Genomic DNA, 52,288 nt, shown 5'->3' with positions numbered 1-52,288 from the left:
TGAAATGAACTTGAAAAGACTGCGCATAAACAGGACGACTCACGCCACATCCGACGCACGCGGCCACTGTTGCAGCGGGATCGGCAGTTGCTGCGATTCGCCGCGGCCCATGGCGAAGTAGTGGAAGCCGTTGCGGGCCAGGCGTTCGGGGTCGTAGAGGTTGCGGCCGTCGAAGATCACCGGGCTGTTGAGGCGTTGTTTGATCAGGTCGAAGTCCGGGGCTTTGAAGGGTTGCCATTCGGTGCAGATGATCAAGGCATCGGCGCCGGGCAGGACCGATTCGGGGGTGCCCATCAGCAGCAGTTTCGCTTCGTCCGGGTAGAGGTTCTGGGTTTGCTGCATGGCTTCGGGGTCGTAGGCGCGGACGCTGGCGCCGGCTGCCCATAACGCTTCGAGCAGGACCCGGCTCGGTGCTTCGCGCATGTCGTCGGTGTTGGGTTTGAACGCCAGGCCCCAAAGGGCGAAGATCTTGCCGCGCAGGTCGCCGCGGTAGAACGCGTTGATGCGCTCGAACAGCTTGTGTTTCTGGCGCTGGTTGATCGCCTCGACCGCTTGCAGCAAGTCGCTGGAGCAGTGCGCTTGTTCGGCGCTGTGGATCAGCGCGCGCATGTCCTTGGGAAAGCACGAGCCGCCATAGCCGCAGCCCGGATAGATGAAGTGATAGCCGATGCGCGTGTCGGCGCCGATGCCCTGGCGCACCGCTTCGATGTCGGCGCCCAGGTGTTCGGCGAGTTCGGCGATCTGGTTGATGAAGCTGATCTTGGTCGCGAGCATGCAGTTGGCGGCGTATTTGGTCAGCTCGGCGCTGCGCAGGTCCATGAACAGGATCCGGTCATGGTTGCGGTTGAATGGCGCATACAGATCACGCATCACGTCGCGCACGTCATCGCCTTCGCAGCCGATGATGATGCGGTCCGGGCGCCGGCAATCGGCAACGGCCGAGCCTTCCTTGAGAAATTCCGGATTGGAGACAATATCGAATTGCAGCAGCCGGCCGACCTTGATCAGGGCCTTTTCGATATGCGCGCGCAACGTGTCGCCGGTGCCCACCGGCACTGTGGATTTCTCCACAACGATCAGCGGCTGCTCACGGTGCCGGGCAATCGCGTCGCCCACGGAGAGCACGTAACGCAGGTCCGCCGAGCCATCCTCACGCGAAGGCGTGCCCACGGCGATAAACGCCACCCGACCGTGCTGCACGGCGAGTTTTTCGTCGCTGGTGAAGTGCAGACGTTTGGCGTCCAGGCCCTCGCGCACCAGATTCGCCAGCCCCGGCTCGAAGATGCTGACGTGACCCTGGCGCAACTGGTCGATCTTGTGCTGATCGACGTCCATGCACACGACCTCATGGCCCACCTCGGCCAATACCGCCGCTTGCACAAGACCCACGTAACCGCTGCCAAAGACCGTGATTTTCATAGGACACTCCTGAGCCGGACGGGTGTTCATGCCTTAAGGTCAGGATAGGCAAGGGCATGTTTCAATTTGCCTACTGTTTTGCGCGACGCGACTTCCTGGCGGTGCAGACAGGCAGGCGATGCTGACGGCCGTTCAATTGGCGCAGGCGCAATGCCAGCACCCGGTTGTCTGAAAAGCACTGAAATTCAAAGGGTTGGGCTACCTGCCGGGGAATGCCTGATTGACTTTCACGCGGTCGGGCGGCAGGTTGTAGGCCTTTTTTTGGGGCAGCCCGGCACTTGCCCGTTTTTGTCACCGTGTCGTTTTGTTGAACTGTTTTTTTACCAAGGCCGTTTCGTTTGATTGACTTGTCGAGTACTGAATCCACCGCGTCCACCACCAATCCATTGACGCTTTACCTGACGCGCCTGGCGCCTTCCAGCCAGTTGACCATGCGCTACGTCTTGCAGGACGCGGCCGATCGCCTCGGCTTCGAGGACGTGGACATCGAAGACATCCCCTGGCACGGCCTGCAACCGGAAGATGTCGTGGCGCTGGTCGCCGCATTGCGCGAAGACGGCTACGCGCCGAACACCTCTTCGCTGTACGTGAACGCTGTGCGCGGGGTCATGAATGAAGCCTGGCGCATGAGCCTGATCAGCCAGGATCATCTGTTGAAGATGCGTTCGGTCAAGGCCATCGCCGGTACGCGCCTGTCCCAGGGGCGCAACCTCAAGCGCACGCTGATTCACGAATTGATGGAAGTCTGCGCCGCCGATCCACGTCCGCAAGGTCTGCGCGACGCGGCGGTGATTGCGCTGCTGTATGGCACCGGCATGCGCAAGTCGGAGTCGGTGGATCTGGATTTGAATCAGGTCGACTTCAGCGAGCGCAGCCTGACCGTCACCGGCAAGGGCAACAAGCAGTTGATCAAGTACGCGCCGACCTGGGCGTTCGCCAAACTCAATGCCTGGCTGGAACTGCGCCGTTCGCAGCTCAAGGAAGGCGAGAGCGATGATGCGTTTCTGTTCAACCGCATTCGCCGTGGCAACCACATCACCCGCGAGCGCATCACCAAACACGCGATCTACTACATTGCCCGCCAGCGTGGCACGCAGGTCGGGGTGAAGATCATGCCGCACGATTTCCGTCGCTCATTCATTACGCGGGTTATCGAAGAACACGACCTGTCGATCGCGCAGAAACTGGCGCATCACAGCAACATCCAGACCACCGCCAACTACGACGTGCGCGATGACAACGAGCGGCGGCGGGCAGTGGACCGTTTCGATCTGTGAGATGAGTCAACCCGCGGCTGGGCAGCCGCGCGAACGGCTGGCGGCCTGAGTGATCTGTGCGGCGAGTCGTTTGACGTTGTTCTGCTGCGCCGTCACCAGATCCTCGATGCTCGGCCCCGACGGTGTCTGCAGGATCGAGCGGCAGGTCAGCAGTTCGGCATCCGGATCGCCCATCGCACGCAGGCGCCATTTCACATCCATCAACGCGTATTGGCCGGGAATCGAGTCGAAGCGCTGCACGTCGACGCGCACAGACGCACGTTGCTGGCCCGCGCTATTGCTCAACTGATCGAGGAGGGCGCTGCGCAGTTCGTCGATCAGGCTGGCACCCCACCAATCGGTTTCGAGAATCGCCAGGCCGCTGTTGCCTTCACGGATGACGATTTGCGGCCGATCAACCTGCGGCGGCACGCTGATGCTCTCGATGGCAATGTCCGCACCGCTGCGCCCGGCGCCTTGATGCACCGGGGTCAGAGTGTGAAAGCTGATCGGGTCGCTGCGGCAGGCGCCGAGTAGCATGATCGCCGCGAGCACACTGATTTTCAGCGGTGATGCCATGTTTTTTGCTCCTGTGCTCAATTGCGTGGCGGTCCTTTGAGGTCCAGCGGCGCGGCGTTGTCGGGCCGTCCGCGAATCAGCGACTCCGGATGCCGGCCAAGGTAATCCGACAGCTCACGCAGGGAGCGCGACATGCGTCCGAGTTCGTCGAGGGTCTGCCCCAGTTGCTCGCGCTGCGGCGAATCTTCGGCGAGGGTCGAATTGGCCGACTGCAAGGTTTTGCTGACGTCGGCGAGGGTGCTTTGCACGCTCGGCAAGGTCTTGGCGTTGAACTGACTCAGGCCTTTACGCAGCTCGACCAGATTGCTGTCGAGGTTGCTGGCGATGCGTTCCACCGGCAGTGCGTTGATCTTGTTGACCATCGCTTCGAGTTTTTCCTGCAACTGTTCGAGGCTGCCGGGGACGGTCGGAATGCTGATCGGCCGGGCTGTTAAGTCGAAGGCGACTTTCGGCGCTTTCGGGTAGAAATCCAGCGAGATGTACAACTGCCCGGTGAGCAGGTTGCCGTTGCGTGCCTGTGCGCGCAGACCATTTTCAACGAATGTGGCGATCAGGCGCGCGCCCGTGGCTTCGTCGTTTTCGTCGCCCTTGTAGGTCTTGAGGATTTTCGCGTGGGCGCGGCCCAGGCGTTGCGGATAAATAACGATGCCGACGTTCACCGGAAAGGTTCGCTTGACCTCGTCAAAGTCCAGATTGACCGCCACTACCCGGCCAATCTCGACCCCCAGGAATTCCACCGGCGCATCGACCTTGAGCCCGCGCAGGGCCTGATCGAAACGCAGGGTCAGGTATTGCGCCTTGCCATTGGGTGGGGCGAGGGCAGTGGTCTGGTCGGCGAACAGTTCGTAGTCGCGGTCTTCAGCGGCGGTGGTGTCATTGGGGCTGTAATCCGGCGCGCGGAAAGCGATGCCGCCGACCAGCAGGGTCGACAGCGATTCGGTTTTCACCGCAAAACCGTTGGCGCCGACGTTGACGTCAATGCCGCTGGCGTTCCAGAACCGCGTGTTCTCGGTGACGTAGGCGTCGTTGGGTGAGTTGATGAACACTTCGATGTTGACGCCTTTGCCATCGGCATCCAGCGAATACGACACCACCTGGCCGACGGGAATCTTGCGGTAGTAGACCGGCGAGCCGATGTCCAGCGACCCGAGGTCCGACGCGTGCAGGGTGAAGCGTTTGCCCGGCTCGCCATAGGTGATCGGCGGCGGGTTTTCCAGACCGGTGAAGTGCTTGGCACGGTTGTTGGCCTGGCCAATGTCGGCGCCGATGTAGTCACCGGAGAGCAGGGTGTCGATGCCGGACACACCGCCCGCGCCGATACGTGGGCGCACTACCCAGAACTGCGAGTCTTCGCGGGTAAAGCTCTCGGCCTGTTTGGCGAGTTTGATCGTGGCGTTGACGTTTTTATGGTCGTCGGCCAGTTCGACATCCGAGACATGCCCAATGACCACGTTGCGGTAGCGCACTTCGGTCTTGTTGGCGGTGAGGCCGTCACCGGTCTTGAAGGTGACGGTGATGGTCGGGCCTTCCTGGAGGATGTTGTGGACCACCAGCGAGATGCCCACGAGGACGGCCACGATGGGCACGATCCATACCAGTGAAACGCCGAAACGGCGGGTCTTGATCGGGGCCTGACCGGGTGCTCGCGGTTCGTCGCTGGCTGACGACTTCATCCATGTCCTCCTTAATTCATTGGGCACTGAGCGTCAGGAACGCAAAAGCACTTCATCAATATAGAAGTGCCTTGCGATAGAGCAAACCGAAATAGCCAATTCCCCCCAGCCCCAGTGGTGAACACATAACCCAGGCAACCCCCAGTTCCCTGTAGGAGTGAGCCTGCTCGCGAAAGCGGTCTGCCAGCCACAACTGCTTCAACAGACCCACCGCCATCGCCAGCAGGCTGGCTCCCACAGTTTTGCGGGTGGACTCGAAACCCAGGCAACCCAATTCCCTGTAGGAGTGAGCCTGCTCGCGAAAACGGTCTGCCAGCCACCATCATTTCAACAGACCCACCGCCATCGCCAGCAGGCTGGCTCCCACAGTTTTTCAGCCGAGCAATTCGCGCAGCCGATACCAGAACATCCCCAGTGCCAGCAGCGGCGAGCGCAGTGCCGGGCCGCCGGGGAAGGTCATGTGCGGCACGCGGCTGAACACGTCGAGGCCTTGGCTGTGTCCGGCGTGGATCGCCTCGCCGAGCAGTTTTGCGCACCAGTGCGTGACGTTGAGGCCATGCCCGGAATAACCCTGCGCATAAAACACGTTCGGCTGCTGCTTGAGGCGGCCCACCTGCGGGAAGCGATTGGCGGTGATGCCGATCTTGCCGCCCCACTGATAATCGATGCGCACATCGGCCAGTTGCGGAAACACCTTGAGCATTTTCGGCCGCATGTACGCGGCGATGTCCGCCGGATCGCGCCCGGAATAGTGACAAGCACCGCCAAACAGCAAGCGCCGGTCGGCCGAGAGCCGGTAGTAATCGAGGCCGACTTTCTGGTCGCACAGCGCCAGGTTCTGCGGGATCAGCTGCGCGGCGCGTGCGGCGGACAACGGCTCGGTGGCGATGATGTAGCTGCCCGCCGGCAGCACCTTGCCGCTGAGTTGCTGTTCGAGCTCATCGAGATGTGCATTGCAACCGAGCACCAGACTGCCGGCGCGCACCGTGCCGCCCGCGCAGCGCACCTGCACGGCGGGGCCATGGACGATTTCCAGCACAGGACTTTGCTCATAAATAAGCACACCCAACGCGGCCGCCAGCCGAGCCTCGCCTTGCACCAGATCCAGCGGGTGCAGATGCCCGGAACCCATGTCGACCAGGCCACCGGCGTAACCTTCGGCGTTGACCACTTGCTGACGGACCTGCTCAGGGCCGACCAGACGCGTTTCATGGGCATAGCCGAGTTTGCCGAGTTCAGCCTGTTCTGCCTGAAACGCAGCAAACTGCGCGCGGGTATTGGCCAGCTCACAGAAGCCCCAGCGCAAATCGCAGTCGATCTGATGATCAGCGATACGTCGGCGCACCAGCTCCACCGAATCGATCCCGGCGCGCTGCAAATACGTCACGCCTTCCTCGCCGACGTACTTGGCGAAGCCCGAAACGTCATGGCCGATGCCCCGAATCAACTGACCGCCATTGCGCCCGCTGGCGCCCCAGCCGATTCGCCGCGCCTCGAGCAAGATCACCGACAGCCCGCGCTGCGCCAGTTCAATCGCCGTGTTGACCCCGGTGAAACCGCCGCCGATCACGCAGACGTCAGCGCTCAGATCTCCTTCGAGAACCGGGTAATCAGTACTCGCTCGCGCCGATGCCGCGTAATAGGAGCGCGCGTGTTCCTGGGTGTGCTGATTCATTTGTTCGACTTCACTTTGCTCCACGAACGGGTCATCAGCCGCATGATCGCCTGCGGTGGCGTCGAGGAAATGTAGAGTTTGTCGAGCACCGCTTGCGGCGGATAAACCTCGGGGTTGTTGACCAGTTCCTGGTCCATGAACGGCTTGGCAGCCGGGTTCGGGTTGGCGTAACCGACTGCGGCGCTGACCTTGGCGATCACCTGCGGGTCGAGCAGGTAATTGATGAAGGCATGGGCTTCCTTGGCGTTACTGGCGTCAGCCGGGATCGCGAGCAGGTCGAACCACAGGTTCGAGCCTTCCTTGGGGATGGCGTAAGCGATATTGACGCCGTTCTTGGCTTCCTTGGCGCGGTTGGCCGCCTGGAACACATCGCCGGAATAACCGAACGCCACGCAGATATCACCGTTGGCCAAGTCGGAAACGTATTTCGAGGAATGGAAATAGGTGATGTAGGGGCGAATGCTCAGCAGCTTGGCTTCGGCCTTTTTATAGTCTTCGGGGTTTTCGCTGCGTGGGTCCATGCCCATGTAATTGAGCACGGCGGGGAACACCTCGTCGGCGGAATCCATCATCGACACGCCGCAGGCGCTGAGTTTCTTCAGATTTTCCGGCTCGAACAGCACCGCCCAGGAGTCGATATGGTCGATGCCCAGCACTTGCTTGACCTTGTCGACGTTGTAGCCGATGCCGTTGGTGCCCCAGAGGTAGGGGACCGAATGGGCGTTGCCCGGATCGTTTTTCTCCAGCAACTCGAGCAGTTTCGGGTCGAGGTTTTTCCAGTTCGGCAGTTGCGAGCGATCCAGTTTGAGGAACGCCCCGGCCTTTACCTGGCGTGCGAGGAAATGGTTCGACGGCACCACCACGTCATAGCCGGTGCGTCCGGCGAGCAGCTTGCCTTCGAGGGTTTCGTTGGAATCGAACACGTCGTAGATGACTTTGATCCCGGTCTGACTCTGGAAGTCGGCGAGAGTGGTTTCACCGATGTAGTCAGTCCAGTTGTAGACGCTGACCTGGGGCTGGGCTTGCGCCACGGCGCTGAACACCACGCTCAGTGCAACCGGGAGTACGGATTTCAACAGACGCATATCGACACCTCTTCAAATTGTTGGATTTCTTGGGCGTTACACGATTCATGTGTGAGTGTTGTCAGGTCTCAGGTACACCGCCAATGTAGGAGCCAGCCTGCTGGCGATAGCGGTGGTTCAGGCGACATTGATGTTGGATGTGCCGGCGCCATCGCGAGCAGGCTCACTCCTACAGGGGTTTGGGGGTGTTGGCGGGTTTGTGTACACGTCCTTTTCAGTGTGGGAGCCAGCCTGCTGGCGATAGCGGTGTTTCAGACGACATTGATGTTGGATGTGCCAACGCCATCGCGAGCAGGCTCACTCCTACAGGTTTGGGGGTGTTAGCGGGTTTGTGTACACCTCCTTTTCGGTGTGGGAGCCAGCCTGCTGGCGATAGCGGTGTTTCAGACGACATTGATGCTGGATGTGCCGACACCATCGCGAGCAGGCTCACTCCTACAAGGAGTGTGCAGATTTGGGTCAGACGCTCAGCAGCAGGAACTCGCGTTCCCATGAGCTGATCACGCGTTTGAAGTTTTCGTGTTCGGCGCGTTTTACCGCGACGTAGCCACGCACGAACTTGACGCCCAGGTATTCGGCTACGGTGGCGCATTCTTCCATCTGGGTCAGCGCTTCTTCGATGGTGATCGGCAGGCGCAGGTTGCGGCGCTCGTAAGCCCGGCCCTCGACGGCGGCGCTCGGCTCGACCTTCTCGACCATGCCCAGGTATCCGCAGAGCAGGCTTGCGGCAATCGCCAGATACGGGTTGGCATCGGCGCCGGGCAGGCGGTTTTCCACGCGCATCGATTCAGGTCCCGAGGTCGGCACGCGCAAGCCAACGGTGCGGTTCTCTTCACCCCATTCAACGTTGACCGGCGCCGAGGTATCGGGCAGGAAGCGGCGGAACGAGTTCACGTTGGGCGCGAACATTGGCAGCACTTTCGGGATGTACTTCTGCAAACCACCGATGTGCTGGCGGAACAGCTCGCTCATGCTGCCGTCGGCGTTGGCGAAAATCGGCTGGCCGGTGGCGATGTCGACCACACTCTGGTGCAAGTGCATGGCGCTGCCGGGCTCGTCGCCGATCGGCTTGGCCATGAACGTCGCGGTCACGTTGTGCTTGAGCGCCGCTTCGCGCAGGGTGCGTTTGAACACGGTGATCTGGTCGGCCAGGTCCAGCGCGTCGCCGTGGCGGAAGTTGATTTCCATCTGCGCCGGGCCGTCTTCATGGATCAGCGTGTCGAGGTCCAGACCTTGCAGTTCGCACCAGTCGTAGACGTCCTCGAACAGCGGGTCGAATTCGTTGGCGGCATCGATGGAAAACGACTGCCGGCCACTTTCCGCACGACCGGAGCGGCCCAGCGGTGCCTTGAGTGGCAGGTCCGGGTCTTCGCAGCGCTGGGTCAGGTAAAACTCCATTTCCGGCGCGACAATCGGCTTCCAGCCCTTGTCGGTGTACAGCTGCAGGACCTTCTTCAGCACGTTGCGCGGCGACAGTTCGATCGGATTGCCGAACTTGTCGAAGGTGTCATGGATAACGATCGCGGTCGGCTCGATTGCCCACGGGATCACATACACAGCGTCGGACACCGGCTTGCAGACCATGTCGATATCGGCCGGGTCGAGCAGGTCGTAGTAGATGTCGTCATCGACAAAATCCCCGGTTACCGTTTGCAGCAGCACACTTTCCGGCAGGCGCATGCCGCGCTCATGCAGGAACTTGTTGGTCGGTGCGATCTTGCCGCGGGCAATGCCGGTCAGGTCGCTGACCACACATTCGACTTCGGTAATCTTGTGATCTTTCAGCCACGTGAACAGCTGATCGAAAGGGGCATTCATAGAGACCTCGTTATTGGTTTTGTAGACGCCGGGGAGGGCGGGTTTCATCTTCCGCCCCTTCCCCTGTGGCGCGTTGGCGTCTATCTTGGGCGCGGCTGGTGAATCCATCTATCCACTTTAAGCAGCACCCAAGCGCACCAAAAGAGTGCGCAAGGTCACCTCATGACAACGTGCAATCCGCTTCAGGTTCAAGCCTTCAACACCGCCGATGTGGCCGAGCAAGTGCGCGCCACGCCGGGCTGGGTCCAGCATTACCAGCAGATGTCGCCGGGGCATTTCGCCGGGCAGATCCGCTATCTCGATCTGCAGGGCGTCGAGGTCTACGAAGAGCAGATGAATACCCGGGTCGAGCAGAATTTCAGCGCGCCGTCCGGTGCGCTGGCGTTCTGTTTCGATCGCAGCGACAACGCGCTGTACCTGCTCAACGAAGAGAGCCGCAACATCTGGATTACCCCGGAGAATTACCAGGAAATTGCCGTGGTGTTCGGCCCGGCATTCGTCCGTGAGCACGGGCTGGATGTGGCGAAATTCGACGGGCTGTTCATGGCGCCGCTCACCTGCGGACAGAACGCCTTGTTCAGTCGCTGGTTAAGCTCGACCCTCACGAAGTTGTCGCAAGCCATTGATATGGAAAGCAAGGAGGCGCTGACTCAACAGCTACTTGAAGACTGTCTGTTCATTCTCGACAACGCGCAGGCGCGCCTCGATAGAAGCGGCCTGCAACGGCGTGGCGAAGAACGGATGATCATGAAACGCGTGGGGGAGTGGGCGGCTGATTCGCCGGAAGATGCGCTCAATCTGCTCGAGCTGGCGCAGGTGGCGGGGGTATCGCTACGGCAATTGCAACAGGCCTTCAAGGCCTACACGGGGATGACGCCAAGCCACTGGTTACGCTTGCGTCGGTTGAACAGCGCGCACCGCGAACTGCTCAGGCGCCGACCGACGGAAACCACCGTGGCCGAAGTGGCGATGCACTGGTCGTTTTGGCATCTGGGGCGTTTTTCCAGCAGCTATCGGGCGCTGTTCAAAGAGCTGCCGAGCGAGACGCTCAAGCGCGGCTGACGCTGGGCGAGCTAGTCGGCCCTGACCAGTTTGAAGGATATCGACAGCGACTTTTTTATCGATTGCGCCATCGGTTTCTCGATCTGATCGTGAATCAACCACGACACACCGATCATGAACGCTACCGTGCCCCAGAGAAGCACGTGCGGATCGATCGCCGGGTAGGCGATGTTGAAGATCATGAAGCCGATCATCTGGTGCAGCAGGTACAGCGGATAGGTCAGCACGCCCAGCGCGGTCCAGTTCCAGCGTTGCAGAGCGGACATGCGATTGGTCGCGATCAACAGGAAAATCACGAAGAACAGCACCACCACGGCGCAGATGATCAGCGGGTCGTAGTCGGTAGCGTATTTGCTTTCAATCGATGCTGCCCACACCACCGCCGTGAAAATCGCCAGCGCCAACGCCCCCGCCAGCAGCAGAATCCGCAGCGGTGTGAAGCCCTTGGCCCAGACCAGATAAAAGGTGGCCCCGGCGATGAACCACGCGGCGTAATCGGTGATCAGCATCGAGCGCAGTTTTTCAAATTGCAGGACCTCGGCGACGGCAGAGATCAGCAGCCAGACCACCATGCACGGCTCGATCCGGTCGATTTTCTTCAAGGCCAGCAACACGGAAATCATCAGGTAGAACTTGATCTCCACGAACAGCGACCAGTACACGCCGTCGATAGGCTCGACATTGAGCATCTCGCTGAGAAAGGCCATGTTGACCACGTATTGATAAAAATCAGCGCTGAACCTGGGTTGGCCAACGGCGAGGGTCACCAGAAAAGTGATCGTGCAGCACACCCAGAAGGCTGGGCAGAGGCGCACCACGCGCGAAATGAAAAACACTTTGAGGTTGTTGCTCGAGGCGGTCATCAGAATCACGAAGCCGCTGATCATGAAAAACAGCTCGACCCCCAGATAGCCGTACTTGGCCGGCTCAGCCAGCAGCGGGTAGGGCATCGCCGACATATCGCCCTTGGCATAGCCGCGAAACGCATAGTGAAAGAACACCACGGCCAGGGCCGCCAGAAAACGCAATAAATCCAGTTCCTTGAGCCGTCGATTGTTCATGTAGATGCGCTCCGGACTGATCAGCGCTGATCAAAAACTGACGACTCTGTCGAACACGGTTCGACCCAAGGCGCAAGCTGAAACAGCAGTGGCGGCTCATGGCGTGCTCCCGGCCTGGGACAGCGATGCACGGCGTTGCCACATCTTGATGTAGTCGACTTCGAACGTTGAGGGGAGGTCAGCATCGTCGACCACGCCAAACCATGACCACATGGCCTCGCTGTCGAAGACAATTTCCATCGGGAAGAAGAAGTGTTTGTTGCGCGATTCGCGCACCAGCACGCCATCGACATACCAGCGCAGCGTGTCGGGCTGCCAGTCGAAGCCGTAGACATGGAAGTCATCGGCCAGCCGCCATGGGCTGACCCAGATGCTGCCATCGGCGATGTGCTCAGTGCTTTGCGGCGTGGCCCAGAGGTGGGCGTTCATGTGGTAGGAGCGGTCCAGCTTGCCATCCTTGGTCTTGCCGGCGATTTCGAAAATGTCGATTTCGGTGGCGTTGTCGGCCATGCCCGTCCAGGCCAGCCAGAAGGCGCTGGAGCCGGCGGAATTCATCGGTTTCGCCCGCGCTTCGTAATAGCCGAACAAACCCTTCTCAAGGGTGCGGACCATGGCGGAGGTGTAGTCCTTGAAACCGAGTTTCACGTACTTTTCCGGCAAGGTTTCCTTGCGAAAGACAATGTTCAGGTTGCCGTTGCTGACGCTGGCGTTTTTCTCGGTGTACAGCGCCGGTTTGCGGCCGAGCGATTCGTTGCCGACGCCGTGGTTGACGTGCCAGCGTGTGCGATCGAGGGTGCTGCCGTTGAATTCGTCGGACAGCTTGTCGTTGAGCACCCACTGACCGCTGTTGGCCTGATCGGACAGCGGCAGGTTGCTGTTGGTCCGGTTCGGTACAGCACCGAGCGGGCCGACCCGGGTCCAGGTATCAGCGATCGGCGGGACCGCTACGGTCCAGCGGTCTGCGAGGTACTGAAAGGCTTGCTGGCGGTCGGCGAGCGAGGCAAACGCACGGTCATAGACCAGCACTTCGGCAATGTCGCCGCGAAAGTTATCCGCCGTGCCAACGGCGTTGCGACCGATGCCATACGGCCCGATCGGTACGTCGTAAAGCTCCAGCACGGAAACGCTGGTTGCGTACGCCGCAGTGTCGCGCAGGCTGATGGCAAAATTCGGCAGGACGTTATCGTTGTTGGCGGTTTGCGGGCGCGAGCTGAACAAGCGTTGCCAAGGATCGGTCCCGGCTTGTTCTGCCGTACGCCGCGACACCACCAACACCGTCACCGGACCTTTGGCGCTGCGGATGGCTTTGCCGAGCAAACCCGACACGCCGTTGAAGCGCACCACCGCACGACCGTTCACCGCGTCCGGCAGCCACTGTGGCGCCACGCCGGGATTGTCGGCGCTGGCATCAAGGCCGCTGGCGGATTTGTCTTTCCAGCGCAGCACGCGGTTCTGCTCATCGAGCTGCACGCTTTGCGCATCCGCCGCGTCCAGCCACAGCACCAGCCCGGCGGCGGGAACACCGGGCGGTGCTGGCGCGGCGTTGCCGGCCAGGGCAAACCCCAGCAGCCAGAGAAACAGCACGCCATGAAGTTTCATCGGGCCACACTCAGCGCGGGGATCTTGAAGGAAGACTGATAGCCCTGCGGATTGCATGATTGCCAGCGCCAGGCATCGACAATCATCTGTTGCAGGTCGCGTTGCGCGGTCCAGCCCAATTCCCGCCCGGCCTTGCCCGGGTCGGCAAACATTTTGGCAACGTCACCTGCACGGCGCGGGGCAAAGCGATAGGGGATGGCGATGCCGGTGATGTCTTCGAAACTCTGAATGATCTGCAGCACGCTGTAACCGACGCCGGTGCCGAGATTCCACACGTCGACGCCGTTGGTTTGCTGCAACTTCAACAACGCCTTGAGATGGCCGATGGCAAGATCGACGACATGAATGTAGTCGCGCACGCAGGTGCCGTCGACGGTCGGATAATCGCTGCCGAACACCGTCAGTTCAGGTATCCGGCCAATCGCGACCTGGGTCAGGCAGGGCAACAGGTTGTTCGGCCGGCCGCTGGGATCTTCGCCGATCATCCCGCTTTCGTGGGCACCGATCGGATTGAAATAGCGCAGCAAGGCGATGCTCCAGCGTGGATCGGAGTGGCACAGATCGGTCAGCAGCTCCTCGATCATCAGTTTGCTCCGGCCGTAGGGATTGACCGGTTTGCCGGTGCCGAAGTCTTCGCGAATGGGCGTGCTCGCCGGATCGCCGTACACCGTGGCCGAAGAGCTGAAGACCAGTTTGAACACCTCGTTGCGCGCCATCGCCCGGCACAGTTCCAGCGTGCCGGCCACGTTGTTGGCGTAATAGTCCAACGGGTTGCTCACGCTTTCGGCCACCGATTTGAGGCTGGCGAAATGCACCACGGCGTCGATGTCGTAGCGGCCGAAGATGTTGTCGAGCAAGTGCGCATCGCGAATATCGCCCCTGATGAAATCCACCCGGCTCAGGGTCAACTGCTCCAGACGCTTGATGCACTCGCGACTGCTGTTGCACAGGTTGTCGAGGACCAGCACGTGACGTCCGGCATTGATCAGGGCCAAAGCGGTGTGCGAGCCGATGTAACCGGCGCCGCCAGTAATCAACGTAGTTTTACGCATGGAGGAACCTTCCTGTTTTCATGGACTGAATTCAGCGAGCGGTGAACACCGATTTGAATTCCTGCGGCCAGCGCGGGTGCAGGACGCTATACGCCACGGCATAGCTCAGGGCGCCAAGCGAGATGTCGCACAGCAGGTGCAGGTAGCCCTGAACGGCCAGGTGCGGCGACACCGACAACACGGTCGTGACCATTACCAGCGAGGCCAGCACGCTGCGGTAGTTGGAATCGAAGAAGCGGCGCCAGTCGTAACCGACGGCGGTGTTGAGCCCGCGGATTTGTAGCGGCGTGATCAGCAGCATGCGCGCCAGAAGCGCCACCGCGGCGGCCATGCCGCCATAGGCGCTGCCGAAGACATACACCAACAGCAGCGCCAGCAACGTGGTCAGCACCTCGGCCTTGATCGTCAAATGGCTGCGGTTGACCGCCACCAGCGCGGTGGTGGCGTACATCGCCATGTTGCCGACGGCCGCCGTGCACGCCAGCACTTGCAGCAAAGGAATCGCCTCGGCCCACTTGGCGCCGAAGATCAGCAGGATCAGATCGCTGGCCGTCAGGGCGATGCCGAGGAACAGCGGCGTCAACAGAAAACTGCTGACCACAGTCGAGTCGCCGATGATCCCAAGCAGACGCAGCGGCTCGGCGCTGCGTCGGGAAAACGCTGGCAGCGCATAGCTCAGCAGGCCGTTGTAGATTGCCGTTCGCGGCAGGTCGATGATGCGCATGGCCATGTTGAACATGCCGACCGCATTCGCCCCGGCGGTCATCCCCAGCACCACGTTGACGCCGCGCTGCAGGGTCTGGGAACTCAGCGCATTGATCGCCACCGGAGTGCCGGCCTTGATCAGTTCGCGCAGGAACGCACCGTCGATATAGAAGGCGATGCGCCGTGGGTCGCCGCGCATCAGCACGATAATCGAGACGAACTCCATGATCAGCGCCTGGGCGATCACCGCCCAGGCGCCTAAACCCCATAGCGCGACGGCAATGCCGGCGAAACCACCGACAATCTTGCCCAGCAACGTGCGCGAGGCGAGCATCTTGAAGTTGCCGCTGCGGCGCATTTGCGCCACGTAGACACGCGCCATCATGGTGAACAGGATCTTCACCGAGGCCAGCGCAGTCATCCAGCGCAGCACCGGGTCGGTCGTATACAACAGCACAGCCAGCGAGATCAGCACAATCGATGCGAGGCTGACCAGCACCGCCGCCCAGAACGCCGTCGAGATGTGTTTGTCTTCCAGCCGCTCCAGGCGGACCAGCGGGTCTTCCAGCACCGAGGAGTAAATCAGCCCGACCAGCTCGACGATAGCAATGATGATCGTGCCCACACCCAGCTCGGCCGGCGACAGCAGGCGCGCGTAGGCGACGAAGGTGATCATCGACAGCAGGATCAGGCCGAACTTTTCGGTGAAGATCCAGCCGAGGGTGACGAGGCGGTGATTGGCCATGGCGGATACCGAGTCATTGAGCGGCTGTGGATGCCGGTGCCTTGAACCCGGTGCGGGCGAGGGCGTAGAGGTAGCGCAAGGTCGGTTTGCCGTGATCGAAGATCAGCGTCTGCCAGGAGTATTCGAACATCCGCCGGTACACATCGAGCACCTCGGCATGATCGCCACGCCGGGAAAACGTGTTGAGAAAATCGGTGTGATTGCCCAGCACGAAATCGATGTGTTGCTGCTTGCTCAACTGCGCGCCATAGCGCTCGAGGTACACGTCGATGAACTTCATCTTGTTCTGGTAGTGCTTTTTCGGTTGCGCGGTCATGTTGCCGTCGTTGACCGTGCGTTCGAGCAGCACCTGCGGCACCGTGTGGATTTCCCAGTGCTCGGCGATGCGCGTCCACATGAAGCGGTCTTCGCAATAACGCAGGCCGGCATCGAAGCCGCCGAGTTGCAGCATCACGTCGCGTTTGACCAGTGCGGCCGACACGCCATTGAGCACGTTGGCGTGGACGAAGTCGTAGAAGTGCATGCCGCTCTTGCGCACGGCGTCCAGTTGGCGCTTGCCGTTGCTGTAATTGACCTGGGTGTAGCAATCGATCAGGCCGACCGGGCGGCCCTGCTGTTCAAGTTCGTCGTACAGCGCCAGTTGCAGCTCAAGTTTTTGCGGACGCCACTGGTCATCGGCATCGAGCATCGCCACGAAGGTTTCCTGACTGTGGTGCAGACCGGTATTGCGCGCACTGGCCTGGCCGGCGTTTGCCTGCTGCAACAGGGTCAGGCGAAACGGCGCGGCGAAGTCCCGGACCCGTTGCGGCCCGTCATCGGTGGAGCCATCGTCGATGACAATGACGTGGTCGGGCAGACGCGTCTGCTCGGCCAGCGAGGTCAGCGTCTGCTCGATGCTGTCGACGCCGTTGTACATCGGGATCAGAACACAAACGGTATGCGGGGATTGGTTTGTCACGGCAGCTTCTCCTTGGGTTACGCCTTGGCGGAATCAGGCGCAAATGCCCGGCCAGCCTGACGCTGGCGCGGGTTTGCCGGTTTGAAAGCGGGGAGCATCACCAGCTGATGCCGGAAGGACAGGGCGAGGGTGCAGAACACCAGGAACTCGGCGGAGCGGTAGTTGGGAATCACGTACGCCACGTAGTTGGTGACGGCGAACAGGCCGATGATCACCAGCGCACTGGCGCGCAACTGCGCCGTGTGGTTGGCGGTGACGGCGCGGTACTGTTTGAGCAGCGCTTCGCCGAACAGCAGAATCAATGCGCTCAACTGGATCACACCGCCGTTGAGCAGGGTTTCCATGTAGCCGCTGTGCGCGTTGCCGATGTAGCCCCAACGGGTGATGAACGCATCGGCATCGGGACTGGCCCAGAAAGCGCCGAAGCCATAGCCCTTGAGCCATTCCTGCTCGACGAAGGGTGAAAGCAGTTCCCAGATCAACGTGCGGTCGGTCAGCGATGGGTCGCGGCCAGCGATTTCGAGCAGCCAGGCGACGTGGTTGTAGAGCAACAGGCCCGCCAGCAGAAACAGCACCGTGCTGGCGAAAAACAGTCCCTGCGAGCGGTGGATGCGCAGGCGGATCAGGGTCAGGAAATACCAGTAGCTCACCGTGCCGAACACCACCAGCGCGACGCCGGTCGCCGACTGCGCGAGCAGAATCGCTACCAGCGAACACAGCGCGCAGAACAGTGCGCGGCGATTGCCCTGGCGGATCATCGGCAGCAATAACAGAATGGCCACGGCGTTAAGCCGCGCGCCGGCGTTCTTTTCGGCAAAAATCCCCTTGAAGGCGCCGTCGCGGATGCCCCCGGAGAGGAACGCGACGTCAGGCATGACCACCGCCAGTATCAGCCCGATGAACGCCGCGGCGCCGATCGCACAGCCGAGCATGAACACGATCTTTTCCAGCGGGTAGTTCCAGGCAATGAAGCCGGCGAAAAACACCACGCCGAGCATAGCGATCACCCGTTTCAGGCTGAGCATCGGGTCATGGGACCAGCCGATCGAGGCGATCACACAGAGCAGGAACAGCAGCAGAAAGAAGTTGCTGCGGTAGAAGGTTTTGCTCAGGAACACCTTGTTGCGGATGAAGAAAAACAACGGCACCAACAGCGTCACCAGTCCGCAGACCTGATTGGCGACGCTGCCTTCGAGGTCCTTGTCGACGTCGCCGAAGCTGAACCCGCCACCGAGGCCGAGGATGAAGGTGATCACCTGGATGTAAAACAGCACGCCGAAGAGGGCGAAGCCGTCGCGCAAGGTTGAATATCGGATCGTCAGGGTGCTCATGATGCGGCGCTCCCAAGCATCGCCGTGAGATAGGTCTGCAACGCGCGGGTATTGGCGAACCGGGCCGCCGCCTCAAGCCGGGTATGCCGCTTGAAGTGGCGCGGTGTGTTGAGTTGCAGAACGATTGCCTGCGCCAGGGCGGGCGCGTCATCGACCTCGACCAGCGGCGCCACCAGACCATTGATAAGAATTTCTGCCGGGCCGTGGGGGCAGCGAGTCGCGACCACCGGCGTGCCCGTGGCCAAGGCCTCGACCAGCGCATTCGGGCTGCCCTCGAAGCGCGACGACAGGACAAAACAATCGGCGGCGGCCACTTCTGCCAGCGGATCAGCGGTGTAACCCGGCAGATCGACACGCTCGGCAACGCCCAGCTCGCGGGCCTGTTCAAGCAACTGCTCGCGAAGCGCACCCTCGCCAAAGATGATCAGACGCACGTGGGTATCGGGTAGCGCGGCCAACGCGCTGATCAGGATGTCGAAACCTTTTTGCCGGGCCAGACGGCCCACGGCAACGATTACCGCACCGGACTTTTCCAGCAGCCAGCGATGGCTGGGCCGGCCAGGGCGCTTTTTGTAGAAGTCGTCGTCAAGCACCGGGTTGTCGGCAGTGGTCACGTCCTGGCGGCGGGCGATGGTGGTATCGACCAGATCTTGGGCGACGCCTTTCGACACGCAGATCACCGGGTTGGGAATCAGCCGATACAGCAGCGGCGCCGCGCTGTAGGCGAGCCGCACCATGAAGGCTGGATTGACGTGTTTATCGTGGGAAAACGCATTGCGTTCGCTAACGTGCAAGCGCGCCAGCGTGCCGGACAACAGCGCGGCGGCGATGGCCACGACGTTGACGTGGGTCAGCGCCGCCAGTTGCGCATCGAAGCGATTGGCGCGCAGGAACCGCGCCAGTGCTGGAATCGCGCGAACGCTGCGCGGGCTGTGCAATTCGACAGTCTTGACGCGTGGATCGAGGTACTTTGCGTTGATGCCGCCCCCGGTGAGCAGGAGCAGGGTCACGTCGTTGCCCGCGTCGACCAGCGCACCGGCCAGGCGCGTCATCATTTTCTCGGCGCCGCCGGCGCTGAGGTCGTGGAGGATGATCAGGAATTTTTTCATTGATTCCATACCTGGTAATACGCCTGAGCCGCGTGCTGGCTGGTGTAGGGACGCAGCGCTTCGGTCAGGGTCTGTTCGTGGGGCATTGCGTCATCGCGCGAGGCCAGGCTTTGCAGCATTCCCTCAGCCAGTGCCGGCACGTCGTTGACCTTGACCAGCAGGCCGAGCTGGCCGTTGTCCAGCAGTTCTCGGGGGCCGGTTTCGCAGTCGCTGGCCAGCACCGGCGTGCCCAGGGCCAGCGCTTCGATCAGCACGGTCGGCATGCCTTCGTGGGTGGAGCTGAGAATGAACAGCCGCGCGTTTCTGAGCAGCGGATAGGGGTTGCTCAGGTAACCGGTGAAGTGCACCCGTCGTGCGATACCCAGGCGTTGCGCCTGCGCTTTGAGTGCATCGCGCATCGGCCCGTCGCCGGCAATGACCAGGTCCGGCAACGTGCGCTGTTGCAAGGCCAGGGCGTAGGCGTCGAGCAACAGATCAAAGCCTTTCTGCTGCGTGAGTCGTCCCAGTCCCAACCAGTAAGCTTCGGGCAGCCCGGCGAGTAGTGGCGCCCGTGAGGCCTGGAACAGTTGTTCGGTGATCACCGCGTTCGGGCAAAAGCTGATGCGCTTTCGGCCCCACGGCAACCCGCCGACCAGCGACTGGCGCAACGCCGTGGACACCGTGACCACTTTGCCGCTGCCGCACAGGTACAAGGCGTACAGCAGGCGCAGGCTCGAAGGGCCGGTTTTCTGCTCTTTGCAATCGAGGGCGATGTGGCGGCTGTAGATGACTTTGCAGGCACTGCCCAGCGTGGCGAACCAGGTGCAGACGTTGGCCTGCTCCTTGGCGGAAATCAGGTGGGTCACCTGCTCGTCACGAATCAGCCGGCGCAACAGCACGATCGAGCGGAGCAGGCCGGCGATGCCGTTGCCGCCGCCGCTGTGGTGGCGTTGATTGCCTTCGGTGTCCGGGGTTTCGCCGTTCATGACGAAGAAACTCACCCGCCGGCCATCCTTGAGAAACTGCTCGGACAGACGTTGCTGCACGCGTTCGACGCCGCCGCCGGATTTGAAATCCTTGAGAATGAACAGGATGTGCATGGTCACTCCCCGACGCTGATGGCGACCTTGCGCCGTGCCAGCAGGGCCAGCAGGTGCAAGAAGTTGCTCGGGTAATCGATGAGGTAGCGTTTGATCGTGTGCGGCTCGCGATACATGCGATAGAACGCGCGCAAGTGCAGGCGATTGATCAGCGCCGGATAGTATTGCCGCGAGGCCAGCGCTTCCTGACGAATGAACCCGCCACAGGTGAAGGCAACGCCTTGAAAACCTGCGCGCAGCACGTCCTGTTCGAACTGTTCCTGCAGGCCGGCGCCGAGACCGACGATCAGAATGTTCGCTTCGCTGCGGCAGATGTCGGCGTGCAGCGCCTCAGCCTCGGCGGCATTGAAATAGCCGTTGTGGTAACCGGCGATGCTTAGCCGCGGATAGAGGGTCTGGATCTTGCGCATGAACAGCTCAAGTTCGCCTTGTCGGGCGCCGACGAAGTAAACCCGCTTGCCCAAACGCTCGGCACCGCCCAGTACCTGGTCGGCGATCGAGGTGAAGTCGAAGCTGACCCGGCCAATGGTTCTGCCGGTCACCCGCGACATGAATGTCGACATCAGCATGCCGTCGCAAAAGTAGGTGATGGCGCCCGAGCGCTGCGCGAACACGCTGCTGATCGAAGCAAAGTTGATGAACGAATAGGCCTGGTTGGCCTCGAGCAATTGTGGCGAGTAGTGCCCGACCAGTTCGAGTTTCAACATGGCGAGGCTCCCGTCAGATCACAGAGAGGGTCTGACGACCCACCGAGACGTAGGTGAAGCCGCGTTTGCTCAACCGTTGCGGATCGAACAGATTGCGCCCGTCAAAAATCAGCGGTTGCTTGAGCCGCGCGCTGAGGACGTCGAAGTCCGGGGCGCGAAACGCCTGCCACTCGGTGACGATGATCAGCGCGTCGGCATTTTTCAGTGCCGCTTCCTTGGTGCCGGTCAGGGTCAGGTCATCGCGCGAGCCATAAATGCGCTGCGCCTCTTCCATGGCTTTGGGATCGAAGGCCTGCACGCTGGCGCCGGCGCGCCACAGGGCTTCCATCAACACGCGGCTGGGCGCTTCGCGCATGTCGTCGGTGTTGGGCTTGAAGCTCAGCCCCCAGAGGGCAAAGGTCTTGCCGCTGAGGTGGCCGTCGAAGTGATTGAAAATCTTGCTGTAAAGCGTGGTTTTCTGTTCCTGGTTGCGTGCCTCCACAGCCTTGAGCACGCGGGCATCGAAGTCGACGCTGGTGGCGGCGTGGATCAGCGCCTTCACGTCTTTGGGGAAACACGAACCGCCGTAGCCCGGACCGGGGTAGATGAATTGGTAGCCGATGCGCGGGTCCGAGCCGATGCCGTGGCGCACCTTTTCGATGTCGGCGCCGAGGCTTTCGGCCAGGCAGGCCATTTCGTTCATGAAGCTGATCTTGGTCGCCAGCATGCAGTTGGCGGCGTACTTGGTCAGCTCGGCACTGCGCACGTCCATGACGAGGATTTTTTCGCGATTGCGATTGAACGGCTCATACAGTTCCCGCATGACTTCTTCGGCACGCGCACTGTCGGTGCCGATGATGATCCGGTCCGGGCGCATGCAGTCTTCGACGGCACAGCCTTCCTTGAGAAATTCCGGATTGGAAACCACGTCGAACGTCAGTTCGCTGCGGTCGTTGTCGGCCAGCACCTGTTCGATGTGGGCGCGGACCCGATCGCCAGTGCCGACCGGCACGGTGGATTTGTCGACGATGATCTGGTGGCGGTCCATATTCAGCGCGATGGTGTGCGCCACGCTCAACACATATTGCAGATCCGCCGAACCGTCTTCGTCCGGCGGGGTGCCGACGGCGATCAGCAACACGTCGCCATGGTGCACGGCGTCCACCAGATCGGTGCCGAAGCGCAGCCGGCCGCTCTGATAGTTGTCACGCACCAGGCTTTTCAGCCCCGGCTCGTAGATCGGCAGAGTGCCTTCCTTCAAGGCCTCGACCCGGGCGACGTCGACATCGACGCAGAGCACACTGTGCCCGACCTCAGCCAGCGCAGCGCCTTGGACAAGGCCAACATAACCAATACCGAATACGCTCACATTCATGGTCAAACCTCAGGTCGTCATGACCGGTTATCAACGGGCGGGCAGGGGCAGGCAGCGGTGGGGCAGGGGTCAGTAGATGTTTTTCGAGAACAGCGTGAAGGGGGTCTTGAGGAGGATTTTCAGGTCGAGCCACAGCGACCATTGATTGATGTAATTGAGGTCCTGGGCGACGCGCAGCTGCATCTTTTCCAGCGTTTCGGTTTCGCCGCGATGGCCAGTGATTTGCGCCAGCCCGGTGATGCCCGGCTTGAGTCGATGGCGGGCCATGTAGGCGCGCACCTTGCCGGTGTAATAAATGTTGTGGGTGACCGCATGGGGGCGCGGACCGACCAGCGCCATCTGCCCAAACACGACATTGAACAGCTGCGGCAATTCGTCGATGGAACTGCGCCGCAGGAAGTGGCCGATCGGCGTGAGGCGGTTGTCGTTGCGGGTGGCCTGGCGCACTTCACGGTCGTCGTGAACGTGCATCGAACGAAACTTCCACACCTTGATCACTTCGCCGTTGCAGCCGTGGCGGTTCTGCTTGAACAGCACGGGGCCGGCGGAGGTCAGTTTGATCGCAGCCGCTACCGCCAACAGCAACGGGCTGAGCAGAACGATCGCCAGGGCGGCGAGGCTGCGCTCGAACAGGTCCTTGCACAACAGACTGGCCGGATGCGAGCTGATCAGGCTTTCGTTGAGGTAGATGGCCGGCATCCGCTCGATTTCCGAGATCGAATGGTTGAGCAGCACCATGCTGCCGAAATCCGGAATCCACACCACATCGACATTGACGTCGAGCAGGTCGATGTACAGCGCTTCGATGGTGGCGGCATGGGCCATGTTCAGCACGATGTACACGCGGCGCACTTCAAGGCGCGCGATGATCTCGCGGATCGCATCGACGCGACCGAGCAGCGGCAGAATGCTCGGTGCGGGGCCGCTGTCATCGGCGGCAGCGACAAAGCCCAGCACCAGTGCACGATTGGGCGTGGAGAGCTTTTTCGCCAGCTCATGCGCCGTCGGGCAGGTACCGATGATCACCGACCGGCGTTCGTTGCAGATCTTGCGTGAGTACAGCCGGGCCAGGTAATGCAGGGGCAGAAAACTCGCCGCCTGGACCACGAAACCCAGCACCGCCCAGAGGATGATCACCTGGCGCGAATAGATCGCGCTGGTCTGCGTGACGAAGGCAATCGCCGCCAGCACCGCCAGCAGAATCAACCAGCCGGCCAGCAGCCTGCCAAGCCCGACCACCAGGCCATAGCGTTTGTGATACACGCGCATCACGCTGTAGATCGGCACTGAGCCGAGCACAGCCAGGATGATCAGGATGCGATATTCGCTGGTCAGGTAGCCGACGCGCCAATACACCAGCAGCACCAGCAACGAGGTGGCCAGCAGCAGGGCGCACGACCATTGACCCCAGAAGGTCAGGCCGCGGCGTTGCGTCATATGAGCGGTATAGAGCGGAGTCATGGGCTTGACCTCAAGGCAGCAGTAATGCGTCAGCGCTGAGCGAGCAGACACGAGGTGTCTTCCCGCTGGCTTTTCCGTGGCTCGGCAGAGGTGAAGCGAGTTGTGTTTGGGCAGAAGGGGTGCAGCGGCAGGCGCGGGCGCCCGGTGTTACCTGGGCGCGAAATCGTAGTTATAGAACGCCCGGGAGTGATGCTGGCCGTACTTGCGCGCCTTGCGCAGGTCGACCTGGTTGAGCACGGTGCCAAACACCGGCACATGGCTCTGTTGCAACATGGCGAGGCCGCGCTGGACCTGACTGATCGGGGTGCTGTCAGCCTTGACCACGTAAATCACCGCATCCGAATGCTTGGCCAGCAACAGCGCATCGCTGATCAATTCTGCAGGCGGTGAATCGATGATGATGTGCCGGTAACGCGAGCGCAGCGCTTCGAGCATGCGCGCCATGCGCGGTGAACTGAGCAGATCCTGCGGCGGTGGTTGCAGTGCGTTGGCCGGCTCGGCAGGCGAGGGCAGACGTGGCGCGGCGAGGGAATCTCGCGCCGACGGCATGACCTTGCCGGCCAGCAACATGTCCAGATTGCCCACCGAAACGATGCAGTCTTCGAGTCGGGCGGTGCCGGCAATCACGTTCGCCAGGCCAGGGCTGTCGGGCGGGAAGTCGAAATTCTGCGACAGCGTCGGCTGGCGCATGTCGGCATCGATCAGCAGTACCCTTTCCAGCGGTGCCAGCGAGCTGGCGAGATTGTTGGCGATGGTGCTTTTGCCTTCACCGGCCACCGTCGAGGTGATCAGCACCACTTGCGAGGGCATCTCGTTGCTTTGCAGCATCAGCCAGGTGCGCAGGTTGCGGATCGTCTCGGAGAAGCGTGGGTTGTCGTTGTCTTCGAACAAACGCGCCAGCTGCCGGCGGTTTTTCTTCATGACCAACGGCACCACGCTGAGCAGCGGAATGTTCAGCGCGCTTTCGATCGACTCGTCGGTTTTGAAGGTGTTGCTCAGGCTGTCGAACAGCAGCGCCAGGGCCACACCGATCACCGCCGCGATCAAGGAAACGATCGCCACGATCAAGGTTTTCCGCGGTTTGCTCGGATCGACCGGAACAATCGCCGGGTCGACGATGCGCACTTTGGTCGAGTCCATGTCGGCGGTCGCAGTAGTTTCCTTCAAGCGGGTGACGAAGGTTTCGTAGAGCGCCCGCGAGCTGTCGACCTCACGCTGGAATTCACGCAACTGGAATTCCTTGCGGGCAATGTCCTGAATTTGCGCCTTGTTGCTGTTGAAGGACTGACGCAGCGAAGCCTCACTGGCCGTGGCGAGCTGGTATTGCCGCTCGATTCCGGCGACCACCTGCTGCACCTGCAATTGCAGGCTGGTGGTGGCGGTGCGCAACTCCGACTGCGCGGACAGCAGGCTCGGATGCTTCGGCCCATAGCGCCCCGACAGTTCATCGACCTTGGCCTGGGCCAGGGCACGATCGGCCTGGAATTTCTGCACCAATGGGTTACTCAACACGGCGGGCACGCTGGACAGTTTGCTCAGATCGCCGTTGCCCAAGGCCTTGGCCTGCCGGTACTCGCTTTCGGCTTCGGCACGGTTGCGCCGGGCATCGACCATACGATTACCGGTCATTTCCAGTTCATTGGCGCTGATCGTGGCGACACCGCCAACGTCCACCAGACCTTGCTCTTCGCGGTAGCCCTGGAGCTTTTTCTCGGCGGCGCGCAAGTTGTCACGCAGCTTGACCAGCCGGGTGTTCATCCACGCCGTGGTGGTTTGCGTGGATTTTTCACTGGTGTCGAGCTGGCTGTCGGTGAAACCGCGGGCCAGCGCATTGGCCGCCGCTGCGGCGAGAACCGGGTCGGGCAACTCGACTTCGATCTCGAGCAACTGGCTCTTGCCGACGAACTTGACGCTGGTGTGCAGCATCAGGTTTTGCGTGACCTGGTTGAACACTTCTTCTTCGGTGACCGCCTGTTTTTCCGGCAGCCAGCGCTCCAGACCGAGCCCCGGTAACCATTTGTCCAGATCGACAGCGGCCAGCCATTCGCGCGGTGCGAACCACGACTTCGGTTGCTGGCGCGGGTCAGTGACCGGGTGCGTGGTCAAACCGAGTTTTTTCACCGCACGCTCGGCCAGATCCCGCGATTGCAGGAGTGCCTGTTGCGTCTGCAGGTAGTCAGTGGTGTTGCTGTTGGAGTCCTTGACCTGCTGAAAGGACATCAGCGGCGGGCTCTTGTCGTTGAACAGCAGGGTGGTGCTGCCGATGTATTGCGGGGTGATGTTGGAGACCACGATGGTCGCCAGCAATCCGCTGACCAGAATCAGCCAGGCGATACTCCATTTTGCGCGCCAGATCACCCGCCAGAGTTTCAGCAGATCCAGGGTGTCCTTGTCTTCGCTGTGCTGCTGATGCTGCTGCACGTGCGCTTGCAAAGGACGTTCGACGTAAGTGCCAAGGCTGTTGTCCATGATCAGAAGAACCCTTGTGCAATGGAAATGGTGTCGCCGGGGGCAATCGTGGTGCTGCGCGTCACGTTATCGGTGTCGGTCGCGCCACTGTCGCCTCGCAAGATGGTGACGCGCTTGATCGAGGCCCGCTCGGTCAGCCCCCCGCCCAAAGCAATGGCTTTTTCCAGGGTCAAGCCGGGCACGAACGGATAGCTGCCGGGTTTTTTCACTTCGCCATTGATGTAAAAGGAGCGGTATTCGATCTGGCTGAGACTGACTTTCGGGTCGACCAGGTAGCCTTGCTTGAGTCCGTCGACAATGTTTTTTTCGACCTGGCTGGGGGTCAGTCCCTTGGCGGAGATTTCGCCGAGAAAGGGGTAGGAAAACGTGCCGGCGTCGCTGAGCCGGATCTTTTTCAGGCTCAACTCCGGCTCACCAAACACGATGATGCGCAACACATCGCCAGCGGCCAGTTTGTATTGCGTGCCGGGATCTGCCGCGTAGACAGGCGCCGCCATCACCAGCGTGAACGACAAGACAAGTGCGGATGTGTTCATGTCGAAACCCTCTTAAAGGCTGACGTTGAAACTGATCTGAAACACGTTGCGGGTGAAGCTTTCGTTGTCGGCATCGGAATCGTTGTCGCGGAAGCGATAGCCGACTTCGATGTCCAGCCAGCGGCGCATCGCATAGATCACCGCCAGGTTGTAATCCTGAAAGTCGTCGGTGCGGCTTTGCCCTTCGTAGACGTAACGGCCCAGGCCGGCTTGGGCCACAGTCGTAATCCGCTCAGTCCAGCCGTGTCGCCAGCCGACCTGGGTGAAGGTCGACTTCACCGCCTCCGCGCCGTCGTCGCCCTCGGCAAGCGCTTGGCGCGCGACAAAGGTAAACGTCGAATACGTGCGCGGTTTCCATTGCAGATCGACTTGCCAGGTGGGGTTGTCGAGGTCGTTGGATTCGTTGCTGTCGAAGTTCTTTTTTTCGTAACCGACGCGCACTTTGCCCGTCGTGCGTGCCGTGAAATCCCAGACGGCACCGGCCAGTACGGCGTCCGATACGCTGCTGCGCGGACTGTTCGCCTGCTTGTAGTCGAAGTCGGTGTGGTCATATTCGAGCAAACCTCGGGTATTGCTGCCGATGCGGTGGTACCAGGTGCTGGTCAAGGCGGTGGTGTCGCGTTCCTTGTCGGCATTGATGCCGTCGCCATTGTCGTAGCGCAGTTGCGCGTAATTGACCCCGAGGTCGATCTGGTTGTCCGCGCTTTTGGCGCCAAAGGTATAAAGCCCGCCGACCCGTTTGTTGTTGAGCTTGTCATTCACACCCTCGACCGCCGTCGATTCGGTGCGCTCCCATTTGCGATATTCGGCGTCCAGCTTCAAACGATGGCGATCGGTGAACTCCATCACGCTCTCGGCACGCACACGTTGCGCCGTGTTCGAGGCATCGGAATCGTCGTGATAGATGTACCGCGTCGGTTGCCAGATCACTCGCGTGGCGCTGTTACGGTCTTCGGCCTTGAGCTCGAAGGAGGGGGCCAGTTTGGTGATCATCGAGGACTGCTTGTTGTCTTCCACTTCGCGAAAGTTGTCGTCATAACTTTCTGAAAAAACAAACGTCGGCGTGAAGTCGAATCCATAAACGTTTATCGCTTGTGGGTCGGTGCTCCAGGCCATTCCCGGATAGAAAGAGGCCATGATCAGTGCAACAGGGCAGCGTGATTTCAAGGCCATGTCATGGCTCCTGAGAAATGGCAGGTGAGAAAAGCTGTTATTTGTACGATTGGAAGTTGTGCTGTTGTCGTTGAATAGCGGTAAGCGGCAGGCAAACGGGCTGTTCGCGGTTGAGAAACTGCAGAAGCAGTAACACCCGATCGTTGCCTTGCAGCGCCTGGAATACACCCTCGAGTGGTGAGAGCGGGCCGCTGATGATCCGCAAAGGCTCACCGGGTTCGAGGCGGCCTTTCACATCCGAATCCGATTCCAGGCAGCGTTCGCGCAGATGCTCTATGACATGTTCCGCTACTGCCACGGGACCATGATTGAACTCGACAACCCGGCTGACGCCACGGGTCGAGCGCAACGGTGCCCAATTGTCTGTGCTGCTGAGCTGGATAAATAGATAACCGGGGAATAACGACTCCATCACGCGCTGTCGTTTCCCGCGAATGACGCGCTCAGTGAAGAGTTGAGGGTGAAAGACCACGTAGTGTTGCTGGAGCAGGTTGAGGTGTGCGCGCTCATCCTGGCGTGGTTTGCATTGCAACAGATACCAATTGGGTTGATCCGAGCTGATTGCTGGCATGCGAGTAAACTCTTTGATGTTCGAGAAGTTTAGGGCAGGCAGAAGCTCCATTCAGGGCCGTGCAAAGACAATTGGCAGGGTGTGTTTTTATTATGATGTAACGTCGGTGTGTTTCAATAATGAATCACTTGTCCGGCTCGATGTTGGCTGAACTTTTTCAAAGACAAAGCTACCGCACAGTCTGCATGTTCGCAGTGTTTACGTTAGGTTGCTAATTGGTTAGCTCTGGAACTTTCGGCAGCGATTGAGAAGGGAATCGCGCCACGTTCAGCTAGACGTTGGTAGTTATCGGCCAGTCTTCGCGGTCTGTCAAACGATCCGAGTCAAAAAACACGCCATTTGTCGACTAACTGTATCTCACGTGACTATCTTGCTGTTTATAAAGGGTTTTTGATTTGACGTCCGAACGTGTTCGTTTTTTTTACACTGACCGCTAGCGTCAGGGTCGCTGAGACATTCCAGCATTGAGCGGCTACGAAATGCTTATAAGCTATGGACGGCTTCTGGCGGACGGCGTTATAACTCATCGCCTATTCGATCGAGGAGAGCAGGGACTATGACCGTTCTTGTGACTGGCGCGGCAGGCTTTATCGGGTATCACACGGCGAAACGATTAGTTCAACAAGGCCAGCAAGTAATCGGTATCGACAACCTCAACGATTATTACAGCGTTGAGCTAAAGCGGGCACGATTAAAGCAACTAAGAGAACTGCCAGGCTTCGATTTTCGACTGATGGACATAGTTGATAAACCGGCATTGATGACGCTGTTCAAAGAGCATCGTTTTACCGAAGTCATCCATCTGGCCGCTCAGGCCGGTGTGCGTTACTCACTGGACAACCCGGACGCCTATGCGCAATCGAATCTGGTGGGCTTTTTGAACGTACTGGAAACCTGTCGTTTTCACCAGCCGGCGCATCTCATCTACGCATCAAGCAGTTCGGTGTACGGCGCGAACAGCGAGCTGCCTTACCGTGTCGACAACCCGGTCGAGCGCCCGGTTTCGCTGTACGCAGCCACTAAACGCGCCAACGAATTATTGGCCAGCAGCTATTGCCATCTCTACGGACTGAAGGCCAGCGGGCTGCGCTTTTTTACCGTTTATGGGCCTTGGGGCCGACCGGATATGGCTCTGTTCAAATTCACCCAGGCGATCTTGCAGGGGGAGCCGATCGATATTTACAACAACGGCCAGATGGCGCGGGATTTCACTTATATAGATGACATTGTCGAAGGCATCGCGCGGTTATGTCCAAAACCGCCGGTACCGGCGAAGGAGGGCGAGGGCGTTAACAAACTATTCAATATAGGACGCGGCAGGCCTATTGAATTACTGAATTTTGTCGATTATCTGGAAAAGGCGCTGGGTATTAAAGCTCAATACAATTTTCTGCCGCTGCAAGCGGGCGATGTTGTCAGTACATGGGCCGATGTATCGGCACTTGCCGACTGGACGGGGTTTTCTCCACAAGTGAATGTTGCAGACGGCGTGTCCCGATTTGTTGCGTGGTATCGCGACTATTACCAAATCGAGTCCTGACGATTGAGTGCGCAGAAAGTCTTATGCAGGGGAGATAAAAGCGGGATTATTGATAGCTACACTAAATGACCGTTTAGTTGAGCTATCAAAAAAGCCTATCAGAATAACGGGAGCAGGCGATGATTCAAGCTAAACCCAATGCGCACGACGTCATAAATGCGCTGGATCTCGAAGCTCACATCGAAGGCGGTTATTTCCGCCGAACCTATCAATCCGATCACCGCGCCAGCCTTGAGACCAGCACAGGGCCCCGTTATCTACTGACGTCGATCTACTATCTGTTGACTGAGCAATCTCCGGTGGGACAGTTTCATTTCAACCAGTCCGACATCCTGCATTATTTTCATCTGGGCGATCCGATCGAATACAGCCTGATCCATGCAAACGGTTCATTGCAGACGCTGGTCATGGGCAGCGACATTCTCACTAAGCAACGTCTGCAATTACACGTACCAGGTGGCATCTGGAAAGCCTCACGCTTGCTCAATGGATCACATGGATTCGGATTGATCAGCGAGGCGGTTTCGCCGGGATTTGATTTTAAAGACATGGAAATGGCTGATCGAGGAAAACTCACTGCGCAATTTCCGCGGCATCGTGCGCTGATTGAAAAGCTGACGCGGGAGAAAGGCTGAAAGGCGCAGATTTCAAAATACCAGCGGCTCGACGAAAGGACACTGAGGCTTCGCAGCAGATTGAAATGCCGCGTACATCGGGCTGAGCTCGTAATACCTTGTTACGTGTAATGTATATTATGTTAAATCATGGATGCGAATAGCCTCAGGCTTCAGATATCACATCCACCACTCCCAACCTCTCAGTCTAAGCAACGCCATTCGTTTGCAGCTTCAACAACCAATGTCTCTCGGTAGTCCATCCGATAAAAACCTGAGCACGTTCGCTTGCTTGGCGAGCCTCGGTCAACGGTGTGCCAGAAGCTGCTACTCGCAATCCTATAATCGCCGGCAGGAACCTTTCACGAAATGGACTAGGCTGAGTCGCGAAATGAGCTTCGATACGTTCAATCGCGAATTGCATTTCTGCCTCATCGAGCATCGCTAGATAAAACACCATCTGCCGCCACGCGTACGCTGTATTTTTGATCATCAACAGGCTGGAGTGATAAAACCTCAACTTCATCTGCTGGCGTATGCATATCCATCTGAAGCATTCCTCGGCCATCGAAGCCAGCCGATCCTGCAATAGCGCTTTCAACCCAAGCTCATCAAATAAGAGCGAGAGGTTTTGTGTCGTCAGGATCTGTTGTTGCTCAATGATTTTTCCGTTAGTCGCCGGTCGCCATGTCCCCAGGCCCTCATCAGCGCGCTGGGAGCACAATCTGGCCAATGCGTCCCTGGGACTAGCGTCAGGCCTGGGGAACCTTTTGCGCCTGGATTTCGGTTGATCAGGAAGCATCGCCAATTGGCTTGCATCAATGTCGTAGTAATTGGCGTATAGCGTGCCACCTGTCAAAGATGCCGCCTGCCTGGCAGCTCTTATGTACTTGTTGGAGAAAGCGCCCATGAAAATGTCCGAGGCGACTTCTTCAACAAAAGGCAGATCCAGCTTGGCCATCGCAGCAAGCGCAGCAAATTCCTGAATCAGTTTGTTGGGCAGGATCGCTTGAGGAAAAGTGCAAAGGGTCAATGCTGCGGATTCGATCAGGACCTGTCTGGCTGCGTCAGCGACCACCGCGTCCGTTTTACGCTCGACTTCAACAGCCGCCACCCACGGCAATTCATTCATCCTGACCTGACTTTGCAGATCCAACAGCAACAATGATCGGCGTTGTCGAAAGGCGCGATAGGTTGCGACAGACAGTATCCGCAGCGACGTATCGCGAAATCCTGCGCTGCAAATCTCAGCCGTAATCGCTGGCAGCAGCCGCGCCATGGTATCCCCGGATGTAATCAATCCCTTCTCGATCAACTCGGCAATTGTGCCCTTTCGACACCGCTCGACGCTTCGACGAATAGCAGGAGGAATGCCGATACCTGTTAACAGCGAATATGCGGTCGCTTCTTCGCAGGTAACGGGTTGCAACAGAGATGAAAAATCGGAAACTCCGTCCGAACCGGGATACCTTCTCAGACGTGCGGCAACCGCTTTAGCAAATAGATGGTGTCCGGGTGTGGACACGTGACTGCGTTGAGACTCTCTGTGCTTTTGATGAGATTCGGATTCGGGATGACCATGCTTGCGTACGAAATCGTCGATGATCCTGCGAATTCGTCCGACTTGCCGTCCCGTAAGCGACGCCACATCACTTGCGCAACTCCCGAGCAGTGCAAACAACTCCCCTGCCCGATCCCTTGAGCTTTCAGCTTCACCTGAAGCGCTGGGGTAAGAAGCATCGAACTGCCGCTTCAGAATATTCGCCTGCTCAAACCAGCCCTCGGGGTACAGGCGACAAGGCCAATTATCCTGATACGTTAAAAGGAACAGCGACACCGCCGAATCGTAAAGCGGTAAACGAGTTTCAACGACATGCTTCTGCACTGCCACGCGCGCCTGTGCCGGGCGATTTGAAAGCACGGCCCTGACATCACCGACAGTAAAAGCCTGCACTTGCCCTGAAGAAAGCGGCAAACCGTCAGAAGCCATCGGAAAGAATCGCAGCTGTTCAAAGAAAGGCGCTATCGCTTCAACCAGGTCCCATGCACTCTCTGTACGTTGCTGCCCCAGCAACCAGGCCACGGTCAGCAGTGCAGCTTCTTCGGGCACCTCGATTCGATAATCCCCGCTCGCCAGCTTCGTTTGCAGTACCTCGATCCCCTCCTCCGTAAGGTGCCAAGTGTTGAGATCGAGTCGCTCGAAGCCAGGACGGATACCAGGAATCGAAGCAGCCAACTGTCGCTCGTACTCGGTCAGTGCACCGCCGGCCAAGAACTGCCCAGTGGCGAAACCTCCAGTGACGACTTCCAGTGTGACCCACTCAGGCACATCCGCGAATGGAGTTCTTGAGCCATACGACGCCGATCCCTGCAATATGTGCTCGATTACATTGCGCCAGCGCTCGATGCGCTTGCTCGTCTGTCCGTCATTGTCGAGGCCCGGTGCAGTGAGTGCTCGAGACAGTTGAAAGGCTGCATAGCCGGCACCTATGCCGGCGTTCGCATTCGATTCCCTATCGTCCCTGAGCATGAGTCCTTCCGAGCCTGCGATGTTGTGGGTCCGGGGGCTGGATTCGAACCAGCGCCCACCCGGTTAAGAGCCGAGTGTTCTACCGCTGAACTACCCCGGAACAGAGCGCGGATTTTCCACGAGCGTTGAACGATTGTGAAGATCGAAAACATTGCCGCTTGTGAACCTGAACGGTCGCACCGGCGTCGCGAACCAATACGCCGGGAGCCGAAGACTTTATTTCGGGTAGCGGGATTGTCAGCGAGTTTAGCGGTACTGTGCGAAATCGATTACCTCGCCGTTCCAGTAGCAATTGTACGCGCCGGAGCGGCCGCGATTGGTATTGCACTCAAAATACGTTTGAGCTCAATCCCCAGCGCCTCCCCTTCTGATTCAGCCCCGATTTGCCAAGCTCCGACCCCATAGTCCGCATGATAGGTCGGGCTGACAAGCGCCCTTACTTTGTCTGCCCGAGGTATCAGCAACAATGAAACGTCAGGCTTGATGCCCTTCCACCGGAGACTGTCGTGATAAAGGTGCGCTGACTCCATCGCATCCAGGACGCTGGCGCGGGCGCTGCGATACTTTGCGTCGAAAACTACGAAGCGCTTCGCCGAAGGCGAGTCCAGCGTCACGACGATATCCGGATATCGCTCTCGCGATAAACTTTGAAAACCGCGATGCGCAGTTCGATCGATCGCTGGGCATCGGACTTGGTAACACGCCTCAACAGTCACATTAGCCGCTCTTCCCCGCCAAACGATTTCCTTCGCACCCACCGATCGATATTCACGTCTCCAGACGAGTTCAGGAAACTGACGTTGCAGCTGTGTAACTATGGTCACAAAGCACCACCGCTCATAGATCTCCCATGTTGGGCTGATCCATAGCGTCTCATCAGGATCCTTTCCCAACCAGCCTGAATGCAACGCGTACCAACCAAACCGATAAGCTCGCGCGTATACAGGGTGAGCAGAGATCGCATTCAATCCAGCAGCCGATAGACGCCTGGCAGTCACGATGCAGAAAGGTCTCGCGCGTTGAAGCCGTTGAAGCTTGCGAGCAAGCGACTCGGTGAACGCAATTCGACGTACGAGCCTTGGCGTTAACGCTGATCGGGTTTCGCTGACCACCTCAGTTGCAGCGGCATGTTGAAGTCCCCTCACCACCTGCCGGCAACGTCTAAGAACATCGAAGAGAATAAGTCCAACGGCCTGATTCGCTGGGTTGTCCTCTTCCTCGTAAGATCTGCTGACCTCAAAGCGTACAGTGTTCAAGGCCGGACGCTGAGTACTAGCAGGATGCAACAGTGCCTGCCCCGTTGACCCTCTGAGTGCCTTATGCACGGATGCGGAGTCCAACCGCTTGACCGTGTGCGCACTCACCGAGGTGCGGTCGCTCTTCAAGGTTGTTAACGGCCGCTGAGATATCTGTTTGAGCGCGCGGTGAAGCCGATCCCCATAGCGTCTCAGCCTTGCATACTGCAGATGCGGATTGGTTAGTGCTCCATCATGGCCAATTCCAAACTGAGCCTCTTCTGTGCCCACAACGAGAGCCGGGTCGAAATCCAGAATAGCCTCAACCATGGCAGCGAATGCCTGGCCGCCGAGCTTATTATCAGCTGCTGAAACGTCCAGCCGGTAGATTGCGGCAGTCCGCCCCTGGTCATCCAGAAGCTCTGCCACGACCTCTCCTGCATAAAAGCCTGGAGTCCATAACCACGCACACGCGCCGTTTTGGTCGACCGTCTCGATCAAGATGTCATCAATGTAGAAGGAAAACCCTTCAAGCGCGGTAAAACGATAAGCCTTCTTCTCCATAAAACCTGGGTTCAACTGACCTGGGTGCACGTCAAATCGAGCGTCCCCCTGCGCTACCTGCAAGATGATCGACATGGTCTACCGCCAGAATCTGGTCGAGCCGGAGTGAGCCAGGTCGTCGGCCATTTCTTTGACCTTGCGCAACGACATTCCCATCCCCGCATGTTTGAGCGTGGTATGGAGCAATGTGAAGACCTCCTGCAGTCGAGGACTGTCTTCACCGCGCAATTTGGGGAGTATCTTCGAATAAATGGCATGGTCGAGTGCACGTGAGAACTCGATGACACCACCCGCCTGCGTTTGCTGCAGATAGCCAATCACGTCGTTGAGGGTGCGCCACCCGAAATGCAGTCGAGCTGGACGAAGCACATCCATGAGTGAGGACATGAGATTTCTGACTATTGAAATCTGTTCATCCTCAAGCGAGCTCTTCTGCCAGCCAGGAAATGCTTTGACCTCAATGTCCCAAAATTCGATCACAGAGGCTCGATCCAGCACTTTGTCGCTCAATCCATGAGTGGTCTCGTCCATATTCACGGTGCCGATGATCACGAGGTTGCTCGGATATGGAATGCCTGGAGGAACACCATCGATCTCGTCGACTTGACCGTGAAAGACGATCGTTTCGCCGGTTTCCATCGCTGAAAGCAGAGGCGCCAGATATTGTTCCGGATGAGAGAGGTTCATTTCATCAAGAACCAATGTGTAGGGCTTCGTCGGGTTGGCGCTTGCCTGCAGGAGGAAATCCAGAACGCCGGTACGCACATATGCGTCAGACTCCAGCGGATTAACGTAACCCAGCAGACTCGAGTAGTCGTGCCAGCCTGGCTGGACAGGAACGATCAGCAATCCTTCACTTGGCTCGGGATCGTCCTGCCACAGACTCAGCGCATAATTACGGGCAAGTTGCGTTTTTCCCGCACCGCTTAAGCCTGTGAGTACAGCGAAATGGCGCCTCGGATGCCCCCACAATCCAGCATCAAGTTGTCCAATCAGCTCTTCTGGAAAGCGAAATTCTTGATCAAATCGCGCAATCAACGCGCCTAGCTTAGGCCTCTCTATATCGATATCGAGCTGTACTGGAGGTATTTGAGCCAAGGAAGGGCTGATGTCTGGAATGCTCGCAAGACCCTTTGGCTCCCAGTGAATGCGGTTAACCCACTGTCTACCCCTTTCAGTGAGGTTGAGCACTTTCTCGTAGATCGTGGCTAGATCAAGGTACCTGAACCAACTAATAATTGCTGAGGGGGCGAAATCAGACTTCCATCCAGGATTTGCCTTTCTGAGAGTGAGGATGGCCTCACGGTTGGATAATGGTGAGTCACGCAATGCCACTAGCAAATAGTCAAACCCCAAGATGCGGGTGATCATCCAGTCAACGATCTCATCTGGGTCACCCGACTCCAGAAATGCCTCGCCGCGGGGTGTTAATTGCAGGTTATTTCCGTTGGCACGCAGCACGCCCCACTCGGCAATCAGAGCGTTCAGCTGAGTGTTACAAGTCGACGCTTTTGATTGAGGGCTGATCGATTGCAAGTGTTGGATGAAGTCTTCACGAGTGCATCCATCTGTTGCAAAGTCGATCATGCTTTGAATGGTGGCTGTGCCTCCCCCAATCGCCAGCAGACCGCGCCTCCTCCTTTCAGAAGGCAAGGGCCTGAGTACTTCGTCACCTGTTTCCAGGTCGGATATTTCGGTGGCTTCGCCTTCTGGGTTCTGAACATAGTTGACGAACATTAGCCAAGGCAACGTCAATCGTGAGACTCCCTCCCTGGAATAAACGTCAGCCACTTCACCCAGCACTTCATTTAACCGGTTCAATACTAGTCGGTGCAGATGACGTCTCTGACCGCTCAGTGGAAGCCCCAAGGCATGCGCCAGCTCTCGCAGTTTCCGATGATGCGCTATCGACGTGAAAGCACCTGGACAAAGCAACGCGAAGACGCGGTACATTTTGAGTCGAGGGTTTCTTTTGGTCAGCCCAGCAACTGCGGACGCAATCTGAGCCCAAGCGTCGGCGATGAGCATTTCACTCTCAGAAGGATCGCTCGTCTGCGCGAATTTTTGCTTCAGATGCCAGAGGCTCTCTGCGATGGCCGAATTTTCGGCGACCGCAGAAATGTTGATGCGCCCCATACCGGTTGCCGAAACAGCCTCGGTGTCCCAGAGCGCCAGTTGGAAGTCCTTGCTTAGGAACTCTTCATGAGACACATCCCTGACACGCACTAACCATTTCTGGAATTCGGTGATCCAGCTTTGATTGCCCGCCAAGGACATCACCTGCTCCTGGAGGCTAATACATCCAGCCCTGAGCTGTTCGTCATCCTTAAGATCCAGCAAGTCCATTCTCCACCAACGATATTTTTAGATGGCGAGATAATGTCACTGCTGCGGGCTGGAAGCCAGATCCGACCTTTGACGTAGCAGGAGGTAAGCGAGAGCATCTCACTATCCCTCACCCTGCATGACCTAGTCGTAGGCTAACGCACCGGCTTGATGGGTTAGCCATTATCCTGGAGCTAGACAATCCACCGTCGATTTGCTGACAAATTGCCACTAGACATCATCCCTCAACCTCCGTAGCGTTCTGGCGGCATAGGGTTAGAAGACATTCATTATTCAAGGGACGTGTGATGGGCGAATGGTCAAAGAAGCTGGGCGAGCGCGGTGAACACATCACGGAGTCGCTGCTCAACCTGATTGGTTGGAAGGCAGCACTCAAGGGACACGAGTTCGACTGCGTGAAACCTGTCCCCCACAGCACGACCGGCAACCCCAGAAAAACCCATGGTGCCGATTTTGTCTTCAGCTGCCTATCCCCGTTGGAGGATGGCATCCTCAAGCACCTCGTTATTTCTTCGAAATTTACATCCGGCCCCTACCCAACTTCTCCTGGCCCATTATTCAAAGACCATTTCACCGACCTTGCAACGACAGTCGAGTGCTTCAATCGCTCACCGTTGAAAAAGTCGATCAACTCGGGCTATACAGGCGCAAGCGGTCAGTCGCTCGCTGGCATCCTTTGCTGGTTCAGTGCGGCATCGGACGCAGAGGAGGATGTGGTCAGTCACATAGCGGGGTCGCGAAACCTCGACAGCTCCAACTACGGCACCATCTACGTCATTGATAATTACCGAGCTAGCTTTCTGTTCGACACCATTACGTACGCGAGAAATCGATTCGGCGCAGAAAATGTTCGTTTCCTCTACCCCTCTACTGGGAAAAACGTAAGCCCCATCGAGAGGGTCACAAACGGGACGATACTGCCTCCCGAATACCTCAACAGTGGCTTGATCCCTTTCTTCATCCAAGAGCATGAAAGGAAATCACTGCTCATCTGCTGTCAGGATCCTTTCAGCCTCGAAGCGGTAAAACGCATGATTGGCTTCTCGATGGAAATCGCCATGGAATTTCCTCACAAGGTGGCCCTCGCGTTCCCTGACTACAACTACGTAGATCATGAGGAAATTGCAGACATTGCGAGGCTGTCAATTGCGAACAAGGAGTTCGCTTCAATCGTCGAATTCGAATCCTACCAAGCAGATTTCAGGGGGTAATGCAGTGAGTAATCAAAATATTGACTCTATCCTTCCCCAAGGTGAAGCGCTGCGTACCTACCTTGCTCAGCCTTACATCAGTGCCGGCGACATCAAACACGTTCTGAAGAGCCGAGGCGTCTTCATCAACAGCTCAGAGAAAGAGCATTCCATCCCTGCTCTTACGCTGTCTTTGGTACGTCCGAGCGAGTTTTCCAAGCTTCAGCTTGCCTACACGACCAAGGAAGACAACCCCAAGATCACCACCCAGACGATCAAGTGGCAAGGTGATGATGCCTTGTTGGACGCGATCCCTGACGTCATGGATGTCAACAAGCTGCTGGATCTTGAGTTCGTAAACTTCAAGGTCTTGGGAACACCAGAATTCTACCCAGTCAACAGAGACCTCGACACGATCCGGATGGACTACCTGCTAGAGCGAACTGACCGCTCCAAGAGCTGGGCTGACTCGCGCAAAAATTTCAAAGGCTCCATCGAGATCAAGAAAAACAAGGCTCAGGACGAGCTCATCATGATCTTCACGCACACTGCGCCGGAAACAAAGACGACAAACAAGGCGATGTCGAAGCATCTGATTTCACATTTCAAATCGGTCAAGCAGATCAGTGAAACTGAGCAGGCCACCTCGATTCGTTTCTGCGATTTTACCAACCAGAACAGGTTCAATTACCTGTTAGGGCTCACGCAACACAGCAAATTGGTCGCACTGTCCTTTAAGGAGGTCGTCGATATCGGGATCTCGCCCGACCCAGACATCCTCCTCCCCGCAGCGCTGGACTGGATGAAGGAAAAGATCCGAAACCTGGACTTGAAGGGCTTCAGCCTTGAGCACTCTGACTTTCTTTCAGATGTGTCCTATCGCCCTAGCCTGTTCCTGCACAGGGTCGATGCCAAATTCCGATTCAGCACCTCGGGCCTCGATGGCGATTGCGTGATCTCGCTTGGCTTTCCAGAATTTTCCGCGGCCCAGAAAAAAGACAGTGAGATTGAATTGAGGATCAAGCAGATAAGCTTCGATAACACGGGCAGGTCTATCGACAAGAACGACGCCAAGGAAACGATACTGAAGGAGTTGGAATCCGAGAAGATTGAGACCTTCAAGACCCTGTCGATTCCTGCCGGCGGTTCGGTGGCGCCGTAGTCTTGGTCTGAGCGGAGGCATTGTTGTCCGGTGGAGTGTGAGGAGCTAACCGTCTTCCGCTCAGTAACGACGCCCGCCCACGTCCCTGCCGAGTTGATTGGAACATGGCCACGCATCAAGACTCTGGCTCACTAACGAGGCTATGGCCAATACTAGCGACCACTTTTCAGACAGCTCAAAAGGACTTGGTGAACTATGTCATTGGATGTGGCCTACAGCATTGAGGCTGACGATTTTGTCGACCCTGATCGCGCCTACGATCTGTACTGGTCAGGGGTGATTACAAACAAGCGCGCATTCGTATGTCCGGCTGCTGACTGCTCCGCCCAAGTTACCTGCGCGAATCTGGACAAAGACGTCCAGAACATGAGGGTCGTCCCGCACTTCAAGGTCTACGGAGCTCATAGTGAAGCGTGTGGTATTGCCAATGGCGCCCCCGTCGAATTGGAGCTCCAGCCCGCTGAACTGGATGGGCAGGAACGCAGAACGGTTGACCAATCCATTGTCGACGTCTTCAAACTCGAGCGACCTGCCTCCTACTATGACGAGCACGCGGTCGAGCCTGGCGCGGACGTCCATATAGCGAAAAAGCGTGCGAGAAGCACCCGCCCCTATACCCCGAAGCTAGGGGAATCAGGCATAGTCGGGCCTATTTACTCGGTTCGATCTGTAGTCAGCAGATACATCCGATACCGTTCCGATGAGACCCTTGAGTTCAGGCGTTTGAACATTGCCGGGCAGGACGTGCCCTACGCCAGCATCTTCAAATGCATCTGGGAGCAGGATCTGGACGACCTGCCTGACCACCCAATCATTTACTACGGCTGGGCGTATGTTGACCGCACGAAAGCCAATAATGGCTACCGAATCAAATTCAAAAAGAATTTCAAGCGAGGAGACGACAGCCTGATCACCTCATGCTTCGTCTCCGACGCATTCATAGAAAACTACAAGCTCAAAAACCTGATGGCAGTGCGGCTTTCCAAGATCGCCGAGAAGGACAAGCCGACAGCGTTCGTGTTTCTCTACGGCCAGCCCGCAATCCGGACGTCGAATGAACGTGACTACGCAAACTTCGATCTGAAGAATCTCGACATGATCGATGTGAACTACGACTGCCCCCTACCACCTAGATACGATAAGTAGACAATCTCACAGTGGGGTAAAGGACGGCTCTGTAACGTTCTGTAAAGCCTGGCGATCCCCGGCTCGTGAGATCGAAACGTCCACGGAGAATTGGCCCATGAAAACCGCTGTAATATCCGACACTCACAATCTCCTCCGCCCCGAAGCCATCGACGCGCTCCAAGGCTGTGACCTGATAATCCACGCCGGCGACATCGGCAATCCGGACATCCTCGTCCAGTTGTCCAAAATTGCTCCCGTTCACGCCGTGCGCGGCAACAATGATCTCAGCAGCCCGTGGGCCAAAGACCTTCCCGACCTTCTGACGTGCACTCTCAACGGTTGGCACACGCTCCTTATCCACGACATCGCCGACGTCCCCGCCGATCTGGATGCAGACATAAAGCTCATCATCACCGGCCATTCCCACAAACCGCGCATCGAATGGCGCGGCGATCGCCTATACGTGAACCCTGGTAGCGCCGGCCCTCGGCGTTTCAAATTGCCAGTCACGCTGGCAATTCTCGAGATACAACCCGACAGCATCGAGCCGCGCCTGATTTCCCTGCTGGATTCCCCCGCCTGAAATCGCTGCGGTTACCGTGATCCAGAACAGGGAATCCACACGTGATCTGCAGCGCTACAGTGGTAGCTCTAGTTGCTTCGCCGCTTTTCAATGAGCATCATGAAAACTCGACAAGGAGACGTCTCTCATGCCCGAACCAGTACTGCACCTGATGGCAGGCAAGATTGCATCCGGCAAATCGACATTGGCCAAGTCCTTGGCATCCGAACGTTCGGCCATTCTGCTCAGTGAAGATTATTGGCTCTCACAGCTCTATCCCGATCAGGTCAAAAGAGTGGTCGATTACGTGCGGCTTTCGCGTCAGATTCGGAACCTGGTCGGCACGCTTGTCATTGATGTGCTGAAATCAGGCGTGACCGTGGTTTTGGATTTCCCGGCTAATACTCCAGAAGACAGGCAGTGGTTATGCGGTTTGGCCGACGCTGCTGGAGTTTCCCACTGTTTCCACTACATCGAACTGGATGATGAGACCTGTCGGGCCAGGCTACATCAGCGCAATGGCCGCGCCGAGCATGAATTTGCAGCAACTGACGCTGAGTTCGATCTGATCACTAGCTACTTTCGTGCCCCGGATGTAAATGAGGGAATTGTGATTGAGATTCACCGACCTTAAGGGCAGGCGTGCAACGTCTCTGCCGTCTTCTCGGCCTGTTTCATTTCGCGGCAGAACATTCGCCTGTACTCAGAAGGCGAAGTCCCGAGTTGAGCGCCGAATTGTTGCCTCAAGGATAAGGCGGTTCCGAAGCCCGCCTCACCAGCCACGCACTCGATAGGCAAATCTGTCGTTTCCAGAAGCTCCTGCGCTCTGGCCACGCGCTGGCTGTTCAGCCATTTGGAAACGGTTGTGCCGGTAGTTTCCTTGAAACGCCGAGTAAACGTTCGCCGGCTCATCTTTGCCTTTTCCGCCAGAACGTCGAGCGACAGATCACCCGACAGATTCATGCGCGCCCACGTCAATACTTCAGACAAATGAGTCTCGCTGGACAGCTGCGGCACAGGATATTCAACGTATTGAGCCTGGCCACCCTGTCTATGTGGTGGCGTCACCAGCATCTTCGCAGTGCGGTTTGCGACATCAGCGCCAAGTCGTTCACGTATCAAATGCAGGCAACAATCGATTGCCGCCACCGTTCCTGCGGAGGTCACGATGTTGTCTGCGCTGACGTAAAGCACCTCTGGTCTGAAGCGGACATTGGGAAAGCGTTGCGCGAATTCGTCTCGGGCTGCCCAGTGAGTGGTCGCTTCCTTGCCATCGAGCAGTCCGGCATCTCCGAGCACAAACGCTCCGAGGCACAACCCGACGATGAGCTTGCCTGTGGAATTGGCTGCCTGAAGAGCCTCCACGAGTTCAGGACACGCAGAGACCGACTGATCGCCCCACGCTGGAATAACAATCACATCAGCCGACGCCATCAGCTCCAGGCCTTGCTTCACCTCAAGACCGACGCCTTGGTCGGTAATCACCATCCCGGGCGTCACTGCGCAATAACTGACCTCATAATGGGTTTCGCCGGAACCGGATTGAGCGGTGCCCAATACCATCCCCGGAACCGAAAGATGGAACAGGCTTACGCCATCGAAAGCCAATACGGCAACGCGGATGGAACCCATGCAATACCCCCGGTAAGCCCAAAGGGCTCTACGTCCGCTTTCCACAACGATGACCAGGATTCGAGCGACCACCCTACTCCCGGCTTGAATAAAAACCTATGGCCCGATTATATCGAAAGCTGTCATTCAGGCCACTGTTGAGGTTGATGCGATTCAGCAAGAATGGCGCATCGATACATCAACAGGACTGAATCCATGAACTTTAAAACACTTCCCCTTGCCGTCAGCATCGCTTGTGCTGCAACGACCGCACCGGCATTCGCGGGTACAAACGCTCCCCAGGCACCTGACGCAGCTCATAAAGTCGAACTGCACCAGGTTCGCAACGCGACGGCGAAGATCACCTATGGCGATACGACCTTTCTGATCGACCCGATGCTTGCCAAAAAAGGCGCCTACCCTGGCTTTGAAAATACCTACCGCAGCAACCTGCGCAACCCATTGGTTGATCTGACCGAGGCGCCCGCCGACATCATTGCCGGTGTCGACGCTGTCATCGTCACCCATACCCACCTTGATCACTGGGATGACGCTGCGCAAAAAGCACTGCCCAAAGACATCCCTCTGTTCGCTCAGCATGAAGAAGATGCGCAACTGATTCGCTCGCAAGGTTTCAAGAATGTGCGCGTACTAACTGATGAAGCGCAATTCGGCGGCGTTAAGATCACCAAGACAGGTGGCCAACATGGCACCGACGAGATGTACGCCGTGCCAGCACTTGCCAAACCGCTGGGTGAAGCAATGGGCGTGGTGTTTCAGGCGCCAGGCTACAAGACCCTTTACCTCGCTGGCGACACTGTCTGGCGTAAAGAAGTTGACCAGACCATCGAGAAATATCATCCCGAAGTCATCGTGCTTAACGCCGGGAAGGCGATGATGACCGGCTACAAGGGATCAATCATCATGGGCGAAGACGACGTGCTGCGCGCCTCAAAGGCCGCGAAAGATGCGAAGATCGTTGCCGTGCATATGGATGCAATCAACCATATGTCACTGACTCGCGAAGAGCTGCGCGCCTATGTCAGGAAACACGGGATCGAGAGCCGGGTCGATATTCCGCAAGACGGTACTTCACTGGAATTCTGATTGATCGGGCCGTAGTTGATGCTGGCTTTGGCTTGTCCACGGGCGAAAGCACGGCCCTGTCAGACTACTTTCCACGGAATGATTTACGAGGTTTTTATGAAGCTACCAGAGATCAGTGAATACATCGCTGGATGGCCATTGCTGGGTATATGTTCTGCGGCCCCATGGACCGTGGCTCAGGACTGCGAAAGCCGGATCCTGGCCTTGCTTGACACGCTGGGCGCAGGATACCGGCGCCAGGGCAATTGTGCCGTCCATGAAACAGCCATCATTGAACAAGGAGCGGTCCTTAAAGGCGCAATTATCATTGGCGAAGGCTCTTTCGTGGCTGCAGGCGCTTATCTCCGTGGAGGTGTTTATCTGGGGAGTCATTGCATTGTTGGCCCAAGTTGCGAGCTCAAGAGTACGTTCATGCTGGACGGTAGCAAGCTGGCGCACTTCAACTTTGTTGGTGACTCATTGATTGGCGAAGCAGTAAATATCGAAGCCGGGGCGATCATTGCCAACTATCGTAACGAGCTTGACGGCGCCCATATAAAAATCCGCCATGAAGATCACGTAATAGAAACGGGGGTCAACAAATTCGGTGCCCTTGTTGGTGATGGCTGCAAAATCGGTGCAAACGCAGTAATCGCTCCCGGCGCTTTGTTGCGGCCACATATGCGCGTGCCGCGTCTGGGACTGATTGACCAGTTTGCTCACGATTAAACATCGGAGCGCCACTGGCTCAGCCTAGCCTCAACCCTGCCAACCTGCGCACAAACGCCTGCATCGACGGCGTCTGCTTCAACGGTTTCCTCTGCAACAAACCCAACGACCGCTGCTGCGGCTGTTCCACCTGCAAAACCGCCACCTGCGCATCAACACGCAAAAACCTCGTGGCGCTGGCCGGCAACAACGTAAACCCCAACCCCGCACGCACCAGCGCCGCCGCCGTGCTCATGTGCGCAACTTCCCACGAACATTCAGCGTTCACACCCAACAACCCCAACGCCGCATCGGCCAACGGACGAATGCTGGTGTCCGGGGTCAGCGCTATATAAGGCAGCGACTGCCAACGCTCGTCAGTGCTGCCCGCCAGAGCATCCCGGCGAACCAGCAGCACCAGGTTGTCGTCCATCAGCGCGTCGAATTCCAGTCCCGACAGATCCTCCGGCCGCGAAGTGATACCGATATCGACTTCGCCACTTTGCACCCAGTGACTCACCTCCCCCGCGCGTCCATCGCGGAGCGACACCTGCACGCCGGGGTACTCGTGCATGAACGCGGCAATGATTTCCGGCAGGAACGACGCCGCCGCGGTCGGCAGTGCGGCCAAACGGATGCTGCCGCGATTGAGATTCAGCGTTTCACGCGCATCGCGCACGGCGTTTTCCATGTCGCGCAGCATGGCCTGGGCCTGGGGCAGGAAGTGTTCGCCGGCCGGGGTCAGTTCGACGCTGCGGGTGTTGCGCGCGAGCAGTTGCAGGCCGATGGTTTCTTCGAGCTTGCGGATGATGTAGCTCAGCGCCGGTTGTGAGACGTGCAGTTTCTCTGAGGTACGGGTGAAGCTTGAGGTCTCGGCGATCAGGATGAACGCGCGCAGCTGGCGGAAGTTGATGTCCATGCTCGACCGATAAAATTAATGGATTAATTCTTAGAATATTTAAAATTCACAGAACAATCCAACGCTCGCATGATGGCCGCGAACACATGCCGAGTCCGACGCAATGACAACAACAATTCATATCGGTTGTGGCGCAGGTTTCGCCAACGATCGCCCCGACGCAGGTTTGCGCCTGGCGCAGGATCTGGCCAGCCGCGCCGGCAAACGCTATCTGATGTATGAACTGCTCGCCGAGCGCACCCTCGCCGAGGCGCAGTTGCGCAAACAGGCTGACCCGGAGAGCGGCTATGCCGCGCGGTTATTCGACTTTCTGCGCCCAGTGCTCGATACCTGCATCGAGGCTGGCATCCCCATCATCACCAATGGCGGCGCGGCAAATCCACGCGCCGCCGCCCAGCGGTTACGAGCCGAACTGGGCGCACGCCACGCGGATCTGAAGATCGCCTGCGTGCTCGGCGATGACTTGTTGCACGTCGAACAGCAGCGTCTTGAGCAGTGGCTGGACCTCGACGTTGCTCAGCACGATGTGGTTTCGGTGAACGTTTACACCGGCGCCGACGGCATCACCCAGGCATTAAATGATGGCGCCGGCATCGTCCTCTGCGGTCGGGTTGCCGACCCTTCGCTGGCGGTGGGTCCGATCCGCCATGGTCTCGGCTGGGCGGCGGATGACTGGCAGAAAATGGCCATCGCTACGGCGGCCGGGCATCTGCTGGAATGCTGCACTCAAGTCACCGGCGGCTATTTTGGCCATCCCGGCATCAAGGATGTGCCCGATCCGGCGCGTTTGGGCTGCCCGATCGCCGAGATCAGTGCTGACGGCACGCTGGTGATCACCAAAGCGGCTGGCTCCGGCGGCTGCGTGACCGAGCGCACGGTCAAGGAACAACTGCTTTATGAGGTCCATGACCCGCGCCGTTACCTCACGCCGGATGTGGTGCTCGACCTCGGCGAAGCCAGCGTGACCACCCTCTCTCCCAATCGCGTGGCCATCAGCGGTATTCAGGGCCACCCGCGTCCCGCACAGCTCAAGGGTTTGGCGGGTGTGCGCGGCATGTGGTTTGGCGAAGCCGAGATTTCCTATGCCGGCCCCGGCGCGGTCGATCGGGCGAAGCTTGCCCGTGAAATCCTCCTGCAACGCTTCGATCACACGGCCCCGCAAGTGCAGCCGTGGATCGACATTGCCGGCGTCGCCAGCCTGTTCAACGATGCACGCGGCGATTACCTCCACCAATGTCTGGCGCAAGCGCCGCAGGTGGCGGATGTGACGGTCAGGGTCGGTCTGGTACACAAGGACCGCGCCCAGGTCGACCTGCTGCTGGCTGAGGTTGAGTCCCTCTACACCAACGGCCCGGCTGGCGGTGGCGGCGTTCGCCGGCACTTGAGCGAGTCGATCGCGACCCACGGTTTTCTGATTGCGCGCGATGAAATCGAGACGCGCCTGGAGTGGTACTGATGACTGCACTTGTCACGCTTGCCGATTTCGCCCACGCCCGCGCCGGCGATAAAGGCAATATCCTCAGCGTCGTGGTCCTGCCGCTGGACGCCGCGCACTACGACTGGCTCAAGCGCGAACTGACCGTCGAGCGCGTCGCCGAGCAGTTCGCCAGCCGCCGGCCTTCACGCGTTCAGCGTTATGAGATCGATACGCTGCAGGCGCTGAATTTCGTTCTCGACGACGCGCTCGAAGGCGGGGTGAATCGCAGCCCGGGGCTCGACCGCCATGGCAAAAGCCTGAGCTACCTGCTGCTGTCGTTGCGCTTGCCGGCACCGGGTTGACCGCCCTCCTCTGACAGGTTTTACCGGGCCGCCCCATCGGACCCAATCGAACAATAAAAACAATACCGAGATGCCATATCCATGATCACTGCACTGGGTTTTCTCATGATGTTCAGCATCATCGCGCTGATTTTGCTTCGCAGGATCAGCCCGGTGGTGGGCTTCACCACAATCCCCGTCGCCGTCTGCCTGCTGGCGGGTTTCGCGCCGCCGCAAATCGGCGACTTCATCAAGAACGGCTTGATCACTGTCGCGCCGACCGCCGCGCTGTTTCTGTTTGCCATCCTGTATTTCGGCATCATGCGCGATCGCGGCCTGTTCGATCCGCTGGTGAATTTCCTGATCCGCCGTACCGGCGGCAAGCCGCTGGCCGTGGCGTTGGTCACGGTTTTGGTGACGGCGGTGGTGCACCTCGACGGCGTCGGCGCCGCTACTTTTCTGCTGACCATCCCGGCACTGCTGCCGCTGTACAAACGCCTGAACATGAGCCCGAACATGCTCTTGCTGCTGGTCGGCACGACCGCAGGCGTCGGCAACATGGTGCCGTGGGGCGGCACCACCGCTCGCGCGGCCGCTACTACTGGGCTCGACGCGACCGCGCTGTGGATGGGGCTGATTCCGGTGCAACTGGTGGGCTTTGCCTGTCTGCTGCTGATTGCCGGATGGCTCGGTTTGCGTGCGCAGCGGCGGCTGCCGAAATCCTTGGGCGCAGCGTCGAGTTTCGACGCCACACTGGCCCAGCCAGAAGAACGTGAGCACGCGCTGTCCCCACGCCAGTTGCGTTACTGGCTCAACGTAGCCCTGACCGTCGCCATCCTCGCCTGCCTGTTCAGCGGTATTTTCCCGTTGTATGCCTGCTTCATGGTCGGTTTGGGCATTGCGCTGCCGCTTAACTTTGCTTCGCTGGAGGCGCAGACCGAGCGCATCAAGGCGCATGCGGCCGACGCTCTGCAGATGGTTCTGGTGATGATGGCGGCCGGTGTGCTGCTCGGCGTGTTGTCCGGGGCGAAAATGTCCGACGGCATGGCTCTCGCCCTGATCGACGCCCTGCCCCACGGCTCTGCGCAATACCTGCACTTGATCATCGGCGCGTTCGGCGTGCCGCTGGGGATGATTTTCTCCCCCGACGCCTACTACTTTGCGTTATTGCCGGTGATCCGCGATGTGGCGGTCGCTGCCGGCGTGCCTTTGGAAGCGGTAGCACGGGCCATGTTGATCGGCGAGAACACCGGCTTCGCCATCAGCCCGGTGGTGCCCAGCGTCTACCTTGCCCTGGCGCTGGCCGGCGTCGAGTTGCGCAAGCACATCATGTACACGTTTTTCTGGGCCTGGGGTGTGAGTCTGGTGATGTTGGCGTTTGCGGTGCTCAGCGGCGCGATCCCGACCTGAGGTCAATCCGGCTCAATAGACGAAACCATGGCCCAGCTCGGTTTCGATCCACTCAAGAAAGCGTCGGACCCGGGGAAACGTCGAATGCGCCTTGGGAAACACCAGATGATGGGCGGCCACCGCGGCACTCAATGCTTCAGGCGCCACTTCAACCAGAGTGCCGGCCGCCAGATATTTTTGCGCCAGCAAGGTGCTTTCCAGGGCAAAGCCGAGCCCGTGACTGGCGGCTTCCAGTGACATGTAGGAGCGGTCGAAGCTCAGCGCATACGGCCGCTCCGGTCGGGCCAGTCCGTGCTGGGCAAACCATTGCGGCCACTTCAGCAGCGTCGCTTCCGACAGAATCAGATCATGATCGAGCAGGTCCGCCGCCGCGCGCACCGGTCGCTGCGCGAGCAGCTTCGGCGAGGTCAGCACGGCGAATTTTTCATTGCGCACCGTGCGCACCTCGTAGCTCGGCCAGTTCGGCGTGCCATGGCGGATATCGACGTCGATCTTGTCGCGGCTGAAATGCAGCGATTCGTAGGAACAGGACAGGTTGATCTGAATGTCCGGATGACTGGCGCGAAACGCTTCCAGGCGTGGCATCAGCCAGAGCAGGCCAAAGCTCGGCGATGAATGCAGCCGCAGGCAATCGAGGCTGACATCGCTGGCCGCGCGTTCGGTGGCCACGGCCAGACTGTGGAGAATCCCGGAAACCTCTTTCAAATACTGCTCGCCCACCGGCGTCAGCGACACACCGCGCGCGGCGCGCACAAACAATTGCCGGCCGATCATGCCTTCCAGTTTTGCCAATTGATGGCTGACCGCTGACGGCGTCAGGTCCAGCACTTCGGCGGCGCGGGCGACGTTGCCGAAGCGCGCCGTTTGCTCGAAGGCCTGAATTGCTCTCAGCGGTGGCAGGATCACAGGGGCATCGGAATCGGTGCGCATGGCGGCTCCGTTAGATTTTTTATGGTTTTTCGGCTGTTCGCATTCAATCACTCGCCAGCCGGATTGACGAGTGCTGAATTTTTTTCAGCATTGAATGACGTTCGCGTTATTGCTCGACCCCGCCCCGGAGGACAAGCTGAGTCATCGGTTTTTCACGGACCGACCCAATAAAAACAATTTGAGGGACTCCTTCATGCTTCTTCAAGGCAAAGTCGCAATCATCACCGGCGCCGCATCTGCCCGTGGCATCGGCCGCGCTACCGCAACCACGTTTGCGCAACACGGCGCACAGGTGGTGATCCTCGATCTGGATGCGTCCGCCGCCCGCGATGCCGCGGCGTCCCTGGGCGAAGGTCATCTGGGCCTCGCCGCCAACGTCGCCGATCAGGCGCAGGTGCAACAGGCCGTCGCTGCCGTTATCGAACACTTCGGGCGCATCGATATTCTGGTCAACAACGCTGGCATCACTCAGCCGCTGAAAACCCTCGAAATCGGCCATTCCGATTACGACAAGGTGCTCGACGTCAGCCTGCGCGGCACCCTGCTGATGTCGCAAGCGGTGATTCCGCTGATGCGCCAGCAGGCTTCGGGCAGCATCGTCTGCATGTCTTCGGTGTCGGCGCAGCGCGGTGGCGGGATTTTCGGCGGCCCGCATTACAGCGCGGCCAAGGCCGGTGTGCTGGGGCTGGGCAAAGCCATGGCCCGCGAACTGGGGCCGGACAATATTCGCGTCAACTCCATCGCCCCCGGTTTGATTCACACCGACATCACCGGCGGCCTGATGCAGGATGACCGCCGCCACGCGATCATCGACGGCATTCCGCTCGGCCGCCTCGGTGAGGCGCAGGACGTCGCCAACGCGGCGCTGTTCCTGGCCAGCGACCTGTCCTCTTATCTGACCGGCGTCACCCTCGACGTAAACGGCGGCATGCTGATTCACTGACAACACCTGGGCGGGCCTGCCCGGCCCGTGCGGTTCTGGATCGATGACGCAGCCGGGCCTGAAGGCCTGGCGGTCAATAAAAACAAGAGATCAGACCATGACTACCCTGTCGCTCGAAGCGGTTTCGACCGTGCGCTCTTCTGCCTATCGCAAAACGGCCTGGCGGCTGATGCCGTTCCTGATGCTGTGCTACCTGTGCGCCTATCTGGATCGGGTCAACGTCGGCTTCGCCAAGCTGCAGATGATGAACGATCTGGCCCTTAGCGAAACCGTTTACGGCCTGGGCGCCGGTGTCTTCTTCATCGGCTATTTCCTCTGCGAAGTGCCCAGCAACATCATCCTGCACAAGGTCGGTGCGCGGGTCTGGATCGCACGGATCATGATCACCTGGGGCATCGTCTCGGCGCTGTTCGCCTTTGTCGAAACCGCGTGGCAGTTCTACGCCCTGCGCTTTCTGCTGGGTATTGCCGAGGCCGGTCTGGCGCCGGGCCTGTTGCTCTATCTGACTTACTGGTTCCCGTCCTACCGGCGTGCGCGCATGACCGTGTTGTGGTTCATCGCAATTCCGCTGTCCGGCATGGTCGGCGGCCCGCTGTCTGGCTGGATCATGAACCATTTTGCCGGTGTGCATGGCTGGGCCGGCTGGCAGTGGATGTTCGTACTCGAAGCGGTGCCTACGGTGCTCGTCGGCCTGCTGGTGCTCAGCTATCTGAAGGACGGCGTGCATCAGGCGACCTGGCTCAACGACGACGAAAAAGCGCTGATCAGCCGTGAATTGGCGGAAGACGACCAGCAAAAAGTCACCCACGCCTCGGTCGGCGAGTTCATTCGCGACCGGCGCTTGTGGCTGCTCGCCGGGATCTATTTCTGCGTGGTGATGGGGCAGTACGCAATCACCTTCTGGCTGCCGACGCTGGTGCGCAATTCGGGCGTTTCCGACCCGCTGCACATCGGCTTCCTCACCAGTCTGCCGTACCTCTGCGCGATTGCCGCGATGCTGTTGGTGGGCCGCAGCAGCGACAAGCACCGCGAACGCCGCTGGCACTTGATCGTGCCGATGATTGCCGGGGCGATCGGTTTGAGTTTGGCGGCAATGATGGGCGGCAATTCGACGCTGTCGATCCTCAGCCTGTGCCTGGCGGCTTCGGGGATTCTCTCGGCAACCTCGCTGTTCTGGATGCTGCCCACCACGCTGCTCGGCGGTGTGTCCGCCGCTGCCGGGATCGCTGCGGTCAACAGCTTCGCCAACCTCGCCGGTTTCTGCTCGCCGTACCTGATTGGCTGGGTCACCACCGTGACCGGTTCCAGCGCCATCGGCATGTACCTGATCACGGGCGTGTTGTTCGCCGGCGCCGCGCTGGTGCTGCGCATCCCTGCCGCCCTGGTCAATCGTTGAATCAACGGAGTTTCATCATGACTATTGAGTCTTCAAACGCTGCATCCCTGACTCTGGCAGAGCGGGCGCACAACATTCGTCGCCACGCGCTGCGCATGGGCCAGGTTCAGGGCCAGGGCTACGTCGGTCAGGCCCTGGGCGCCGCTGACCTGCTCGCTGTCTCGTATTTTCATGCGATG

General features: G+C 58.8%; 43 protein-coding genes, 1 tRNA gene and 1 pseudogene. 17 read left to right on the top strand and 28 right to left on the bottom strand.

The genetic code is table 11. From position 1 onward, the window contains the following. Positions 1-39: 39 nt before the first annotated feature. Entirely contained in the window at positions 40-1,419 is a 1,380-nt protein-coding gene (locus tag ACYYKW_RS19575) for a UDP-glucose dehydrogenase family protein (protein ID WP_464990892.1), read from the bottom strand. 431 nt (positions 1,420-1,850) lie between these two features. Between ACYYKW_RS19575 and ACYYKW_RS19570 the strand changes: the two genes are divergently transcribed. Further along, positions 1,851-2,696: a site-specific integrase gene (locus ACYYKW_RS19570; RefSeq protein WP_231990226.1), complete on the top strand. Its 846-nt coding sequence runs from the start codon at positions 1,851-1,853 to the stop codon at positions 2,694-2,696. A gap of 6 nt (positions 2,697-2,702) precedes the next feature. Here ACYYKW_RS19570 and ACYYKW_RS19565 read toward each other — a convergent pair whose 3' ends face one another. The 5 genes from ACYYKW_RS19565 to ACYYKW_RS19545 all read right to left on the bottom strand — a co-directional run bounded on the left by ACYYKW_RS19565 (position 2,703) and on the right by ACYYKW_RS19545 (position 9,505). Beyond that, complete coding sequence (locus ACYYKW_RS19565; protein ID WP_464990891.1) at positions 2,703-3,254, bottom strand: PqiC family protein; 552 nt, start codon at positions 3,252-3,254, stop codon at positions 2,703-2,705. Positions 3,255-3,271: 17 nt separating this feature from the next. Beyond that, positions 3,272-4,927, bottom strand: coding sequence for a PqiB family protein (locus ACYYKW_RS19560; RefSeq protein WP_336356948.1), 1,656 nt, complete (start codon positions 4,925-4,927; stop codon positions 3,272-3,274). Positions 4,928-5,300: 373 nt separating this feature from the next. Then, positions 5,301-6,602: an NAD(P)/FAD-dependent oxidoreductase gene (locus ACYYKW_RS19555; RefSeq protein WP_464990890.1), complete on the bottom strand. Its 1,302-nt coding sequence runs from the start codon at positions 6,600-6,602 to the stop codon at positions 5,301-5,303. Beyond that, positions 6,599-7,687: a polyamine ABC transporter substrate-binding protein gene (locus tag ACYYKW_RS19550; RefSeq protein WP_336356950.1), complete on the bottom strand. Its 1,089-nt coding sequence runs from the start codon at positions 7,685-7,687 to the stop codon at positions 6,599-6,601. Before ACYYKW_RS19550 ends, ACYYKW_RS19555 begins: the two co-directional genes overlap by 4 nt. Before the next feature lie 459 nt (positions 7,688-8,146). After that, positions 8,147-9,505, bottom strand: a complete 1,359-nt coding sequence (locus tag ACYYKW_RS19545; RefSeq protein WP_464990889.1) for a glutamine synthetase family protein — start codon at positions 9,503-9,505, stop codon at positions 8,147-8,149. A gap of 162 nt (positions 9,506-9,667) precedes the next feature. Between ACYYKW_RS19545 and ACYYKW_RS19540 the strand changes: the two genes are divergently transcribed. Continuing rightward, entirely contained in the window at positions 9,668-10,567 is a 900-nt protein-coding gene (locus ACYYKW_RS19540) for a helix-turn-helix domain-containing protein (protein ID WP_093101670.1), read from the top strand. A gap of 11 nt (positions 10,568-10,578) precedes the next feature. Here ACYYKW_RS19540 and ACYYKW_RS19535 read toward each other — a convergent pair whose 3' ends face one another. From ACYYKW_RS19535 to rfaH, 15 genes are all read right to left on the bottom strand, one after another. Further along, the gene (locus ACYYKW_RS19535) at positions 10,579-11,628 is read right to left on the bottom strand and encodes an acyltransferase family protein (RefSeq protein WP_093101673.1); all 1,050 of its coding nucleotides are present in this window, start codon (positions 11,626-11,628) and stop codon (positions 10,579-10,581) included. Between the two features lie 96 nt (positions 11,629-11,724). Next, entirely contained in the window at positions 11,725-13,227 is a 1,503-nt protein-coding gene (locus ACYYKW_RS19530; RefSeq protein ID WP_464990888.1) for a family 16 glycosylhydrolase, read from the bottom strand. Next, positions 13,224-14,279 carry a UDP-glucose 4-epimerase GalE gene (galE, locus tag ACYYKW_RS19525; RefSeq protein ID WP_090283399.1) on the bottom strand — a complete coding sequence of 352 codons (1,056 nt, stop codon included), beginning with the start codon at positions 14,277-14,279 and terminating at the stop codon, positions 13,224-13,226. Before galE ends, ACYYKW_RS19530 begins: the two co-directional genes overlap by 4 nt. Positions 14,280-14,310: 31 nt before the next feature. Then, the gene (locus ACYYKW_RS19520; RefSeq protein WP_464990887.1) at positions 14,311-15,729 is read right to left on the bottom strand and encodes an oligosaccharide flippase family protein; all 1,419 of its coding nucleotides are present in this window, start codon (positions 15,727-15,729) and stop codon (positions 14,311-14,313) included. Between the two features lie 13 nt (positions 15,730-15,742). Beyond that, the gene (locus ACYYKW_RS19515; protein ID WP_464990886.1) at positions 15,743-16,687 is read right to left on the bottom strand and encodes a glycosyltransferase family 2 protein; all 945 of its coding nucleotides are present in this window, start codon (positions 16,685-16,687) and stop codon (positions 15,743-15,745) included. Positions 16,688-16,704: 17 nt separating this feature from the next. Beyond that, the gene (locus ACYYKW_RS19510; protein ID WP_090283392.1) at positions 16,705-18,018 is read right to left on the bottom strand and encodes an O-antigen ligase family protein; all 1,314 of its coding nucleotides are present in this window, start codon (positions 18,016-18,018) and stop codon (positions 16,705-16,707) included. Next, positions 18,015-19,127, bottom strand: a complete 1,113-nt coding sequence (locus ACYYKW_RS19505) for a glycosyltransferase (RefSeq protein ID WP_464990885.1) — start codon at positions 19,125-19,127, stop codon at positions 18,015-18,017. The genes ACYYKW_RS19510 and ACYYKW_RS19505 overlap by 4 nt, the downstream gene beginning before the upstream one ends. After that, positions 19,124-20,206 carry a glycosyltransferase gene (locus tag ACYYKW_RS19500; RefSeq protein ID WP_464990884.1) on the bottom strand — a complete coding sequence of 361 codons (1,083 nt, stop codon included), beginning with the start codon at positions 20,204-20,206 and terminating at the stop codon, positions 19,124-19,126. Before ACYYKW_RS19500 ends, ACYYKW_RS19505 begins: the two co-directional genes overlap by 4 nt. A gap of 2 nt (positions 20,207-20,208) precedes the next feature. Beyond that, a complete protein-coding gene (locus ACYYKW_RS19495) occupies positions 20,209-20,913 on the bottom strand; it encodes a WecB/TagA/CpsF family glycosyltransferase (protein WP_464990883.1) in 705 nt (234 codons plus the stop codon). A gap of 13 nt (positions 20,914-20,926) precedes the next feature. Next, entirely contained in the window at positions 20,927-22,267 is a 1,341-nt protein-coding gene (locus ACYYKW_RS19490; protein ID WP_464990882.1) for a UDP-glucose dehydrogenase family protein, read from the bottom strand. 69 nt (positions 22,268-22,336) lie between these two features. Beyond that, a complete protein-coding gene (locus tag ACYYKW_RS19485; RefSeq protein WP_093101689.1) occupies positions 22,337-23,728 on the bottom strand; it encodes an undecaprenyl-phosphate glucose phosphotransferase in 1,392 nt (463 codons plus the stop codon). Positions 23,729-23,875: 147 nt separating this feature from the next. Then, entirely contained in the window at positions 23,876-26,197 is a 2,322-nt protein-coding gene (locus tag ACYYKW_RS19480; RefSeq protein ID WP_464990881.1) for a GumC family protein, read from the bottom strand. A gap of 2 nt (positions 26,198-26,199) precedes the next feature. Then, entirely contained in the window at positions 26,200-26,733 is a 534-nt protein-coding gene (locus tag ACYYKW_RS19475; RefSeq protein ID WP_464990880.1) for a polysaccharide biosynthesis/export family protein, read from the bottom strand. 12 nt (positions 26,734-26,745) lie between these two features. Beyond that, positions 26,746-27,906: an outer membrane beta-barrel protein gene (locus ACYYKW_RS19470; RefSeq protein ID WP_090283379.1), complete on the bottom strand. Its 1,161-nt coding sequence runs from the start codon at positions 27,904-27,906 to the stop codon at positions 26,746-26,748. 37 nt (positions 27,907-27,943) lie between these two features. Next, positions 27,944-28,477 carry a transcription/translation regulatory transformer protein RfaH gene (gene rfaH, locus ACYYKW_RS19465; RefSeq protein ID WP_090283377.1) on the bottom strand — a complete coding sequence of 178 codons (534 nt, stop codon included), beginning with the start codon at positions 28,475-28,477 and terminating at the stop codon, positions 27,944-27,946. A gap of 556 nt (positions 28,478-29,033) precedes the next feature. On the opposite strand from rfaH, the gene ACYYKW_RS19460 reads away from it, so the two are divergent. Next, positions 29,034-30,017 (top strand): SDR family NAD(P)-dependent oxidoreductase, encoded by a 984-nt coding sequence (locus tag ACYYKW_RS19460; protein WP_464990879.1) that lies wholly within the window; start codon positions 29,034-29,036, stop codon positions 30,015-30,017. A 119-nt stretch (positions 30,018-30,136) separates the two neighbouring features. Continuing rightward, positions 30,137-30,652: a cupin domain-containing protein gene (locus ACYYKW_RS19455; RefSeq protein WP_464990878.1), complete on the top strand. Its 516-nt coding sequence runs from the start codon at positions 30,137-30,139 to the stop codon at positions 30,650-30,652. Between the two features lie 187 nt (positions 30,653-30,839). Here ACYYKW_RS19455 and ACYYKW_RS19450 read toward each other — a convergent pair whose 3' ends face one another. From ACYYKW_RS19450 to ACYYKW_RS19435, 4 genes are all read right to left on the bottom strand, one after another. Then, positions 30,840-33,161 carry a hypothetical protein gene (locus tag ACYYKW_RS19450; RefSeq protein WP_464990877.1) on the bottom strand — a complete coding sequence of 774 codons (2,322 nt, stop codon included), beginning with the start codon at positions 33,159-33,161 and terminating at the stop codon, positions 30,840-30,842. A gap of 25 nt (positions 33,162-33,186) precedes the next feature. After that, a tRNA-Lys gene (locus ACYYKW_RS19445) sits at positions 33,187-33,261 on the bottom strand. Positions 33,262-33,430: 169 nt separating this feature from the next. Next, positions 33,431-35,035 (bottom strand): nuclease domain-containing protein, encoded by a 1,605-nt coding sequence (locus tag ACYYKW_RS19440; RefSeq protein WP_464990876.1) that lies wholly within the window; start codon positions 35,033-35,035, stop codon positions 33,431-33,433. 3 nt (positions 35,036-35,038) lie between these two features. Continuing rightward, the gene (locus tag ACYYKW_RS19435; protein ID WP_464990875.1) at positions 35,039-37,300 is read right to left on the bottom strand and encodes an McrB family protein; all 2,262 of its coding nucleotides are present in this window, start codon (positions 37,298-37,300) and stop codon (positions 35,039-35,041) included. Positions 37,301-37,593: 293 nt separating this feature from the next. On the opposite strand from ACYYKW_RS19435, the gene gapS4a reads away from it, so the two are divergent. From gapS4a to ACYYKW_RS19410, 5 genes are all read left to right on the top strand, one after another. Next, positions 37,594-38,517, top strand: a complete 924-nt coding sequence (gene gapS4a / locus ACYYKW_RS19430) for a GapS4a family protein (RefSeq protein ID WP_464990874.1) — start codon at positions 37,594-37,596, stop codon at positions 38,515-38,517. Between the two features lie 4 nt (positions 38,518-38,521). Continuing rightward, positions 38,522-39,658: a GapS4b family protein gene (gene gapS4b, locus ACYYKW_RS19425; protein ID WP_464990873.1), complete on the top strand. Its 1,137-nt coding sequence runs from the start codon at positions 38,522-38,524 to the stop codon at positions 39,656-39,658. A 195-nt stretch (positions 39,659-39,853) separates the two neighbouring features. Further along, the gene (locus ACYYKW_RS19420; RefSeq protein ID WP_464990872.1) at positions 39,854-40,804 is read left to right on the top strand and encodes a hypothetical protein; all 951 of its coding nucleotides are present in this window, start codon (positions 39,854-39,856) and stop codon (positions 40,802-40,804) included. A gap of 97 nt (positions 40,805-40,901) precedes the next feature. After that, a complete protein-coding gene (locus ACYYKW_RS19415; protein WP_464990871.1) occupies positions 40,902-41,369 on the top strand; it encodes a metallophosphoesterase family protein in 468 nt (155 codons plus the stop codon). A gap of 127 nt (positions 41,370-41,496) precedes the next feature. Continuing rightward, positions 41,497-41,982, top strand: a complete 486-nt coding sequence (locus tag ACYYKW_RS19410) for a P-loop nucleotide/nucleoside kinase family protein (RefSeq protein ID WP_464990870.1) — start codon at positions 41,497-41,499, stop codon at positions 41,980-41,982. Here the strand turns inward: ACYYKW_RS19410 and ACYYKW_RS19405 are convergent. Next, complete coding sequence (locus ACYYKW_RS19405) at positions 41,979-42,980, bottom strand: GlxA family transcriptional regulator (protein WP_464990869.1); 1,002 nt, start codon at positions 42,978-42,980, stop codon at positions 41,979-41,981. The genes ACYYKW_RS19410 and ACYYKW_RS19405 overlap by 4 nt on opposite strands. 195 nt (positions 42,981-43,175) lie before the next feature. Here ACYYKW_RS19405 and ACYYKW_RS19400 point away from each other — a divergent pair, with 195 nt between their 5' ends. After that, positions 43,176-44,066: an MBL fold metallo-hydrolase gene (locus tag ACYYKW_RS19400; protein ID WP_464990868.1), complete on the top strand. Its 891-nt coding sequence runs from the start codon at positions 43,176-43,178 to the stop codon at positions 44,064-44,066. 96 nt (positions 44,067-44,162) lie between these two features. Further along, positions 44,163-44,774: an LbetaH domain-containing protein gene (locus ACYYKW_RS19395; RefSeq protein ID WP_464990867.1), complete on the top strand. Its 612-nt coding sequence runs from the start codon at positions 44,163-44,165 to the stop codon at positions 44,772-44,774. Positions 44,775-44,793: 19 nt separating this feature from the next. On the opposite strand, the gene ACYYKW_RS19390 is transcribed toward ACYYKW_RS19395, so the two are convergent. Then, a complete protein-coding gene (locus ACYYKW_RS19390; RefSeq protein ID WP_464990866.1) occupies positions 44,794-45,672 on the bottom strand; it encodes a LysR family transcriptional regulator in 879 nt (292 codons plus the stop codon). Between the two features lie 103 nt (positions 45,673-45,775). Here ACYYKW_RS19390 and ACYYKW_RS19385 point away from each other — a divergent pair, with 103 nt between their 5' ends. From ACYYKW_RS19385 to ACYYKW_RS19375, 3 genes are all read left to right on the top strand, one after another. After that, positions 45,776-47,128 (top strand): acyclic terpene utilization AtuA family protein, encoded by a 1,353-nt coding sequence (locus tag ACYYKW_RS19385; RefSeq protein ID WP_464990865.1) that lies wholly within the window; start codon positions 45,776-45,778, stop codon positions 47,126-47,128. Then, complete coding sequence (locus ACYYKW_RS19380) at positions 47,128-47,451, top strand: AtuA-related protein (RefSeq protein ID WP_172833274.1); 324 nt, start codon at positions 47,128-47,130, stop codon at positions 47,449-47,451. Before ACYYKW_RS19385 ends, ACYYKW_RS19380 begins: the two co-directional genes overlap by 1 nt. Positions 47,452-47,532: 81 nt before the next feature. Next, positions 47,533-48,840, top strand: coding sequence for a CitMHS family transporter (locus ACYYKW_RS19375; protein ID WP_464990864.1), 1,308 nt, complete (start codon positions 47,533-47,535; stop codon positions 48,838-48,840). Positions 48,841-48,852: 12 nt separating this feature from the next. On the opposite strand, the gene ACYYKW_RS19370 is transcribed toward ACYYKW_RS19375, so the two are convergent. Continuing rightward, the gene (locus ACYYKW_RS19370) at positions 48,853-49,770 is read right to left on the bottom strand and encodes a LysR substrate-binding domain-containing protein (protein ID WP_464990863.1); all 918 of its coding nucleotides are present in this window, start codon (positions 49,768-49,770) and stop codon (positions 48,853-48,855) included. Positions 49,771-49,963: 193 nt separating this feature from the next. On the opposite strand from ACYYKW_RS19370, the gene ACYYKW_RS19365 reads away from it, so the two are divergent. The 3 genes and pseudogenes from ACYYKW_RS19365 to ACYYKW_RS19355 all read left to right on the top strand — a co-directional run. Beyond that, positions 49,964-50,713 carry an SDR family NAD(P)-dependent oxidoreductase gene (locus ACYYKW_RS19365; protein WP_464990862.1) on the top strand — a complete coding sequence of 250 codons (750 nt, stop codon included), beginning with the start codon at positions 49,964-49,966 and terminating at the stop codon, positions 50,711-50,713. Positions 50,714-50,810: 97 nt separating this feature from the next. Further along, on the top strand, positions 50,811-52,109 hold the full coding sequence (locus ACYYKW_RS19360) for an MFS transporter (RefSeq protein WP_464990861.1): 1,299 nt from the start codon (positions 50,811-50,813) through the stop codon (positions 52,107-52,109). A gap of 17 nt (positions 52,110-52,126) precedes the next feature. After that, a pseudogene (locus tag ACYYKW_RS19355) lies at positions 52,127-52,288 on the top strand (transketolase); the annotation flags it as partial.

The sequence above is a fragment of the Pseudomonas sp. 15C genome (assembly GCF_055484735.1).
The sequence above is the reverse complement of the archived record's forward strand: the minus strand, read 5'-3'. Positions and strand labels throughout refer to the sequence as shown.

Excerpts from the sequence above, each read along its gene's own strand:
- ACYYKW_RS19575 (WP_464990892.1), bottom strand. The coding sequence starts at position 1,419 with ATGAAAATCACGGTCTTTGGCAGCGGTTACGTGGGTCTTGTGCAAGCG.
- ACYYKW_RS19570 (WP_231990226.1), top strand. The coding sequence starts at position 1,851 with ATGCGCTACGTCTTGCAGGACGCGGCCGATCGCCTCGGCTTCGAGGAC.
- ACYYKW_RS19565 (WP_464990891.1), bottom strand. The coding sequence starts at position 3,254 with ATGGCATCACCGCTGAAAATCAGTGTGCTCGCGGCGATCATGCTACTC.
- ACYYKW_RS19560 (WP_336356948.1), bottom strand. The coding sequence starts at position 4,927 with ATGAAGTCGTCAGCCAGCGACGAACCGCGAGCACCCGGTCAGGCCCCG.
- ACYYKW_RS19555 (WP_464990890.1), bottom strand. The coding sequence starts at position 6,602 with ATGAATCAGCACACCCAGGAACACGCGCGCTCCTATTACGCGGCATCG.
- ACYYKW_RS19550 (WP_336356950.1), bottom strand. The coding sequence starts at position 7,687 with ATGCGTCTGTTGAAATCCGTACTCCCGGTTGCACTGAGCGTGGTGTTC.
- ACYYKW_RS19545 (WP_464990889.1), bottom strand. The coding sequence starts at position 9,505 with ATGAATGCCCCTTTCGATCAGCTGTTCACGTGGCTGAAAGATCACAAG.
- ACYYKW_RS19540 (WP_093101670.1), top strand. The coding sequence starts at position 9,668 with ATGACAACGTGCAATCCGCTTCAGGTTCAAGCCTTCAACACCGCCGAT.
- ACYYKW_RS19535 (WP_093101673.1), bottom strand. The coding sequence starts at position 11,628 with ATGAACAATCGACGGCTCAAGGAACTGGATTTATTGCGTTTTCTGGCG.
- ACYYKW_RS19530 (WP_464990888.1), bottom strand. The coding sequence starts at position 13,227 with ATGAAACTTCATGGCGTGCTGTTTCTCTGGCTGCTGGGGTTTGCCCTG.
- galE (WP_090283399.1), bottom strand. The coding sequence starts at position 14,279 with ATGCGTAAAACTACGTTGATTACTGGCGGCGCCGGTTACATCGGCTCG.
- ACYYKW_RS19520 (WP_464990887.1), bottom strand. The coding sequence starts at position 15,729 with ATGGCCAATCACCGCCTCGTCACCCTCGGCTGGATCTTCACCGAAAAG.
- ACYYKW_RS19510 (WP_090283392.1), bottom strand. The coding sequence starts at position 18,018 with ATGAGCACCCTGACGATCCGATATTCAACCTTGCGCGACGGCTTCGCC.
- ACYYKW_RS19505 (WP_464990885.1), bottom strand. The coding sequence starts at position 19,127 with ATGAAAAAATTCCTGATCATCCTCCACGACCTCAGCGCCGGCGGCGCC.
- ACYYKW_RS19500 (WP_464990884.1), bottom strand. The coding sequence starts at position 20,206 with ATGCACATCCTGTTCATTCTCAAGGATTTCAAATCCGGCGGCGGCGTC.
- ACYYKW_RS19495 (WP_464990883.1), bottom strand. The coding sequence starts at position 20,913 with ATGTTGAAACTCGAACTGGTCGGGCACTACTCGCCACAATTGCTCGAG.
- ACYYKW_RS19490 (WP_464990882.1), bottom strand. The coding sequence starts at position 22,267 with ATGAATGTGAGCGTATTCGGTATTGGTTATGTTGGCCTTGTCCAAGGC.
- ACYYKW_RS19485 (WP_093101689.1), bottom strand. The coding sequence starts at position 23,728 with ATGACTCCGCTCTATACCGCTCATATGACGCAACGCCGCGGCCTGACC.
- ACYYKW_RS19480 (WP_464990881.1), bottom strand. The coding sequence starts at position 26,197 with ATGGACAACAGCCTTGGCACTTACGTCGAACGTCCTTTGCAAGCGCAC.
- ACYYKW_RS19475 (WP_464990880.1), bottom strand. The coding sequence starts at position 26,733 with ATGAACACATCCGCACTTGTCTTGTCGTTCACGCTGGTGATGGCGGCG.
- ACYYKW_RS19470 (WP_090283379.1), bottom strand. The coding sequence starts at position 27,906 with ATGGCCTTGAAATCACGCTGCCCTGTTGCACTGATCATGGCCTCTTTC.
- rfaH (WP_090283377.1), bottom strand. The coding sequence starts at position 28,477 with ATGCCAGCAATCAGCTCGGATCAACCCAATTGGTATCTGTTGCAATGC.
- ACYYKW_RS19460 (WP_464990879.1), top strand. The coding sequence starts at position 29,034 with ATGACCGTTCTTGTGACTGGCGCGGCAGGCTTTATCGGGTATCACACG.
- ACYYKW_RS19455 (WP_464990878.1), top strand. The coding sequence starts at position 30,137 with ATGATTCAAGCTAAACCCAATGCGCACGACGTCATAAATGCGCTGGAT.
- ACYYKW_RS19450 (WP_464990877.1), bottom strand. The coding sequence starts at position 33,161 with ATGCTCAGGGACGATAGGGAATCGAATGCGAACGCCGGCATAGGTGCC.
- ACYYKW_RS19440 (WP_464990876.1), bottom strand. The coding sequence starts at position 35,035 with ATGTCGATCATCTTGCAGGTAGCGCAGGGGGACGCTCGATTTGACGTG.
- gapS4a (WP_464990874.1), top strand. The coding sequence starts at position 37,594 with ATGGGCGAATGGTCAAAGAAGCTGGGCGAGCGCGGTGAACACATCACG.
- ACYYKW_RS19420 (WP_464990872.1), top strand. The coding sequence starts at position 39,854 with ATGTCATTGGATGTGGCCTACAGCATTGAGGCTGACGATTTTGTCGAC.
- ACYYKW_RS19415 (WP_464990871.1), top strand. The coding sequence starts at position 40,902 with ATGAAAACCGCTGTAATATCCGACACTCACAATCTCCTCCGCCCCGAA.
- ACYYKW_RS19410 (WP_464990870.1), top strand. The coding sequence starts at position 41,497 with ATGCCCGAACCAGTACTGCACCTGATGGCAGGCAAGATTGCATCCGGC.
- ACYYKW_RS19405 (WP_464990869.1), bottom strand. The coding sequence starts at position 42,980 with ATGGGTTCCATCCGCGTTGCCGTATTGGCTTTCGATGGCGTAAGCCTG.
- ACYYKW_RS19400 (WP_464990868.1), top strand. The coding sequence starts at position 43,176 with ATGAACTTTAAAACACTTCCCCTTGCCGTCAGCATCGCTTGTGCTGCA.
- ACYYKW_RS19395 (WP_464990867.1), top strand. The coding sequence starts at position 44,163 with ATGAAGCTACCAGAGATCAGTGAATACATCGCTGGATGGCCATTGCTG.
- ACYYKW_RS19390 (WP_464990866.1), bottom strand. The coding sequence starts at position 45,672 with ATGGACATCAACTTCCGCCAGCTGCGCGCGTTCATCCTGATCGCCGAG.
- ACYYKW_RS19385 (WP_464990865.1), top strand. The coding sequence starts at position 45,776 with ATGACAACAACAATTCATATCGGTTGTGGCGCAGGTTTCGCCAACGAT.
- ACYYKW_RS19380 (WP_172833274.1), top strand. The coding sequence starts at position 47,128 with ATGACTGCACTTGTCACGCTTGCCGATTTCGCCCACGCCCGCGCCGGC.
- ACYYKW_RS19375 (WP_464990864.1), top strand. The coding sequence starts at position 47,533 with ATGATCACTGCACTGGGTTTTCTCATGATGTTCAGCATCATCGCGCTG.
- ACYYKW_RS19370 (WP_464990863.1), bottom strand. The coding sequence starts at position 49,770 with ATGCGCACCGATTCCGATGCCCCTGTGATCCTGCCACCGCTGAGAGCA.
- ACYYKW_RS19365 (WP_464990862.1), top strand. The coding sequence starts at position 49,964 with ATGCTTCTTCAAGGCAAAGTCGCAATCATCACCGGCGCCGCATCTGCC.
- ACYYKW_RS19360 (WP_464990861.1), top strand. The coding sequence starts at position 50,811 with ATGACTACCCTGTCGCTCGAAGCGGTTTCGACCGTGCGCTCTTCTGCC.